This is a genomic window from Streptomyces venezuelae, assembly GCF_008642315.1.
Classification (GTDB): Bacteria; Actinomycetota; Actinomycetes; order Streptomycetales; family Streptomycetaceae; genus Streptomyces; species Streptomyces venezuelae_D.
This window is the reverse complement of record NZ_CP029192.1, coordinates 6,989,582-7,046,299: the sequence shown is the minus strand read 5'-3', so window position 1 is coordinate 7,046,299 and position 56,718 is coordinate 6,989,582. Positions and strand designations below refer to the sequence as shown.

The following is a 56,718-nucleotide window of genomic DNA, read 5'->3' as shown; positions in this document are numbered from 1 at the left end:
GACAAGGCGATCCGCTGCCGCTGTTGTTCAGCGCGTTCCGCCGAGAGTTGAGTCCTGTGCTGCACGAGGTAGGACAACGAGCCGCCGAGGACTACGCCGCCCAGCGATATGAGGGACACCCAGAGCTGACCTGACATGGCGGCCATCGTGCCACGCCGTCGATCTTTGAGACGATCGCGCTGTGGCTGGTGTGATCAAGCGTCCGAGCCGTCCTGGATAACCCCGTTCACCGGGCTCAGCCCCACGGCAGTTCGGCAAGCTGGTGACGGTACTCGCCGCGCAGTGGCGGACGCAGTCCGCAGGGGCAGGCCGTGGAGCCTTCCGCTGGAGGACCGGGCCCTGCTGGTCGCGGCCTACTGGCGCACGAACCTGACCATGCGCCAGCTCGCCCCGCTGTTTGGGATCTCGAAGTCGGCGGCAGACCGCATGATCGTGGACGGCACCCTGGCCCCCACCCACGACCACACGATCGCCGAGCGGTCGAAGAACTACTGGTACTCCACCAACCACCAGGTCGTCATCGACGCCGACACCCGTCTGGTCGTCGTGGTCGGCCAACCTCTGCCCGGCAACCGCAACGACTGCAAGGCATGGGAGGAGTCCGGCGCGAAAGCCGCAATCGGCAAGACACTCACGATCGCCGACGGCGGCTACCCGGGCACCGGACTCGTCATCCCGCACCGCCAGCAGCACGGCCAGACCGAACTCCCGGCCTGGAAGGAGTACTCGGCTATTGCTGTACCGGGCGCCCTGTTGGTCTTCTGGGTTGCAACCAGAGGCCGGGGCGGCTCGTACGTGGGGCCGGATGGACGAACGCGCGGTCCCCCTGAACGAGTTGGCACAAGGCATCCGCCCCCCTCACACCGGGTGTCGGCTGGTTCGAGAGCCTCGCCGACACTGAGCAGTTCGAAGTCCTGCGCGACCTGGCAGGGTTCTGTGCCCAGGCGCGCGCAACCAGCGAGGACGGGCCGGAGAGCATCCACGGAGCTGGCATCCGGCTCACCCATACCTCAGCCGTGCTCGTCACACCGGGAGCGGACACCGAACCGGCCACCGTGTGATCATCGGGGGCTGTGTGGGCTCCCGATGATCGTGTGGTGGCCGCGGGCCAGAGCATGGACGCCGCCCGTCGGCGGGCGATGTTCGACCAGGCCATGCCCCAGATCGCGGACCGGTTCGGGCGGGCTCAGCCGCGCGCCACGGCCCGCGCGGTCGTGCTCGGATCACTGTCCGGCGTCGAGCGGAAGAACTTCGACCGCGTCGACCAGACACGGGCTGACTCGGACGCGATCCTCATTGGCGCCGGCACCATGCGTGCCGACAACCCCGACTCCTGGTGAACAGTGACGAGTGTCGCGCGCAGCGGGTCGCGGCGGGCAAGCGGGAGTTTTCTCTGAAGGTCACTGTCAGCGTCGGCGGTGACATCGAACCCAACCTGAAGTTCTGGCACCACGCGACAGAGTCGCCTACGCCGCCGACGGTGGTGCGGAGAAGCTCGGAAATCGCCCTTCGGACCTGACCGAAGTGGTCTCGACGGGCCCGGAATTCGACTTCGGGCTCCTGGACGACCGAGGGGAACAGGCATCGAGTGGCTGATGGTTGAGGGTGGCGGCCAGGAACGTCGGCAAACGCTTTAATCGAATGTCAACCTGCTCCGGCAGGCCGAGTGCGCTGCCCGTGCGCAATATCAGCCCCAGCATTTGAACACCGGCCCACTCCAGCACGCCGGGCACGGCGTCGCACGCCAGCAGCCAACGGCACCGATGCGCTCCGAGGGAGCCGAGCAGGGGGCCACACGAGGCGATCCGCACCGGCCCCTCATGGACTCCCCCGGACCGACCCGTAGCTCACGTACTGGTCAAACAGGGGCGTCGCAGGGGCCCAGTCTGAGCCCCCGGTTAGCCCTCCCTTAAAGCGACCATAAGGATCACCGTCCCCCGCCCTCAGCAGGCGATTCCGCGGATTTCAGGGGCTAGTTTTCTGGTCGCCGGGGCGGTGACGAACCGTCGGTGCCGCTGGTGATCGGGGGGCCGTGCCGCCCGTTCGCCACTGCCCCGTGTCCCCTGAACCGCCGTTTGAGGAGAACCGCCATGTCTGCACGCCGCAAGGTCGCGAGCATCGCCGCCGTCGGTGTCGCGCCGCTCGCCCTGACCGCCCTTTCGGTCACGCCCGCCGCCGCGCACGGCTCGATGACGGACCCGGTCAGCCGGGTCTCCGCCTGCTTCCAGGAGGGGCCGGAGTCGCCCAAGTCGGCCGCCTGCAAGGCAGCGGTCGCGGCCAGTGGCGCGCAGGCCTTCTACGACTGGAACGGCGTGAACATCGCCAACGCCGCCGGGAAGTCGAAGGAGATCATCCCGGACGGGAAACTGTGCAGCGCCGGGAACGACAAGTACAAGGGCCTGGACCTGCCGCGCGCCGACTGGCCGTCCAGCAAGCTGGCCGCGGGCAACCACACGTTCCGCTACAAGGGCACCGCTCCGCACAAGGGCTCCTTCGAGCTGTTCGTCACGAAGGAGTCGTACGACCCGTCGAAGCCCCTGAAGTGGTCGGACCTGGAGGAGAAGCCCTTCGTCAAGGTCACCGACCCGAAGATGGAGAACGGGGATTACGTGTTCGACGGGAAGATTCCCGCCCGTGAGGGCCGGCACCTGATCTACTCGATCTGGCAGCGCTCCGATTCCCCCGAGGCCTTCTACACCTGCTCCGACGTCGTCTTCGGGAAGGACAGCGGTGGTTCGGGCGGCTCCGCCCCCGCTCCGGCCGCCTCCGCGCCCACCGACCAGGACATCGCGGCCGGCGCCGACAAGTCCTCCGTCGAGCACCACGGCCACGGGGACGCCGACGCCAAGACGGGCGCGGAGGCCACCGGGGCCGCGCCGGCGGCCCCGGCCGCGGACGACGCCGCCGACGCCAATCAGCCGGAGGTCAACGGCGGCGCCGAGAAGCCGGTCACCACGGCGAACGACAACCTCGCCGAGACCGGCGGCGACAGCACCACTCCGTACATCGCGATGGGTGGTGCCGCGATTCTCGCCATCGGTGCCGCGGCGATGTTCGCGACGACCCGCCGCCGGGCCGCCGGACGCCACGGCCGCTGAGGCCCGGACGGGTCGGTCGGAGCGGAGTCAGCGGAAACGACGCCGGGTACGTGTCACGACAGGCACGTGCTCGGCGTCGCGTGCGCCGGGTCCAGGGCGTTCGCCACCTCGTGGTGGGCGACGCGGTCCAGGATGCCGATCGCGACGTGCTCGGACAGGGCCAGGGGGCACAGGTCCTGGAGGGTGACGTTGTGGACGTTCGGGCCGTTCAGGAACTGGGTGCGGTACGGGGTGACGACCTCGTCGTACTTGGTGGCGATGACGGTGTAGCGCACGCCGGGCACCGTGTCGCCGCCCTCGTTGAGCTTGGTCAGGAAGGGCGATCCCGCGACCTGGTCGGCGAGGCTCGGGGTCCTGGTGGTCAGCAGGTCCTCGATGCCGGGGAAGTACGGCAGCAGCTTGGTCAGGCCGAGCAGCGTGGTGCCGTGGTTGTCGGGGGCGAGGCCGATCAGGGCGTTCACCTTGGCGGCGCCGCCGAGGAACTTGAGGTAGTGGCGCGGCATCATGCCGCCCTGCGAGTGTCCGACGAGGTCCGCCTTCTTCGCGCCCGTCGAGGCGAGCACCTTGTCGACGAAGACGTCGAGTTGCTCGGCCGACTTGTCGATGGGGCCGAGGCCGTTGAAGAAGGGGACGCCCGGCAGCTGGCCGTAGTCCAGGGAGTAGACGCAGTAGCCGCGCTTGACCAGGTAGGGCGCGAGGACGAGCCAGTTGTCGACGGAGTTCCCGAACGTGCCGTGCACGAGGACGACCGGGCGGGGGTGCGCGGCGGACGGCTTGCAGTCGTAGTCGTTCCAGCCCCGTGACGTCGACGCCGTCGAGGTCTGTGGCGTGTCGGCCGCGGCCGCGGCAACGGGGGTGAGGGTGACCGCGCCCGTGACGAGCAGGGCGGCGGCGAGCGCGCGCAGCGCTCGTCTCCAGGGCAGCATCGTGTGATCTCCTTGCGGCTCGGCTCAAGGGAGTTGCGGCGACGGAATGCGATGCCCCGTGATCCGGATCACCAGGATGTTGCGTGCACGACAAGCTACGCGCGAGTAGTGCAGGAGTGAAGTTACGCGTCGGCAAAAGTTCCAGCGATCACTGGCAGGGTTCACGGACGCACCAACGAGCGCGCGGCCCGGACGTCACGCCGCCAGCGTCCCCGGCACGATCGCGCCAGGACCGAACTTCGCCCGCGCCCGGTCGGCGACCTCCTCGATGCGGCGGGTCTTCTCGTCCGTCGGGTCGAACGACAGCTGGTGGGTGGCGTGTTCGGCGGGAGCGAGGCCCTCGGCGCGCAGGGAGAGGGCCCGCACCCGGGCCCGCTGGAGGCCCAGCGCCTCGTACATGCGGTACGCGGTCCTGGCCAGCTCGGTGGAGTGAGCGGTCCGTTCAGGGAGTGCCTTGGAACGGGTGATCGTCGAGTAGCCCGTGCGGTCGGCGTACCGCACCGTGAGCGCCAGCGTGCGGCATACCTGGTCCTCGCCGCGCATCCGCGCCCCAAGCTCCTCCGCGCCGGAGAGCAGCGCGCGGCGGTGCCGGAAGGGGTCCAGCTCGTCACGGGGGAAGGGCCGTTCGACGGAGAGCGAGCGCGCGGCGGCGTTCGGCACGACCCGGGTGCGGTCGACGCCCCGCGCCTTCTCGCTCAGTTCGCGGCCCGCGCGGGCGCCGACGAGCCGCTGCAGGGTGGACAGGGGCGCGGCGCCGACCTTCCCGAGGGAGTCGAGGCCGTACTCACAGAGGGTGCGGGCGGTGGCGCGGCCGATGCCGGGCAGCTCGCCGACCGGCCGGTCTGCGAGGAACTCCCTTACGCCGTCCGCCCCTTCGGGCACCGAGCGGGTCACGCCCGGGGCGGCGCCGCGCGCGGCCATCCGCGCCAGCATCGGCCCGGGCCCGGCGCCGATCGCGCACTCCACCCCGTACAGCGCGAGCGCCCGCACCCGGATCAGCGCGGCGAGGTCGACGGCGTCCCGCCCGAAGTACCGCCGCGCGCCCCGTACGTCGACGAACGCGGCGTCGGGCGGGAGCGCCTCGACCTGCGGGGTGAACTCCCCCAACAGGGAGAGGAGCTGGGGCAGCAGTGCCTCGTGCATCGGCGGCAGCAGGAAGCGTACGTAGAGGGTGCTCGCAGCACCGTGGGAGGTGTTCATCCCGCGCTCCCCGGGCTCCGGTGCCACAGCTTCCGTGTCGTCGCCGTCCCCTCGCCCGCCGGACGCAGGTCCGCCCAGGGGTTCATCTCGAAACCGTTGGCCAGCCGGATACGGCGGCCACCGGTCGGGTCCTTGCTCTCCTCTTCCCCCTCAGGGACGGGTTCCGGTTCCGCCAAGCGCAGCGCCACCGCGTCAAGGCCGCCCTCCGCGCGTACCTCCACCAGCTCCGCCAGGTTCCACGCCGCCGCGCCCACCACGCTGAGGCTGCGCGGCCCGCGGCGCTGCACCACGCCGCGTACGAGCAGCAGCCAGGAGTGGAAGACGGTGTGCGCGCACCGCTCGTGGGCGTCGTCGAAGAAGGCCAGGTCGATCAGGCCCGTGCCGTCGTCCAGCGTGGTGAAGATGACGCGCTTGCCGGAGCGGATCGGCGGGGTCTGCGTGGCGGCCTTGGCGCCCGCGACCAGGACGGTCGCGCCGTGTTCGGCCTCGCGCAGGCGCCGGGCGCTGAGCGCGCCGAGCTCCTCCAGGAAGGCGCGGTGGTCGCCCATGAGGTGGCGTGAGGAGTCCATGCCGAGGACGCCGAGTTCGGCGCTGAGCCGCTCCGCGTCGTCCAGGTCGGGCAGGCCCGCGGGCGCCGTCTTCCGGCCGCCCGCCAGGGGCAGTTGGGCGCCGGCCGCGCCCCGCGCGCCGCGCCGCAGCTCGGCCAGGTGCAGTTGCAGGTCGCGGCGGTTGGCGCCGAACGCGTCGAGCGCGCCGACCTGCGCGAGCCGCTGGGCGACCGGCTTGGAGGGCCTGGCGCGCTCCCAGAAGTCGACGAGCGAGGTGTAGGGCCGCCCGTCGGCGATCCGGGCGGCCTCGGCCTCGCTGATGCCGTGCACGTCGGAGAGCGCGAGCCGCAGCCCCCACATCTCACGCGGCTCGGACACCAGTTCGATACGGTGAGCGACCGCCGACCGGTTCACGTCCAGGGGAAGGATCGGCACGCCCCGCCGCCGCGCGTCCGCGAGCAGCAGCCGCTTCGGGTACATCCCGGGGTCGTGCGTGAGCAACCCGGCGTAGAACGCGGCCGGGTGATGGGCCTTCAGCCACGCCGACTGGTAGGTCGGCACGGCGAAGGCCACCGCGTGCGCCTTGCAGAAGCCGTACGAGCCGAAGGCCTCGACGATCCCCCAGGTGCGGCCGATGGTCTCCGCGTCGTACCCCCTGGCCGCCGCGTGCTGCGCGAACCAGAAGCGGATCCGGCCCTGCGACTCGGGGTCGGAGAGCCCGCGCCGCACCCGGTCCGCCTCGTCGCGCCCGCAGCCGGTCATGATGTCCACGATCTGGATGATCTGCTCGTGGAAGACGACGACGCCGTACGTCTCCTTCAGCGGCTCCGCGAGGTCGGGGTGCGGGTAGCGGACGGGCGCGCGGCCGTGCCGGGACTCGATGAAGGGCCGCACCATGTCGGCGGCGACCGGTCCGGGGCGGAACAGCGAGATGTCGACCACCAGGTCGTGGAAGGTCGCCGGCTGGAGCCGCCCGACCAGGTCGCGCTGGCCCGGCGACTCGATCTGGAAGCAGCCCAGCGTCTCGGTGGACTGGATGAGCCGGTACGTCGCCGGGTCGCCCGGCGGCACCTGGCGCGGGTCGTCGAGGTCCACGGCGTCACCCGTGGCCCGCTCGACCTCCGCCACCGCGTGCGCCATCGCCGACTGCATCCGCACGCCGAGCACGTCCAGCTTGAGCAGGCCGAGGTCCTCGACGTCGTCCTTGTCGAACTGCGACATGGGCAGGCCCTCTCCACTGGTCGGCATCACGGGGGTGCGGGCGAGCAGCGAGGCGTCGGAGAGCAGCACTCCGCACGGGTGCATGGCGACACCGCGCGGCAGCGCGTCCAGCGCCTCGACGAGGCCCCACAGCCGGTCGCGGTCGCCCAGCTCCTCGGCGATCTCCCGGAGTTCGGGCAGCTCCTTCATCGCGGAGCGGGCGTCGCGGGCGCGGATGTGCGGGAAGGCCTTGGCGATCCGGTCGATGTCGGCCGGGTCCATGGACAGGGCGGCGCCCACGTCGCGTACGGCATGGCGCACCCGGTACGTCTCGGGCATGGCGACCGTCGCGACGCGCTCGGGGCCGAAGCGGCCGATGATCGCGCGGTAGACCTCCAGGCGGCGGGCCGACTCGACGTCGATGTCGATGTCCGGCAGGACGTGCCGCCGCTTGGAGAGGAACCGTTCCATGAGCAGCCCGTGCTCGACGGGGTCGGCGTGCGCGATGCCGATGAGGTGGTTGACCAGGGAACCGGCGCCGGAGCCGCGCGCCGCGACCCGGATGCCCAGGTCGCGCACGTCGTCGACGACCTGCGCCACGGTCAGGAAGTACGAGGCGTATCCGTGGTGGTCGATGATGTCCAGCTCGTGGTGCATCCGCTCCCAGTAGTCGCGCCGGGAGTCGTAGCCGCGCAGGACCATGCCCGCCGCGGCCCGCGAGGCGAGGACGCGCTGCGCGGTGCGGCGCCCCGCGCCGACGAGGTGCGGTTCGGGGAAGCGTACGGAGCCGATGCCGATGTCGTCCTCGGGGTCGACGAGGCATTCGGCGGCGGCCGTCCTCGTCTGTTCGACGAGGCGGTGGGCGGTGTCGCGGCGGAAGCCCGCGGCCTCGACGACGCGTTCGGCGACGTGCAGCATGGCGTCGGCGCCCTTCAGCCACCGCTCGCCGCTGTCGAGTTCCTTGGTCGGGTCGACGGGGACGAGGCGGCGTGCGGCGTCGAGGACGTCGGCGACCGGGCCCTGACCGGGGTCCGCGTAGCGCACGGCGTTGCTGAGGACGGGGCGCACGCCCTGCTCGGCGGCGAAGCCGACGGTGCGCGCGGCCAGGCGCAGGGAGCCGGGGCCCGTGCCCTCGCGGCCGTGCCAGACGGACTCCAGGCGCAGTCCGTCGCCGTACCGCTCGCGCCAGGGGGCGAGGAGGCGGGCGGCCCGGTCGGGGCGGCCCGCGGCGAGCGCGCGCCCGACGTCGGACGCGGGGCCGAGCAGTACGGTCAGGCCCTCGCCGTGGTTCTCCTGCCAGGGCAGGACGGGCTGCCCCTGGGTCTGCCCCTGCCCCTGCGCCGTGCCGTCGCGGTGCGCGGCGGTGACCAGGCGGCAGAGCGCGGCCCAGCCGGTGGCGCCGTCCCTGGCGAGGAAGGTGACGCGGGGTGTCGACTCGTCGATGAAGGCGCCGCCGCGCACGGGGGCCCGCCGGTGCTCCCCCCTCGTGGGGGCGGGTGCGCCCACCGCGAGCTCGGCACCGAACAGTGGCCGCACACCCGCCTTGGCCGCGGCCTTGGCGAACCGGACGGTGCCCGCGAGGGTGTCCCGGTCGGTGAGCGCGAGGGCGTCCATGCCGCGTTCGGCGGCGCGCTCGGCGAGCCGCTCCGGGTGCGATGCGCCGTAGCGCAGGGAGAATCCGGAGACGGTGTGCAGATGCGTGAAGCCGGGCACACGCACCTCCTGAAACTCCGAACCGAACCGATCTGACATCCCCCGTCTCCACCATAGACCAGTTTCGAACTCACGTACGACACATACGTTCGATTAGTGTACGAGGGCTGCCCCGGCCCGCCCGTATCGTCCGTTCGGCCCATCCCACCTGCGCAAACGCCCCGCACCCCGGAGCGTGGAGGCATGAGGTTCGCCGACGAATTGAAGAGCGCCGTCACCCCGCGAGCAGCCCTGCTCGTCATCGGCGTACTCGCCCTGCAGCTGCTGTTCATCGCCTCCTACGTAGGGGCCCTGCACAATCCGAAGCCCAGAGACGTGCCCTTCGGAGTCGTTGCCCCCGGCGCCGCGGCCGAGCAGACCGCCGACAAGCTGAAGAAGCTCCCCGGCGACCCGCTCGACCCGCGCGTCCTCAAGGACGAGGCAGCGGCCCGCCACCAGATCATGAACCGCGACATCGACGGCGCCCTGCTCGTCGACCCGCGCGGCACCACCGACACCCTCCTGGTCGCCTCCGGCGGCGGCACCGCCCTCTCCAGAACCCTCACCACGCTCACCACCGACGTCGACGCGGCCGAGAAGCGCACGGTGAAGACCGTCGACGTGGCTCCCGCCTCCGACCAGGACTTCAACGGACTCTCGTCCTTCTACCTGGTCGTCGGCTGGTGCGTCGGCGGCTACCTGTGCGCCTCGATCCTCGCGATCAGCGCGGGCTCCCGGGCCTCCAACGTGCCGCGCGCGGTCATCAGGCTAGGCACCATGGCGCTCTACTCGATCGTCGGCGGGCTCGGCGGCGCGATCATCATCGGGCCGATCCTCGGCGCCCTGCCCGGCAGCGTCCTCGGCCTCTGGGGCCTCGGCGCCCTGGTGATCTTCGGCGTCGGCGCGGTCACCCTCGCCCTGCAGGCACTCACCGGCATCGTGGGCATCGGCCTGGCCGTCCTCCTCGTCGTCATCGGCGGCAACCCCAGCGCGGGCGGCGCCTTCCCGCTGCCGATGCTGCCGCCCTTCTGGGAGGCGATCGGGCCCTGGCTGCAGCCGGGCGCGGGCACCTGGGTCGCCCGCTCCATCGCGTACTTCGACGGGAACTCGATCACCCGCCCGCTCCTCGTCCTCTCCGCCTGGGCGGTCCTCGGCGTCGTCGTCACCCTCGCCCTGTCCGCCCGGCGCAAGGCGCACAACGGCAACAACATCGACCTCAGCGGGACGAACTACGGCAGCGTCGGCGGCAGCAGCCGCTTCGGGTGACGAAGGGCGTTGTCAGACCCGGGTGCGAAGCTGAAACGCATGATCCGCACACTCGCCGTCGAGAACTACCGCTCCCTGCGCAAGCTGATCGTCCCGCTGGACCGGCTGAACGTGATCACGGGGGCGAACGGCACGGGCAAGTCCAGCCTGTACCGCTCGCTGCGCCTGCTCGCCGACTCCGCCACGGGCGGCGCGGTCGCCGCCCTGGCCCGCGAGGGCGGCCTGCCGTCCGCGCTCTGGGCGGGCGAGCGGAAGGCCGAGCCCACAGGACTGAAGCTCGGCTTCGCCGGCGACGAGTTCGGGTACGCGGTGGACTTCGGCCTCCCCCAGTCCAGCGGCGCCGGCCCGCGGGGCGCGCCGTCGCTCTTCCAGCTCGACCCCGAGATCAAGCGCGAGTCCACCTGGGCGGGCCCCGTCCTGCGGCCCGCGGCGCTGCTCTGCGACCGCGCGGGCCCCGCGGTGCGCACCCGCACGGCCGACGGCGGCTGGCACCGCAGCCAGGGCATCCGGCCGTACGACAGCATGCTGAGCGAGTTCGCCGACCCGCAGCTGGCACCCGACCTGCTGCGGCTGCGCGAGCTGATCCGCTCCTGGCGGTTCTACGACCACGTGCGCACCGACGCCGACGCGCCCGCCCGCGCCGCCCGCATCGGCACCCGCACGCCGGTCCTCTCCCACGACGGCGCGGATCTGGCCGCCGCCCTCCAGACCATCCGCGAGATCGGCGACGACGAGGCGCTCGACGAGGCGGTGGACGACGCCTTCCCCGGCAGCCGGGTCAGCGTCGTCGACAACGGCGGCCGGTTCGAGCTCCAGCTTCACCAGCACGGGCTGCTGCGCCCGCTGGGCCCCGCCGAGCTGTCCGACGGCACGCTGCGCTACCTCCTGTGGGCCGCCGCGCTCCTCACTCCCCGCCCGCCGTCCCTCCTCGTCCTGAACGAGCCGGAGACGAGCCTGCACCCGGATCTCCTGCGCCCGCTGGCCGACCTGATCGTCGCCGCGACGAAGGACACGCAGGTCGTCCTGGTGACCCACGCCCGCCCTCTCGCCGAAGCGGTGGCCAAGGGCGCGGCCCGCCACCGGGTCGATGTCAACTCCGTGGAGCTGCTCAAGGAGTCGGGCCGAACGACGGTGGCGGGCCGGGAAGGCTTTCTGGACGAGCCCTTGTGGTACTGGCCGAAGCGATGAGGCGCCCCTGGGACGCCCCGTAGGGGCGCTCCAGGGGCGCGGGGAACTGCGCGACAAGCCACGACGGCCCCGCAGTCGGCAACCGGGATCAGGCCCCTCCCCCGTCCCCGTAATACGCCTGCCGCATCAACGTCTCCATCTCGGAGAGCATCGGCATCCGCGGATTGGCGGGCGCGCACTGGTCCGCGTACGCGTTCATCGCCTGCTGCGGCAGAGCCTCCAGAAAGGCCGCCTCGTCCACACCCTCCTCCTGGAAGGACGCGGGGATACCGCACTTCGCACGCAGGTCCTCGACCGCACGGGCATAGGACTCGACGCCCTCCTCCGGGGAGCCCGCCGGCAGGCCCAGCATCCGGGCGATCTCCTGGAACCGCTCGGGCGCCCGGTAGACCTCCGCCTTCGGCCACGGCGTCGCCTTGCCTGACACCGTGCCGTTGTGCCGGATGACGTGCGGCAGGAGCAGCGCGTTGGTGCGGCCGTGGGCGACGTGGAACGTGTTGCCGAGGGTGTGCGCCATGGCATGGACCAGGCCGAGGAAGGCGTTGGCGAAGGCCATGCCCGCGACAGTCGAGGCGTTGTGCATCTTCTCGCGCGCCTCGGGGTCCTTCGCCCCGTCCACGACGCACCGCTCCAGGTTCTCGAAGATGAGCTTGATGGCCTGGAGGCAGAGCCCGTCGGTGTAGTCGTTCGCGTACGCCGACACGTACGCCTCCGTCGCGTGGGTCAGCGCGTCGAAACCGGAGTCGGCGGTGACGGTCGCCGGGAGCCGCATCGGCAGGACGGGGTCGACGATCGCGACGTTCGGGGTGAGCGCGTAGTCGGCGAGGGGGTACTTCTGCGCGGCCGCCGGGTCGGAGATGACCGCGAACGGGGTGACCTCCGAGCCGGTGCCCGACGTGGTCGGGACGGCCACCAGCTGCGCCTTCTCACCGAGCCCCGGGAACTTGAACGCCCGCTTGCGGATGTCGAAGAACTTCTCCTTGGTGTCCGCGAACTCGACCTCGGGGTGCTCGTACATGAGCCACATGATCTTCGCCGCGTCCATCGGCGAGCCGCCGCCGAGGGCGATGATCGTGTCCGGCTCGAAGTCCCGCATCAGGGCGGCGCCCGCCCGCACCGTGGAGAGCTCCGGGTTGGGCTCCACGGTGTCGATGACCTGGACGGTGACGGCCGACGGGCGGGCCGCGAGGATGTCGGTCACGCGGGCGACGAAGCCGAGCGTCGACATGGTCTTGTCGGTGACGATCGAGACCCGCTTGATGCCGTCCATCTCACCGAGGTAGCGCAGCGCGTTGCGCTCGAAGTAGATCTTCGGCGGGACCTTGAACCACTGCATGTTGTTGTTGCGCCGTCCGATCCGCTTGATGTTGACCAGGTTGACCGCGGAGACGTTGTTGGACACCGAGTTGTGTCCGTAGCTGCCGCAGCCGAGGGTGAGCGAGGGGAGGAAGGAGTTGTAGACGTCGCCGATGCCGCCGAAGGTGGAGGGCGCGTTGACGATGACGCGGACCGCCTTGACGCGCTTGCCGAACTCCTCGGCGAGCTCCTCGTCCTCGGTGTGGATGGCGGCGCTGTGCCCGAGTCCGTGGAACTCGACCATCCGGGCGGCCAGTTCGAGGCCGTGCTCGGTGGTGTCGGCCTTCAGGGCGGCGAGTATCGGGGAGAGCTTCTCGCGGGTGAGCGGTTCGCCCTCGCCGACCTCGGCGCACTCGGCGACGATGACCGACGTGCCGTCGGGTACCTCGAACCCGGCCTGTTCGGCGATCCACTGCGGGGACCTGCCGACGACGTCCGCGTTCAGCTTGGCGCCCGAGCAGTTGTTGGCGAAGGCGGTCGTGCCGAAGACGAACTCCTCCAGCTTGGTCTTCTCGGCCGCCGTGACGACGTACGCGCCGAGCCGCCGGAACTCCTCGATCCCCTCGTCGTAGATCTCCTCGTCGAGGATGACGGCCTGCTCGGAGGCGCAGATCATGCCGTGGTCGAAGGCCTTGGAGAGCACGATGTCGTGCACGGCCCTGCGCAGTTTGCCGCTGCGTGCGACGTACGCGGGTACGTTGCCCGCGCCGACGCCGAGCGCGGGCTTGCCGCAGGAGTAGGCGGCCTTCACCATCGCGTTGCCGCCGGTGGCGAGGATCGTGGAGATGCCGTCGTGGTTCATGAGGAGACCGGTGGCCTCCATCGAGGGCTCCTCGATCCACTGCACGCAGTCCTCGGGCGCGCCCGCCTCGACCGCCGCGTCCCGCACGATCCGCGCGGCCTCGGCGGAGCAGCGCTGGGCGCTCGGATGGAAGGCGAAGACGATCGGGTTGCGGGTCTTGAGGGCGATGAGCGCCTTGAAGATCGTGGTGGAGGTCGGGTTGGTCACCGGGGTCATCGCGCAGACGACGCCCACCGGTTCGGCGATCTCGGTGACACCGTTCAGTTCGTCGCGGGAGACGACGCCCGCGGTCTTCAGTCCGCGCAGCGAGTTGACGACGTGCTCGCAGGCGAAGAGGTTCTTGACGGCCTTGTCCTCGAAGAGGCCGCGGCCGGTCTCCTCGACCGCCTGCCGCGCGAGCTCCCCGTGCCGGCTCAGCGCGGCGAGGGAGGCCTTCTTGACGATGTGGTCGACCTGCCCCTGGTCGTACGTCGCGAACCGGCCGAGGGCCGTGAGCGCCCTCTCGACCAGTCCGTCCACCATCTCGTTGGCCTGCATGGTGGCACTCCTTCGTCGGATTCGTCGGAACCTTTTTCGCTACACCTCAATTCCACACCTGCACGCCTCCCGCGAGGCACCGAAAAGGGCCTCAGCCGTCGGGCACAAGGTCCTTTCGGGGAATCATAGAGACGAGCTAAACAGTGCTCGACCTGCACAGATCTCGGGTGACTTTGGACCCATGCGCGCTTGTGAAAACTTTCACAAGAAATGCGAAAAACCCCGCCCCCGCATTTGCGGGGGCGGGGCGTGAAGCGTCCTTCGGGGTCAGCCGATTTCCGCCCCGTACGCCGAGAGGGCCTCCGGAACCGGCTGGAAGAAGGTCTCGCCGCCGGACGAGCAGTCGCCGCTGCCGCCCGAGGTGAGACCGAGCGCGGTGTCGCCGGCGAAGAGCGCGCCGCCGCTGTCGCCGGGCTCGGCGCAGACCGTGGTCTGGATCAGACCGTCGACCTGGCCCTCCTGGTAGTTGACCGTGGCGTCGAGCGCGGTGACGTCACCGTCGTGCACCTGGGTGGTGCTGCCGCTGCGCGTCACCTTCTGCCCGACCGTGGCGTCCCCGGCCTTGCTGATCGCCTGGGTGCCGCCGTAGAGGTTCACCTCGCTGGGGTGCGGGGTGTCGGCCGTGTACTTCACGATGGCGTAGTCGTTGCCCGGGAAGCTGGACTCCTCCGTGGCGCCGATCTCCGAGCCGCCCTGCGAGTCGGACCAGCTCTTCACCGCGTTGCCGCAGTGCCCCGCCGTCAGGAAGTACGGCTCGCCGCCCTTGACGACGTTGAAGCCGAGCGAGCAGCGCGAGCCGCTCCCCCAGATCGCGTCGCCACCGGCGATGAAGGCCTTGTACTCGCCCTTGCTCTGCTTGAGCTCGGCCTTGCCGCCGAGGCTCTTCACGATCGAGGCGACCTTGTCGAGCTTCGCGCCCTTGACCGTGCGGTCGGCCGTGACGACGACCTTGTTGGTGGCCGGGTCCATCGCCCACGAGGTGCCGGGCACGGCCGCCTTGTCGTCGAGCGTCGCGCGGGCGCTCTTCAGCTCGGCGAGGGAGTTCTCGACGATTCTGGCCTTGCCGCCCGCCGACTCGACGGCGTCCGCCGCGCTCTCGTTCAGCACGTTCACGACGAGGGCCTTGGCCTTCGCGTCGTAGTACGTGCCCGCCGCGTCCGCGCCGAGCTCCTTGCCCAGCGACGAGGCGAGCTTTCCGGCCTTGGCGACGGAGAGGGTGTCCGGGGTGGGGGTGGGGGAGTTCTCGCTCGCGTTCGCGGTCTGGAAGGTGATTCCCGCGGCGACCAGCGCGGCGATGCCCGCGCCTGCCACGGCGGCACGGCGCTTGGGTATGCGTCGGTGCTTCAAAGCTCACGACCTCCTGTGGGGGGACCGACCCGTCCGGCGTGGGGGCCTCGCGGGTCGCGGGTTTTGCGCAGCACGGAACCACCACGCTGAATTAGCCGCGTCCATGCCAAGTTGACCTCGCTAACTATCCCGACGCCATCCGGTCGCACACAAGGTCCACTTCAGGACGCGCATGCGGGAACGACCGTGCGCCCCTTGCGCGTTGAGTGAGCCGGGTCACAGCACGTCGGTTCGGTTTGCAAACACCGCGCGCGAGGAACGGTCGTCAGCCGGTAAGGACTAGTCCTGTCCGGATCTCGACCCCGCGGAAGGGTCCAGCTCTCCGACTTCCGCGCCCTCCGCCCCGGAAATCGACGGCTTCCCGGGCTCCGCGTGGTTCCCCTGCGGCTGCTGCGGCACAGCCTGCTGCGGCACCGCCTGCTGGGCCCGCTCCAGGAAGCGGAGCAGCTCCACGGGGAAGGGCAGGACGAGGGTGGAGTTCTTCTCGGCGGCGACGGCCACCACGGTCTGCAGGAGCCGGAGTTGCAGCGCGGCGGGCTCCTCGGACATCTCGTGGGCGGCCTCGGCGAGCTTCTTGGAGGCCTGGAGTTCCGCGTCGGCGTTGATGACGCGGGCGCGCCGCTCGCGGTCGGCCTCGGCCTGGCGGGCCATGGACCGCTTCATCGTCTCGGGCAGCGACACGTCCTTGATCTCGACGCGGTCGATCTGCACGCCCCACCCGATGGCCGGGGAGTCGATCATCAGCTCCAGGCCCTGGTTGAGCTTCTCGCGGTTGGACAGCAGGTCGTCCAGGTTGCTCTTGCCGATGATGGAGCGCAGCGACGTCTGGGCCATCTGCGAGACCGCGAAGCGGTAGTCCTCCACCTCGACGACCGCCTCGGCGGCGTCCATGACCTTGAAGTAGATGACGGCGTCGACGCGGACCGTGACGTTGTCGCGCGTGATGCCGTCCTGGGCGGGCACCGGCATCGTCACGATCTGCATGTTGACCCGGTGGAGCCGGTCCACCATGGGCACGATCATGGTGAACCCCGGGCCGCGCACGGTGCTCTGGAGCTTTCCGAGGCGCAGCACCACACCTCGCTCGTACTGTTTGATGACGCGCGCCGCCGCCATCGCGTAGACCGCTCCGAGCGACCCGAGGGTCACCCCCACCGCCACCAGCTCCTCGACCATGCCGGCCCCCCAGGGTCCGAATTGGGCGTGTTGCGCGCTCCTTCGAAGGTAGCTCGACCCTGGGGCAAGAGCGAGCCCCCGCCCGGTGTCCGGGCGGGGGCCTGTGCCGGTGAGTCCGCGTCAGCGGGTGCTGTGTCAGTAGACGCTGACGTTGTACGCGCGCAGCGCCTCGGTGACCGGCTGGAAGAACGTGGTGCCGCCGGACGAGCAGTTGCCGCTGCCGCCGGAGGTCAGGCCGAGGGCCGTCGAGCCCGAGTACAGCGGGCCGCCGCTGTCGCCGGGCTCGGCGCAGACCGTGGTCTTGATCATGCCGTAGACGACGTCGCCGCCGCCGTAGTTCACGGTCTGGTTCAGCGCGGTGACGCGGCCGCTGTGCGTGCCGGTCGTGGAGCCGCGCCGGGTGACGTTCTGTCCGACGGTCGGGTCGGCGGCCCGGGTGATGTCCTGGCTGCCCACGGTGCCGGACTTGGTGACGGAGTTATTCGTGTACTTGACGATGCCGTAGTCGTTGGTCGGGAAGCTGGAGCCCGACGTGGTGCCGAGCACGGTGGTCTTCGCCGAGTTGGACCACCAGGTGGTCGCGCCGTCGGTGCAGTGCCCCGCGGTCAGGAAGTAGTACGTGCTGCCGCTGCGCACGTTGAAGCCGAGCGAGCAGCGCCAGCTGCTGGCGTAGATCGCGTCGCCGCCGGAGATGTACTTCTGGAACGTGCCCGGGGTGCGCTCGATCTTCAGCGCGTCGGCGTTGGCGCCCGCCGCGTCCTCGATCTTCGCGATCTCGGCCTTGGAGACCGTGCTGTCGGCGGTGACGACGACCTGCTTGGTCTTCGGGTCGACGCCCCAGGCGGTGCCGGCGACGTCGGCGCCGAGGACGGCGTCGCTGGCCTGTTCCAGCTGCGCGGCGCTGAAGGTCGCGGCGCCGTCCTGCGCGGTGGCCGCGGGCACGGCGAGCGCTCCTGCGGCGACGAGCCCGGTGGCCACGGCGAGCAGACGGGTGTGTCTCGATATGCCGCTGTGGGGGATGGTGCGCTTGATCCTCACGTTTTTCCCTCCCGAGGGAAGTCAGTGGGTCCTTGTGGGTTGAGGACCCGTGAGGCGCAGCCAAAGAGACAGCCCGGATTCCGGTTACGCCGTGCTCCTGACAAGCGCTGCTCGGGAGTATTGGGGGGTGGACACGAGCCGCACAAGGGCGCCTTTCGGCCGAGACGGGCTCTATGTGTCGCGAAGACTCCGCTCCCCCGCCGCGATGTCGACGGACAGCGTGTTGCCGGGCGGCGGGAAGGGGCAGATGAAGTGGTCGGCGAAGGCGCACGGGGGCAGCAGCGCACGGTTGAAGTCGACGGTGGTGCGGCCGTCGGCGTCCGGCGCGGCGGGCCGCAGGAAGCGGAAGCGGTAGCTGGAGACACCGCCGGTGGCATCCGCGAAGACCGCCCACAGCGACCCGTCGGCCTCCACGCTCACCTTGAGGGCGTGCTCGACTCCCCCGATCCTGAAGGAGAGTTCACCGCCGAGTCCGAGCCCGCGCTCCTTGCCGTCCGCGTTGCCGACCGTGACGGTGCGGTCCTCGTCGTACGGGACGAAGCGCCCCGGCACCGCCCAGCGCTCGTCGTACTCGGTGGCGTCGATGCCGCGGAAGGCGCGGCGCGCGGCGGAGTCCGGGTCGAAGTCGCGCACCGCCCACAGGCCTTCGCGCCGGACGACGACGAGGCGGCGCCCGCCGAGCGCGACGCGGGCGCCGGCGACCGGACCGCCGTCGGCGCCGAGGCGGGCCTCGCCGGTGAGGGGCGCACCGCCCACGGTGAGGCCGTCGTCCGGACCCGCGGTCAGGACGACCGCGTCGGGCGTGTCCGCCCAGTGTCCGGGGATGCCCGGCAGGTGTCCCTGCGGGTGGTCGGCGAGCCAGTGCGTGCCGGTGAGGGAGAGCGGCCCGTAGGGGGCCGACACCGTCTCCGTCCGCTGCTCGTGCCAGTGCTTCCAGTCCTGTGCCGCGTCCGCGGAGTGCCCGGTGCTCATGGTGATCAACCCTTCCATACCGGCTCGCGCAGCCCGAGGTGGGAGCGGAGCGTCGTGCCTTCGTACGCCGTGCGGTACGCGCCGCGCTCCTGGAGCAGCGGCACCACCCGGTCCACGAAGTCGTCGAGGCCGCCGGGGGTGAGGTGCGGCACGAGGATGAAGCCGTCGGCGGCGTCGGTGCGCACGAACTCCGTCAGGTCGGCGGCGACCCGATCCGGGGTGCCGATGAAGGACTGGCGTGCCGTGGTCTCGATGACCGTCTGGCGGATGGAGAGCCCCTTGGCCTCGGAGAGCGCCCGCCACTTCGCGGCGACGGCGAACGGGTCGGTGATCTTCACCCGGCCCTGGACGAGCTCGGAGTCGGGGTCGGGGTCGATGTCGGGCAGCGGCCCGTCCGGGTCGTACGCGGAGAGGTCGACGCCCCAGACCTGCTCCAGGGCGAGGATCGCGTTCTGCGGGGAGACCTGGTCGCGGCGGATCTCGGTGGCCTTCTCCTGCGCCTCGGCCGCGGTGTCGCCGAGGACGAAGGTGACGCCGGGCATGATCTTCAGGTCGTCGGCGGAGCGCCCGTACTTGGCGAGGCGCCCCTTCACGTCGGCGTAGAACTCCCGTCCCGCCTCCAGTGTGCCGTGCCGCGTGAAGATGACGTCGGCGGCGGACGCGGCGAACTCCCGCCCCTCCGGCGAGTCGCCCGCCTGGATCACCACGGGGTGGCCCTGCGGGGAGCGGGGCGCGGTGAACTCGCCCTCGACGGAGAAGTGGCGCCCGCGGTGCGCGAACGGCCGCGGCCTGCCGTCCGGCGTCCAGGAGTCCCACAGTTCGCGCGCGGTCGCCAGGAACTCGGCGGCGCGGGTGTACCGGTCGGCCCGGTCGAGGTAGCCGCCGCGCCGGAAGTTCTCGCCGGTGAAGGCGTCCGATGTGGTGACCACGTTCCAGGCGGCACGTCCGGCGCTCAGGTGGTCGAGGGCGGCGAACCTGCGGGCCAGCTCGAAGGGTTCGTTGAAGGTGGCGTTGACGGTGCCGGCCAGACCGAGCCGCTCGGTCACGGCGGCGAGCGCGGTCAGGACGGTCAGCGACTCGGGCCGTCCCACGACGTCCAGGTCGTGGATGCGCCCCTTGTGCTCGCGCAGCCGCAGCCCCTCGGCGAGGAAGAAGAAGTCGAAGAGGCCGCGCTCCGCGGTGCGGGCGAGCGACGCGAAGGACGAGAAGTCGATGTGCGAGCCGGATGCGGGGTCGGACCAGACGGTGGTGTTGTTGACGCCCGGGAAGTGGGCGGCCAGGTGCACCTGCTTGGGCCGCTGTGCCGTCTCGTGTCGCCGTGTCATGCGGACTCCCCCGTGAGCGCTGCGTATCGGTTGGCGGGCCGGGCGAGACCCAGGTGTTCGCGGAGCGTGCTGCCCGGATAGAAGGTGCGGAACAGGCCGCGGTGCTGGAGCAGCGCGACGGTGCCGTTGACGAGCCGCTCCAGGTCACGGCGTGGCTCGGCGGGCGTGAGGTGGAAGCCGTCGACGGCGCCCGCGCGGTGCCAGTCGGCGATCAGCTCGGCGAGGTCGACGGGCCCGCCCCGGTAGGCGGGCCCGCCGGCGGTGGGCAGCGGTCCGCCGCCGTGGCCCGGCTCGGCGGCGTGCTCGCCGTCACCGAGATCGATGTCGAGAGCGGCGAACACCAGAAGCGTCCGCGGGTCGCGGCCGAACCGGGCGGCGAGGCCCCGCAGTTCGGCGCGGGCGGCCGCGGCCCGCTCGGCGGAGGCGGCGCGCACCAGGGCGACGTCCGCGTGCCGGGCCGCGGTCTCCCGGGCCTGCGGCGCGGTCGCGTCGACGACCCGCACCGGGTGGCCCTGCGGCGGCCGCGGCACGATGGAGGGCCCGCGCACCGAGAACGTACGGCCCGCGAAGTCGGCGTAGTGCAGCTTGTCCCGGTCGACGAAGCGGCCGGAAGCCACGTCCCGTATCTCCGCGTCGTCCTCCCAGCTGTCCCACAGCCGGGCGGCGGCGTCGGCGACGTCACCGGCCTCCCGCCACAGCTCCTCGCGCGGCGCGGCGCGGCGCCGCCCGAAGAGCCGCGCCTCGGCCTCGGTCGCCGAGACGTCGAGCGCCCAGCCGGCCCGTCCGTGGCTGACCCAGTCGAGGGTCGCCACGGCGGCCTGCACGTGGAACGGCTCGGTGTGCGTGGTCGTGACGGTCGGCACGAGGCCGATGCGTGCGGTGTCGGGCGCGATCCTGGCGGCCACGGCGAGCGCGTCGGGTCCGGGGCGCGCGAAGGAGTCGCCGAGCGTCACGAAGTCGAGCGACCCGTGCTCGGCGAGGAGCGCCGATTCGAGGTAGGGGGCGGCTTGGTGGGTGTCGGCCCGGTCGATGGCGACGGCGAGGTGGAGCGAAGGCATGCGTACTCCCGGAGGGCTGGAGGACCTTGGACTAGAGGACCTTGGAGAGGAAGGCGCGCGTGCGGTCGTGGCGCGGCCTGTCGAGTACGTCGGCGGGGGCACCCTGTTCGACGACGCGGCCGTCGTCCATGAAGACGACGGTGTCGGCCACCTCACGGGCGAAGCCGATCTCGTGCGTGACGACGATCATGGTGGTGCCCTGCCGGGCGAGGTCCTTGATGACGTCGAGGACCTCGCCGACCAGTTCGGGGTCGAGAGCCGAGGTCGGCTCGTCGAAGAGGAGCAGTCGCGGTTCGAGGGCGAGCGCGCGGGCGATGGCGACGCGCTGCTGCTGGCCGCCGGAGAGCCGGCGGGGATGGGTGTCGGCCTTGTCGGCGAGGCCGACGCGCGCCAGGAGCTCCCGCGCGGTCCTCTCGGCCGCGGGGCGCGGCCGTTTGAGCGCGGAGACGGGCGCCTCGACGATGTTCTCCAGCACGGTCAGGTGCGGGAAGAGGTTGAAGTTCTGGAAGACGAAGCCGATCCGGGTGCGCTGCTTGAGCACCTCGCGTTCCGGCAGCTCGTACAGCTTGTCGCCGGAGCGCCGGTAGCCGATGAGCGATCCGTCGACGGTGATCCGTCCCGCGTCGACCTTCTCCAGGTGGTTGATGGTGCGCAGGAGGGTGGACTTGCCGGAGCCCGACGGTCCGATGACGACGGTGACCTCTCCCCTGCCGACGTGCAGGTCGACGCCCTTCAGGACCCGCAGGGAGCCGAAGGACTTGTGCACGGAACGGACGTCGACCATCGGGGTGTCACTGGGCTGGGGCATGGCTTCCTCGGGTCTTGGTCGTGGTCGTGGACGTGCTCGTGCTCGTGCTCGTGCGGAGGAAGTCGAGTACGGCGCGTGCCGTGGCGTCGTTCTGCCGGAAGGTGGGGCTGTTGGTACGCGGCCGGGTGAACGCTCCGGCGCCGCGCGCGTCGGTGTGCGGGCCGAGTGCGAAGCGGCGCGGGTGCGGCACGCCCGCCCGGTCGAGGATCCGTCCGTCGACCGGGTCGACGGCGAGGAGTCCGGCCGCGGTCGACGCGGCGCCCTCGGCGTGCAGGGCGCGCAGGAGCGGGTCGCGGGTGCGGGCGAGGGTGGGCTGCGGGAGCCGCGCCTCGACGAGCGCGCGGGCCTCGGTGACCTGTCCCGGCAGGGTGGGGCTCTGGGCGCGGAACACCCCGTCCTCGGCGGTGACCTGGACGTCCGCGCCGAGGAACCGGACGACTCCGGCGCGGGAGAGGGCGAGCAGCTGGTGCAGCCGTGGCCCCGGAGGCCCCGACGCGAGGTAGCTGAAGAAGCCGTGCCACCAGGTGCCGACGTCGCCGAGCCGCACCAGCTGCCCGTACACGGAGAGCAGTCCGAGGAAGACGGCGAGGTCGGGGCTGTGCCGGGGGTCGTGCCTGCGCGCGAGGTCGTCGGTGATGTGGGCGCGAAGACCGTCCTGCAGCGCCGCGTACGAGGTGTGGCGCACCCCGGCCAGCGGGTGGTCGAGTGCGGTGAGGTCGAGCCGGTCGGCGGGGTCGGGCACGGCGGAGGCGACGAGGGCGTCCAGTTCGGGGCTGCCGGGGTCGCAGGCCGCGTACTTCTCGTCGAAGTCCGTCCAGGCGACGCGGGTGCGTTCGGGGTGGGCGGCGAAGAGCCGGTGGTAGTGGGCGAAGCCGAGCTCCTTCTCGACGAGCGGCCAGACGTCGCGCCGGAAGTCGTGTCCGCCGGGTCTCGCGAGGAGATCGTCGATCTCGGCGGGCCCCAGGAACCGGGGAAGCGGCGGCCGTTCGCCCGCCCAGTCGTAGCCGATCTTCGAGCGGTACGGGACGCCGCGCCGCGACCCGACGTACAGGACCGGCTCGCGGCCCGAGGGGTGGTACGTGTCCCCTTCGTACCGTCCGCCGCGCCCCTCGGTGAGGAGCACCATCAGGTCGACGAAGGCGAGGCCGAAGCCGCGCACGATGACGGGCGCGCCGGGTTCGAGCGCCGACAGATCGGTGTCGGCGGTGAAGTCGGGCGGCAGGTGCACGAGGCCGGTGCGTTCGGCGTACGCGGCCAAGTCGGCCTGTTCGTCGTCGAGTTCGGCGTCCAGATGCCCCTGCGCGAGGATGACGGCGTCGGCGGCGAGCGGTGCGTCGACGCCTTCGAGGGTCACCTCCTGGCGGGTGTCGCGCGATCCGGTGACGCGCAGGGCCCTGCGCCGGTGGTGGTGGACGACGACGCCTTCGGGCAGGGCGGCGACGGCCTTCTCGTACACCCAGCGCAGGTAGGCGCTCTGCTCGCGGCGGCCGAGGAAGGCCCGCCCGTCGCGCCCGGCCCACTCGTGGAGCGCGGGGCCCGGCAGGACGGGCCCGTCGACCTCCACCGTCTCGTCGGTGAACATCGTGACGTCCTGGGCCTGCGAGTTCATCCACAGCAGCGGCGACTGATCGTGCCGCCAGATGCGGCCGCCGCCCGGCGGGTAGGGGTCGACGAGGTGGATGTCGAGGCCCGACCCGCCGTACAGCTCCCCCGCGTTGGCGCCGATCCGCTCCAGGATGCCGGTGGCGCGCGGCCCCGCGCCCACGATGACCAGCGACCGCCTCACCGGGCACGCTCCGAGCCCTTGGCATAGTGCCGCTCGACGTAGTACTGGCCGACGCTGAGCACCGAGGTGACCACGACGTACCAGATGGTGGCGACCATGAGCAGCGGGATGACCTGGTAGGTGCGGTGGTAGACGAGCTGCACGGAGTAGAGCAGGTCCTGCACGGCGATGACGGAGACGATCGAGGTGCCCTTGAGGGTGCCGATCAGCATGTTCCCGGCCGGCGGCACGATGGACCGCATGGCCTGCGGCAGGACGATCCGCCGCCACCTGCGCCACCGCCCGAGACCCAGCGACTGGGCGGCCTCGGTCTGCCCGCGGTCGACGGAGAGGATCCCGCCCCGCACCACTTCGGCGGCGTACGCGGCCTCGTGCAGGGTGAGCCCGATGACGGCGATGGTGACGGGACCGAGCAGGTTCACCGTCTTCACGCCGAACAGCTGCGGGTACAGCGCCCCGATGTTGAACCAGAAGAGCAGCTGCACCAGGATCGGCATCGACCTGAAGAACCAGACGTATCCCCAACTCACGGCCCGCAGAACGGGGTTGGCGGAGAGCCTGCCCAGGGCGAGGAGCGTGCCGAGGGCGAAGCCGAGCGCCATGACGAGGGCGGTCAGCCAGAGCGTGAGCCCGAGCCCGCGCAGCACGGATGCCGAGGTGAAGTAGTCACCGACGACGTCCCATTGGAACGCGTCGTTGCGTACGACGGAGGTGGCCGCCAGCGCGAGCAGGACGAGGATGACGACGGCCGCCGTCCACTGTCCCGCGCGGGGGCGGGGCACGATGCGCGGCTCGTCGGGGAGTTCGGCGGGTTCGCGGGGCTCGGGGACCGGTGCCGGTTTGGCGAGGATGTCGGAAGACATGCGGAAGGCTCCGTGGATACAGAAGATCGAACACGGGTGATGCCTTCACACGGACCGAGCCCCTCAGCACGATCCGCCTCGACATTACGGTGCCGCGCACACGCGTTGTCAAGGCTGTCCAGGATGTGAGCCTTACGTCTCACGGCAGTTGACGCGGAAACGGATGCCTGTTCCACTTGGCCCATGCATCCACAGCAGTGGCTGGTCACGCGCTCCCACATCGACTTCGGTCGAGTGTGGTCGGCGTCTTGTTGATGCCCTTCTGAGCCGACCCCCTGCGCGCCGGACCCGCCACGGGTCCGCCTCTCTCCTTCTCCACGGACCGGTCGGTCTTCCGCGTACGTCCGACGCCCGCGCCGCCGCGCGCCGTCGCCCCCGCCTTCACACGCGTACGTCACCGCTCTGCCGTCACAGGCGTCACGAGCGGTGACACCCCCTCCCCTCGTACGTCTGCCTCGCCTGCCCTTCGAACGTTCGCTTCGCCCTGCCCTTCGATCGTTCGCTTCGCCCTGCCCTGCCCTGCCCCGTCGAGCTGGAGACCGTCACGCCATGAGCACGCCCCTGCAGTCCCGCCGCATCCCGGCGGCCTTCGCCCTGATCACCGCGGCCACCCTCGTTCTGACCGGGTGCGGGTCGGGCGGTGACGCCGCGGGGTCCGCGGGCGGTGCGGCCCCCGCCGGCGGGAGCGCGAAGATCCCGACCACGGACGTGGTGGCCTCGGTCGGGAAGGACGGGAAGGCGGCGCGCCTGCTCCCGGACGACATACGCGACCGCGGCTCGCTCTCGGTCGCCTCCTCCGTCGGCGGCACGCCGCCCGGCGCGCTCTACCTGGAGGACGGCAGGACCGTCGTCGGCCAGGACATCGACTTCGCCGATGCCGTCGCCAAGGTCCTCGGCCTGAGGCTGGAGCGGGAGGCCGCGAGCTTCGAGGCGATCCTGCCGGCCCTGGGCAGCGGCAAGTACGACCTGGGCACCGGCAACTTCGGCGTGACCGACGAGCGCAGGAAGACCATCGACTTCGTCACGTACATCAACGACGGGCAGGGCTTCGCCGTCCGGAAGGACAGCAAGCTGAGGAAGGTCACCGACTTCGAGCAGCTGTGCGGCCTGAACGTGGCGACCGGCGCGGGCACCACCTTCGAGGTCACGCTGGAGGACAACAAGCACGTCTGCGAGGAGGCGGGCGAGAAGCCGTACAGCGTGAAGACGTACGCCGAGCAGGGCGCGATCTGGGCCGCGCTCCAGCAGGGCAGGGCCGACGTGGTGATGTCCACCCTCAACGGTCTGCGGTACGCCGTGAAACAGCAGGAGGGCCTGAAGTTCCTCGGCGAGTACCGGCGGCTCGACGTCGGCTTCGCCTTCAAGAAGGGGTCGGAGCTGGCCCCGGCCTTCCGGGCCGCGGTCGACCAGCTGATCAAGGACGGCACGTACGACCGCATCCTGAAGAAGTGGGGCACGCAGGGCTCGGCGATCGAGAAGTCGCGGATCTCACCGCCGGAGATCAAGAGCTGACGCCCGGTCACGCGCCCCGGCTCCGGCTACAGCCCGCAGTCACAGCAGGAGCAGCACTCGCAGATGCCGCAGCAGCCGCAGTCGCAGTCGCCGCAGTTGTTGCAGCAGCCCTCGCGCTTCTTGCGGGACCATGGACCCTCGTACGAGTCGGCGCAGCACATCTTGCAGGTGCAGCAGAGCCCGATGGCGACGGCACACCCCGCCCAGAAGCCGCGCTTGCCGGGCTTCGGCGGCTGCGGTTCGAAGGCGGGCCCGCCCCCGACGCCGCCAGGGCCGTCGAAACCGCCGGGCCCGCCGGAAGCCCCGCCCCCGTACGGGTTGCCACCCCCGTACGGATTCCCGCCGCCGTAAGGCCCGCCCTGCGGCGGAGTACCGTACGCACCCCCCTGCGGCGGCCCGAAGCCCCCGCCCTGATGCGCCGTCACCTCGTGCGAGGCGCCCCCGTGCCCGCACGCCACCGTGCCGAAGGCCCGGTCGATCGACGTGCCGAGCTCGTGCGCGAGCAGCCGGTGCGCCAGCTTGCCGTCGGTGAACTCGGCGTCACGCAGTGCGAGCCTGATGCCGTGCAGCGCGTCGTCGGCGAGGCGGCGCGCCTCGGCCAGGGACGTGCCGGTCGCGGTGAGCGGGTTCCACGCGCCCGACGCGGCGTCAGCTTCCTTGTCCTCGACGGCGTCGAGCAGGTGGGCGAGCCTGCCGAAGAGGCGGCCCGCCTCGGCGAGCGGCGCCGCGTTGCCGGGCCGCCCGGCGAGCACGGCGGTGTGCGCGAAGGCCGCGGCGGTCGCGGACTCCGTCGGCTCGGTGACCGCGAGCAGGGAGGTGCCGGGGCCCGCCAAGGCCTCGACGCCGGCCTGCCGTTCGACGGCGTCGACCAGGACCGCCGTGTCGAACCCCACATCGGCGCCGGTCCGGGCGCCCGCCCGGTCCCAGTTCCGCGCCACGCGACACGCGGCGACAGCCACCGGCCTGCGCGCCAGGAGCCCGTCACCGTCGACGACATGGTCACGGACCTTCGCCGACGCGAGCACCAGCGAGACGGCGGCGGCGAGCCGCGCCCCCTCCCCCTGCGCGACGGAGGCAGTCCGCATCCCGCGCAGCGGGCAGGGCCCCGCGGTGCGCCGCCGGCCGGTCGACCGCTCCGCCTGAGCCTCCGTCAGAACCGAGATGATCAGGCCGTCGTAGTTGGTGACGACGCGGGCGAACTGCCCGTGGTCGCCGCGCAGCGCGAGGCAGAGCCCGCACAGGTGCGCCATCCACTGGGTCTTGAGCCCTTCGCCGAGGCGGTGGCTGCAGGGCCTGACGATTCCGAACAAGACGACTCCCCCGAGCCCGTGTGCGATCAACCCCGGCATCGTAGCCATCGTCTCGTTCACCCGTACGCACCGGCCGTCACCCATACGCCGTGAAGAATCATATTTCACTCAGTGTCAGCAGCCGTACACAGCACGACCCTTGGAGCGCACCGCACATCGGCGTGTTGACTCTGCACCAGTACCGTCACGAAAACCCCGCGCGGCGACTATCCACTTGGCGCATCATCCGCATCATGGACGACGATAGGGATGCGGAATTCAGGGAAACCGCTGCGAGAGGAGGCGTCCATGGGATCGGTGCGCAAGGCGAGTGCTTGGCTTGGCCTCGTCGACGACAACAACGACGAGCGTTACTACGACGACGGCTACGAAGACGACCGGAGCGAGGGACCCGACCAGCCGGAGGCCTGGGTCACCGACCCGCGTGTGCGGGTGGCGAGCGAGAAGGCCCAGGAGCAGGAACACCGGATCGGGACCGTGACCCCGGACAGCTTCCGGGACGCCCGCCGCATCGGTGAGCTCTTCCGGGACGGCGTCCCGGTCATCATGAACCTGACGTCCATGGAGCCCACCGACGCCAAGCGCGTGGTCGACTTCGCGGCGGGCCTCACCTTCGGCCTGCGCGGTTCGATCGAGCGCGTGGCCACGCGGGTCTTCCTGCTCACGCCTGCCGACACCCAGATCGTCAACGGCGAGGCCGGCAGCCGCGCGACGGACGGCTTCTTCAACCAGAGCTAGGCGAGGCCGCTCACCGGAACGCGTCGAGACCGGTGAGCGCCTTGCCCAGTACCAGCTGATGCATCTCGGACGTGCCCTCGTACGTGAGGACGGACTCGAGGTTCGTCGCGTGCCGCATGACGGGGTACTCCAGCGAGATCCCGTTGGCGCCCAGGATGGTCCTGGCCGTGCGGCAGATCTCGATCGCCTCACGGGCGTTGTTGAGCTTGCCGAAGCTGATCTGCTCGGGACGCAGCTTCCCCGCGTCCATGCGCCGGCCCAGGTGGTGGGCGAGCAGGATGCCCTTGTGCAGCTCGACCGCCATGTCGGCGATCTTGGCCTGGGTGAGCTGGAAACCGCCGATGGCCCGGCCGAACTGCTCGCGGCTGCTCGCGTAGTCGACGGCGGCCTCGAAGGAGGACCGGGCCGCGCCCATCGCGCCCCAGACGATGCCGTAGCGCGCGTGCGAGAGACAGCTCAGTGGGCCCTTGAGGCCGACGACCTCGGGCAGCACCGCGTCCCCGGGCAGCCGCACCTCGTCGAGGACCAGCTCGCTGGTGACGCTCGCGCGCAGCGACCACTTGTGCTTGATTTCCGGCGCCGAGAACCCCTGAGCATCGGTCGGTACGACGAACCCCCTGATCCCGTCCTCGGTCTGGGCCCAGACGACGGCGACCCCGGCCACCGACCCGTTCGTGATCCACATCTTCCGGCCGCTGAGCACCCAGTCGGTGCCGTCCTTCTTCGCGTGCGTACGCATGGACGCCGGGTCGGAGCCGTGGTCCGGCTCGGTCAGGCCGAAGCAGCCGATGATCTCGCCCGCGGCCATGCCCGGCAGCCATCGCTGCTTCTGCTCCTCGGAGCCGAAGCGGTGGATGGCGTACATGGCGAGGGAGCCCTGCACGGAGACGAGGGAGCGGATGCCGGAGTCGGCGGCCTCCAGCTCCAGGCAGGCGAGCCCGTACTGCACGGCGCTGGCCCCTGCGCAGCCGTATCCCTCCAGGGACATCCCGAGGGCCCCGAGCGAACCCAGCTCCCGGGCCAGCTGGCGAATACCGGGCAGCTCACCCTTCTCGTACCAGTCGGCGATGTGCGGCAGGACGCGGTCGGTGGCCCAGGTCCGGACGGTGTCCCGGATCGCGAGGTCCTCGGGGTCGAGGAGGTCGTCGATGCCGAGGGGGTCGGCGGGGTCGAAGGGCGGCAGAGGGATGCGGGCGCTTGCGGACATGCGGGCCTCCGGCAACACAAAACTAGCACTGATAGTTAGCACACTCGCGCCGACGTTACGACGCAGTCTCCCCCACGTCCAGACCACCCGAGAACACACCCCGACGGGACGCACCACGCAGCGGAGGCGCTTTCAGGGGCGCGGGGAACTGCGCGACAAGCCCCCACACACCCGCACCCGAACGGGGCGCGTCAAGCAAGGGACGCGCCGCGCTGGGGGACGCGCTTTAGAAGCCATTTCAGTTGGCGTGATTTTGCGGCAGTCTGGGGTGATGACTGCTGCGCTCGTCGAGCGGATGGCGCCGGAAGACTTATGGGAGTTGTTCCAGCGAGTGGTGCCGCCGGCGCCGGTTCGCCCGCAGGGTGGAGGCCATCGCCGGCGCGGGGGCCGCGAGGTGCTCGCCGCGATCATCTTCGTGGCCACCTCAGGCTGCACATGGAACCAACTGCCGCCGGGCTTCGGGTTGTCGGGGGTGACCGCCTTTCGCCGGTTCACCGAGTGGACCGAAGCCCGGGTGTGGGCCAAACTCCATCGCCTGGTCCTGGACGAACTCGGCGCCCAGGGCGGGCTGGACTGGACGCAGTGTGCGATCGACTCCGTCAGTGTCCGCGCCCTCAAAGGGGGCAGCTGACGGGACCGAATCCGACCGACCGCGGCAAGAAGGGATCGAAAATCCACCTCATCGTCGACCGGCAGGGTCTGCCCCTGTCGATCGGCATCTCCGCCGCCAACCTCCACGACAGCCAGGCCCTCATCCCTCTGGTTCGTGGCATCCCGCCGATCCGCTCCCGTCGCGGCCCGCGACGCCGACGGCCGGGGAAACTGCACGGAGACAAGGGCTACGACTACCGCCACCTGCGGCGATGGCTGGCATCCCGCGGCATCCGGCACCGCCTCGCCCGCAAGGGCATCGAGTCGTCCCAGCACCTGGGACGACACCGCTGGGTCGTGGAGCGGACCGTGTCCTGGTTGTCCGGCTGTCGACGCCTGCACCGCCGCTACGAGCGCAAGCCGCAACACTTCCTGGCCTTCACCGCCATCGCCGCAACCCTCATATGTCACCGCAGACTGACCAAGTGAAATGGCATCTTAGGGGCGCGGGGAACTGCGCGACGAACCCCCACGCACCCGCACCCGAAATCTGCCCCCATCAAGGGGCGCGGGGAACTGCGCAAAGAACCCCCACGCACCCGCGGGGAACACCGCCCCCACCGAAGGTCAGACGTCGGCAGACGACCCCGCCCCGACCCGCTCGGGGTCCCGAGGCCCAGGAACCCGCTCAGCCCGCCCCGCAGGGGCAGAACCAGAGCCCCCACACTCCATCCCCCGCGGCAGCTTCAGCGCAGCCACCGCCCCCAGCAACAGCAACCCCGCACTGACCAGCAAGGTCACATGCAGCCCATGCACGAAGGAGTCCCGAGCCGCGCTGCGCAGCGCGGCCCCCGCCCCGCCCCCGACCCGCCCGGCGACCTCGTACGCCTCCCCGAGCGAGTGCCCCGCGGCCGCGCTGTCCGCGGCGGACACCCCCTGCACCGACGAGAGCCCCGGCGCGTACGCCGCGTTCATGACGCTGCCGAGCAGCGCGATGCCGATCCCCGCACCGAGCTGGTAGGACGTCTCGCCGATCGCCGCCGCGCCGCCCGCCTGCGCCTGCGGCGCCTCGCTCAGCATCGACTCGTACGCACCGAAGAGCGTGGTCTCCAGGCCGAAGCCCAGCAGCACGAACCCGACGAGAAGCAACGCGTCGTTCGCGTGGCCGCCCATGCCCGTGAGCAGCAGCACGGCGAACGCGGTCAGACAGAAGCCGGCGCAGACCATCGCGCGCGGCCCGAGACCGCCGAGCATCTTCGAGCCCGCGAGTCCCGCGGCCATCGCGGCGATCGTCAGGGGGAGCAGCCGCAGCCCCGTCTCCAGCGGGGAGAGCCCCAGCACCAGCTGGAGATATTGCGCGGCGATCAGTTCGAGGCCCACGAGGGCGAGCATGGCGAGGACGATGCAGCCGACCGACGTGCTGAACGCGGGCCGCATGAACATCGACAGGTCGACCAGCGGGTGCTTGCGCCGCCGCTGCCGGCGGACGAAGCCGACGAGGAGGGCGCCGCCGAGGAAGAGGGAGAGCAGGGTGGTGAGGCCGAGCGGGTCCTCGCCGCCGCCGAGCCGCTTCACCCCGAGGACGAGGCCGAAGAGCCCGCTCGCGGCCATCAGCGCGCCGACCACGTCCCACGGCCCGTCCCTGTCACCGGTCGACTCGGGCAGCAGCCAGCGGCCGATGGGCAGGCTGACCAGCATCAGCGGGATGTTTATGAGGAAGACCGAGCCCCACCAGAAGTGCTCGAGGAGGAACCCGCCGAGCAGCGGCCCGACGGCCGCGCCCACCGCGGCGACCGCGCTCCACAGGCCGATGGCGACGGCCCGCTCGCGCCGGTCGGGGAAGACCTGGCGCAGGATCGACAGCGTCGCAGGCATGATCATCGCGCCGCCGACGCCGAGCAGCGCGCGGGCCGCGATGAGGACCTGCGCGTTGTCCGCGAGGGCCGCGACCGCGGAGGCGACGCCGAAGAGGGCGTAGCCGAGGAGGAGGACGCGTCTGCGGCCGACGCGGTCGCCGAGCGTGCCGAAGAGGATGAGGAGCGAGGCGCAGACGAGTGGATAGATGTCGACGATCCACAGCAGTTCGATGGCGCCGGGCTTCAGGTCCTCGGTGACCGCGGGCACCGCGACGTGCAGCACGGTGGCGTCGACGGCGACGAGCAGCAGGCTCACGCAGAGGACGACGAGCACGACCCAGCGGTTGGCCCCGGCACCGGCCCCGGATCCCCGACGGCCCTGCTGTGCTGCGGCCGTGGTCGTCCCGGACATGTGCGTACCTCCCAGTGGTCCCTCGCATCGGCGGCCTTGCGGGACGGTGAACTCCCGGCTGCGGCGGCGCGGACAAAGGCGAGTGAGCCGTCAGAGTACGCGAGTCCTCGCCCGGGACGCGTGGCGGACCTCTCACGGTTGTACGGATGTGATGTGGCATGCGCCACGCCCCCCGTCATCGGCCACGCCCCGTGGCCGCGTCCGGTTCCCGGTACGGCCGATAATCGAGCTCGTGACCGATCTTGATCAACGACCACCGCCGGCTCCGGCGGGCCCCGTGCTCCGCCGCGCGGCGCCCGCGCTCCTCGTGTACGCGGGGGTGCGTGCGCTGGGCGTCGCCGTGCTCGCGGTCTGGGGCGCGGTGGCGGGCAAGAGCCCGCACACGCTCCTGACCGCCCGCTGGGACTCGCTCTGGTACACCCGCGTCGCCGAGCACGGATACGGCTGGGAAGTGACGCTCCCGGACGGCAGCGTCCACTCGAACCTCGCGTTCTTCCCGCTGCTGCCCTGGCTGGAGCGGCTCGTCTCGGCGGTGAGCCCGTTGTCGTACGCCGACGCGGGGCTCGTGGTGAGCTGGGTCGCCTCGCTCTTCGCCGCCGCCGGGATCTTCGCGGTCGCCGACCATGTGTACGGGCGGCGCGCCGGCGTCTGCGCGGCCGCGCTGTGGGCGGTGCTGCCGGTCGGCATCGTGCAGTCGATGGCGTACAGCGAGTCCTTGTTCACGGCGCTCGCGGCCTGGTCGTTGTACGCGGTGCTCAGGGATCGCTGGGTGACGGCGGGCGTGCTCGCCTCGCTGGCGGGTCTGACGCGGCCGGTGGGCGCGGCGGTGGTCGCCGCGATCTGGGCGGCGGCCGCCGTCCGGATGTACCGGGAGCGGCGGGCGGACGGGCGCGCGCTGCTCGGCGTGGTCCTGGCCCCGCTGGGCGCCGCGGCCTACGTCCTGTGGGTCGGCCACCGCACCGGCGGCGGCCTCTTCGGCTATCTCGACGTCCAGGCGGGCTGGGGCAACGGCTTCGACTTCGGTTACGCCTTCGTGCGCTTCGTCGGGGAGAAGTTCACCTCGGTGCCGGGCGCCCTTGCGGGCCTCGGGCTGATCGTCGGCGTCGCCCTGGTCGTGTGGCTGTACGTCCTGTGCGTGCGCCGCGGGCAGCCGCTGCCGCTGCTCGTCTACTGCGGGATCGTCGTCGTGCTGGCCCTCTGCGCGGCCGGCTACTTCGGCTCGAAGCCGCGGCTCCTGATGCCCGCCTTCCCGTTGCTGCTGCCGGTCGCGGTGGCGCTCGCCCGGCTGCGGACGTCCAGGTCGGCGCTGGTGCTCGGGGGTGTGGCGGTGGCGAGCGCGGTCTATGGGGCGTTCTGGCTGCACGGCTCGGGCCCGCCGTGATCGCGTCATGATCATTTCCGTGGCCCACGGTGATCGAGGGGGAAATTCCGCGCCAGGACCCGGTGAACGAATTCATAAGGGGCATAAAACTGCGCCGGAAATGATCAGCCAATTGACTAAGGCGGTCGGTGCGGAATAAACAAAACACGGGAATAAACCTCGTGTTGAGATCAATCCCACATCACATCGTCATCACAAAGCCACTGATTCGGCCTAGTGCCGCACTCACTCGCTGTAACGTCGATTGGGTGCGTACCGAACGAAACCTCACCCGTCTTGACCGGGTCTTCGCCCGGCTGGACCGTGAGCCGGAACGACCGACCCACCTCGATGTGCCGAGGATGAGCCGGCACAGGGTCGTGCTCTTCAGCGCGACCCTGGCCTTCTACCTGGCCATCGTCGTCGCCGTGCTGACCACCTCGTGGCTGGTGCGCTTCGACTGGCAGGTCATGTTCTTCCGGCCCTACCAGCAGTGGCCGGAGATCCACGCCTTCCTCGACTACTGGGTCGTGCTCGGCCAGCGCGGCCCGACGGCCGTGATGGTCGCGGCCTGGCTCGGCTGGCGCTCCTGGCGGCAGCACACGCTGCGTCCGCTCCTCATGTTCGGCGCCGCCCTGCTCCTGCTCAACGTCACCGTGGGCGCCGCGAAGCTCGGCATGGGCCGCCTCGGCCCGCACTACGCCACCGCGATCGGCTCGAACGAGATGTGGCTCGGCGGCGATATATTCCCTTCGGGCCACACCGCCAACGCCGTCGTGACCTGGGGAATCCTGGCCTACCTCGCCTCAACCCCGCGCACCCGCCGCTATCTGTCGGCCCTCTCCGCGGTGGTCTCGCTGAGCGTCGGGCTCACCACCGTCTACCTCGGCACGCACTGGCTGAGCGACGTCTTCCTCGGCTGGGCCGCGGGCCTGCTCATCCTGCTCGCGCTGCCCTGGTGCGAGACGCTGATCACCCGCGTCGAGGCCATGATCTTCAGCGTCCGCGAGTCCTGGCGGGCCCGCCGCACCGGCATCATCACGGTGCCGGAGCCCGGCCCCGCGCCGGTCGGCGCGACCGCCATGATCCCGCAGCGCACGGCCCCGGACGGCGAGACGACCGTGCGCGAGCCGGTCGCGGCCGCCCGCGGCGCACGCCCCGCGGCCTACCTGGCACCCGGGCCGCACACGGCCCGCTCGGAGCGGACGCCGGTCACCCCGGCGGGCAGCCGCCGCCCGCCCCACTCCGACCGCGTGCCGCGCGGCACCACGTCGGCCCGCCCGGTGGCGGGCGGCTGACCCCACAACGGCGGGGGCCGGTACGCACAGCCCATCCCCCGCACCGCGAAGGCCCCGGTTCCGTGTCGGAACCGGGGCCTTTCGCCGTGCGCGTGCCCGTCGCTCCCGGGCGGGCGGCTCAGCCCTTCCAGCAGCGCGCCACGACGCCGTCCTTGACCTCGAAGTTGAGCCGCCCCGCGAGGTACTCCATCGTGATGATCGTGCCCGGCCGCAGCGACCTGACGGTGGACCAGCCGCGCTCGCGCGCCTGCCGCTCGGCGCCGTCGGCCGGCATGCCTACGTAACCGTCCGGGCTGTCCTGGGGCTCTGTGGGAGGGGTCGGGATAGGTGCCATGCCCGCCACGGTAGGCGAGCGCGGCCCCGCCGGGGAAGGCCGGCAGGCGTGCGGAAGGCGCCACGACGGGCGCGCGGAAGACCCTGCGGCGGGTCCACACCATGCGTCACGGATACCTCTCCGGTCACGCTTTCGTCACAGGATCACGACGCGCGTTTTGGTCGAACTCCGTCACACGTACGGGCGGTTCCGTACTTGTACCGACGTAATTCACGAGTGTCAGCACGTCACTCGGAAGGGTTCTCCCCTACGCCCGGAAAAGACCGGTCCGAATAAGATCGCGCCCCGTCGCCGCACCCTTTTCCGGGCACCCGCATTTCCGAATCCCGGCCCTCGCACGGAAGGTGACGAAGTGTGGAGGAATTCGCCATTCCGGCTTGCCCTCTGTCGGTCGCGCGGCGACGCGAGCATCATGGGTGGGCTTCGGACAGCTGCGGGCGGCCGGCTTCGTGCGGGCCCGGGACGCGAGGGCGAAGGGGCGGGCGATGGGGACCGAGACGGCGCAGGCGGCCGAACGACCGGTGCGGGACCGCCGTCCCGGCCGGATCGTCGTGGACTGGCTGACGACCACGGACCACAAGAAGATCGGGCACCTCTACCTGATCACGTCGTTCGTCTTCTTCCTGATCGCCGGCGCGCTCGCCCTGCTCATGCGGGCCGAACTGGCGAGGCCCGGGCTGCAGCTGATGAGCAACGAGGAGTTCAACCAGGCCTTCACCATGCACGGCACGATCATGCTGCTGCTCTTCGCGACGCCGACGTTCGCGGGCTTCGCCAACGAGATCATGCCGCTGCAGATCGGCTCGCCCGACGTCGCCTTCCCACGGCTGAACATGCTCTCGTACTGGCTGTTCCTCTTCGGCGGCCTGATGGTGCTCGGCTCGCTCCTCGTGCCGAGCGGGCCCGCCGCGTTCGGCTGGTTCGCGTACGCCCCGCTCAACAGCATGGAGCGGTCGCCGGGCGTCGGCGCCGACCTGTGGATCATGGGGCTCGCGCTCTCCGGCTTCGGCACGATCCTCGGCTCGGTGAACTTCCTGACCACCATCATCGGCATGCGGGCGCCCGGCATGACGATGTTCCGGATGCCCATCTTCACCTGGAACGTCCTGTTCACATCGATCCTGGTGCTGATCGCGTTCCCCGTGCTCGCCGCCGCGCTGCTCGTCCTGGAGGCGGACCGGCGCTTCCACTCGCTCGTCTTCGCCTCGGAGAACGGCGGTGCGCTGCTGTGGCAGCACCTCTTCTGGTTCTTCGGGCATCCCGAGGTCTACATCATCGCGCTGCCGTTCTTCGGCATCATCACGGAGATCATCCCTGTCTTCAGCCGTAAGCCGATCTTCGGCTATCTGCCGCTGGTCGGCGCGACGACGGCCATCACCGGTCTCTCCGTGGTCGTGTGGGCGCACCACATGTTCGCCACCGGCGCGGTCCTGCTGCCGTTCTTCTCCTTCATGTCCTTCCTCATCGCCGTCCCGACGGGCGTGAAGTTCTTCAACTGGACGGGCACGATGCTGAAGGGCTCGCTGTCCTTCGAGACACCCATGCTGTGGGCCGTCGGGTTCCTGGTGAGCTTCCTGTTCGGCGGCCTCACCGGCGTCCTGCTCGCCTCGCCGCCCATCGACTTCCACGTCACCGACACGTACTTCGTCGTCGCGCACTTCCACTACGTCGTGTTCGGCACCGTCGTCTTCGCGACCTTCGGCGGCTTCTACTTCTGGTGGCCGAAGCTGACGGGCAAGATGCTCGACGAACGGCTCGGGAAGATCCACTTCTGGACGCTCTTCATCGGCTTCCACACCACGTTCCTCGTCCAGCACTGGCTGGGCGCCGAGGGCATGCCGCGGCGGTACGCGGACTACCTGGCGGCGGACGGCTTCACGGTGCTCAACACCGTCTCGTCCATCGGCGCGTTCCTGCTCGGCATGTCGACGCTGCCGTTCCTCCACAACGTCTGGAAGACCGCCAAGTACGGCGAGAAGGTCGACGTCGACGACCCCTGGGGCTTCGGCCGCTCCCTGGAATGGGCGACCTCCTGCCCGCCGCCGCGGCACAACTTCGTCACGCTGCCCCGGGTCCGCTCCGAGTCCCCGGCGTTCGATCTGCACCATCCCGAGTACGCGGCGTACGAGGCGCAGGACGCGGGCCGGGATCCCGCCCGGCGCCCCGACGATCTGCAGACGGACCACCCCGGTCCGGGGCACCCCGGTCCAGAGCACGACTGAGCAGGTCCCTGGAGGCCTCGATCCGTTCCGACAGCTCCGCGGGCTCGACGACCTCGAACTCCATGCCCAGGAACAGCACGTGGAAGACCATGACGTCCAGGCTCGTCGCGCCCGTGCGCAGCAGACACGTCCGCTCGGTCTCGGCCTCCAGGGTGCCGTCGGCGGGCGAGAGCCGCTGTGCGGCCTCGTCCGCGGGAACGAGGAGGCGGACGACGGCGTGTGCGGCGTACGCGTGCGTGGAGAGGCCTTCCGCGACGTAGGCGGCGAGGTCCTCGGCCGGCGGGGTGCGCGGTGCGAAGCGGGGGCCGTGCGGCGGCCGCGGGGCGATGCGGTCCGCGCGGAACGTACGCCAGTCCTCGCGGTCGAGGTCCCACGCCACGAGGTACCAGCGGCGCTCGGTGCAGACCAGGCGGTGCGGCTCCACCGTCCTGCGGGTGGAACTGCCGCCGTGGTCGCGGTAGTCGAAGCGCAGCCGCTCGGAGTCCCTGCAGAGGTCGGCGAGTTCGGTGAGGACCGCCGGGTCGACGCCCTCCCGCCGCGGGGCGCGCAGCAGGGGCACGGTGAACGCGTTCAGGGCGCCGACGCGGCGCCGCAGCCGGTTCGGCAGCACCTGTTCGAGCTTGGAGAGCGCACGGACCGAGCTCTCGCCGATGCCCTCGACGCCCTGCCCCGCGGCGGTCCGCAGCCCGACGGCGACCGCGACCGCCTCGTCGTCGTCCAGGAGCAGCGGCGGCAGTTCGGCCCCTGCGCCGAGCTGGTAGCCGCCTCCGGTGCCCGGGCTCGCGTTCACGGGGTAGCCGAGCTCGCGCAGCCGGTCCACGTCGCGCCGGACCGTGCGCGGGGTGACGCCGAGCCGTTCGGCGAGGTCCGCGCCGGACCATTCGCGGTGGGCCTGCAGCAGCGAGAGCAGGCGGAGCAGTCGTGCCGAGGTCTCCAACATGGACGTGATTGTGCCGGTGGAACGGCCCTGCCCGCCCGCCCCTACTCGCCCGTCCCCTCCTTCGCGTTCGTCTCGCGCACCCGCACGGACAGGTCGTTGTCGAGCGTGTAGTACGGGCCCGCCTCCAGCGTGCCGTGCTCGGCCGTCGCGCACGGCACGACCGGGTACGTGAAGATCGCCTTCTTGTCCGGGACGTCGTCCAGGAGCCGGGCGAGGCGCACCCGCGGGCCGCTCTCGCCGGCCGGGCGCAGCCACAGGTCCCAGGGGCCGGCCCCGCGGTCGGCGAGCGGGCCGTACGACAGCGCGAAGGAGAACTCCGGCCCTTCGGTGGTGATCTCGGCCCGCTGGACGGCGTCCGGCTCGTCGCGCCGGACGGCCTCGACGTATCCGGCGTCGGTGAGCACGGTGCCGTACACCCGGCCCCGCACGGTCACGGCGGCGCCGGAGATCTCCATCTCGCCGGCCTCGGCGTGCGGGGCGCGCCACCAGCTGCGCACCGAGAGGTTGCCCTGCTTCGTCGCGTACGGGATACGCACCGCGACATGGCCCCGGCTGCCGCTCGGCGCGCGGTCGACCAGGGAGCGCAGGTCGTTCACGCCCGGCATGAGGCGGCGCGGCTCGCCGCCCGCGACCTGCGCGTACGCGTTCCAGCGGCCCTCGGCGAGCTCGACGCTGCTGGGCAGCGCGGCCCGCAGCCTGCCGTCGCCCGACGAAGTCAGCGGCAGCCGTACGTCCTCCTCGGCGGAGTCGGCGTCGCGGCGGCGCAGCACGAGGTGCGCGACGGCCTCCGTGCCCGGCTCGCCGGGGTCCGTGACGTCGAACGTGAGCCCACCGGCGGAGTCCGCGATGCAGTCGGCACGCGGCGCCCCCGACGCCTCCTGGTCGTCCCCGGCGTGCGCCGCCTGCGAGGTGGCCAAGGCCGTCATGCGGTCGATCCCTTCGTCTGTGCCCGGCCGAGGTCCCGCACGGCGTACGCGCCCCCGAGCAGCGCGCCGCGCGTGCGGTGCAGGGAGCCGCGCATCCGGCCCCCCACCGAGCTCCCCCGGGCGAGCATCCCGGTGAACATGGTGTCGTAGCGCTCGGCGATGCGTTCCGGGTCGAAGCGCTCGGAGTCCTGCAGCGCCGCACCCGCCATCTGCTGCCGGAGCGAGTCGTTGTTGATCAGTTCGAGCAGTCCGCCGGCGATGGCGTCGGCGTTGCCGACCTCGACGAGCCGGCCATCGACGCCGTTGGAGATGATCTCGCCGGGGCCGTGCGGGCAGTCCGTGGCGACCACGGGGAGCCCGCAGCGCATCGCCTCGACGATCGTCATGCCGAAGGACTCCAGGCTGGAGGTGACGGCGGCGATGGAGCCCTTGGCCCACTCGGGCTCGATCGGGTGGGCGGGGCCCATGAGGAAGACGTGGTTGTACAGGCCGAGCTCGTCGATCAGGGCGCGCAGCTTGTCCTTCTGCTTGCCGCCCCCGTAGATCCGCAGCCGCCAGTCGGGGCGCTCGCGCCGCACCTTGTCGAAGGCCCTGATCAGCAGGTCGTACCGCTTCACCGGGGCGAGGCGGCCGGCTGCGACGACCCACTTGTGGGAGCCGTCGGCGGGCTCGATGCCGGGCGCGGGGACGGGGTTCGGCACGGCCTGGACGTGGACGCCGGGCAGTCGCATCTTGCGGGTGTACGCGCGGGCGTCGGCCTCGGTCGTCGTGGTCAGGACGTCGAGGCGGGGGTAGACGCTGCGGAGCTGGCGGCGCAGTTCCTTGCTGTGGCTGTCGAGCGTGAGGTGCTCCTGGCCGACGCGCAGCGGCCCGCGCGCGGTCTGGCGGGCGAGGTGCACGTTGAGGCCGGGCCGGGTGCCGATGACGACGTCCGCCTCGACGCCCGAGAGGTGGGCGGCGATGCGCCGGTCGGTGAGGGCGCTGTACTGGTTGTAGCGGCCCTCGGCGCTGGGGAACGTCCGTGCGGGGCGCAGGTGCTCGGGGTCGTCTCCCTCGTAGCCGGCCGTGTTCTTGCGCAGGTCGACGAGGTGGCTCAGTCGGACGCGCTGGTCAGGCGCGAAGACAGGCTCGTCGCGGTGCCGGAAGACGGATACGACCTCGACGTCATGCTGTTGGGCCAGCGTGTTCGCCAGGTTGTACGTCGTCCGGATCGTCCCTCCGATTCCGTACGCGTTGTGTATGAGGAAAGAGATGTGCATGCGTCCCCGTATTCCGCGCTTCCATGCGGACAGTCCCCCTCGTCCGCCTACCGCAGGGTTAGACGGGGATTCCTGGCCAAGGGTTGGGTTTCCTCACCATCCTGTTCCCGAACAGATGCGTGATCGGTAGCCACGAATGGGAACTTTTTTGCGATCCCGTGCATCAAGGCTGGTAAGCGAGCTGGGGTACGTCGAAACACTGGTCGTTCATGTCGCCCTGCGTGACCCATCCGTCACCGTCCCGCCACCGCGCGACGGACAGACACGTCCTGCGGGTCCTCGGCGGCTGCGCCCGGTGCTCGAACGTCACGGGAATCAGCAGCCCCCGCGCCGAATACGGCTTGTTCCGGTTCATGAAACGGTCCACGCACGCGCGCGTGACGTCACCGTCCGGGCAGGACTTCGCGGCGTCGGTGAACCACATGGCGGCGGCCCAGCCCTCCAGCTGCCACTGTGACAGGCCCTTGCCGCGCACGGCGGCGCGGAACTCGCGTACGGCCGGGTGGTCGGTGTCCTCGTAGTTCCTGCTCGACCCGGTGGCCCACAGGGCGTTGCGGCAGCGGGGCGCGTCCTTGTAGTCGTCGCCGACGGACGAGGTCCAGTTCTGCACGTTGGTGACCTTGGCGGTGACCTTCGCGCCGACGTCGTCCATCGCCTCGCACAGCCGGGCGTTGCCGTGCGTGTCCATCGCGTCGAAGACCAGGTCGGCGCCCTGCTCCTTGAGGTCGGCCGCGGCGGCGCGGAAGTTGGGCAGCGCGAAGTCGACCTGTTCGGTGACCACCTTGTAACCCTCGACCTTCAGGCCCCGGGTGACGAGCCGGGCGTACGCGGCGGAGGCGGCCTGGTTGTAGGAGACGACGGCCGCGGTCCGCGCGCCCCGCTCCCGCTTGAAGTAGCGATAGACCTCGGTGCCCCCGTACAGCTCACCGCCCCAGCCCGGCTTGCCGTTGCGCGGGGCGAGGCTCCCGTAGATCCCGTACAGATGCGGATACGTCTCGTAGGCCGCCCCGATGGGCTGCCCTCCGATGTCGGGCACGCCGGCCCGCGAGACACGGGCCGCGCCCGCGTAGTCCAGGGCCGACGTGGCGACGAGCGCGACGACCTTCTCCTCCTCGACGAGCCGGTGCACGCAGTCGTTGTTGCCGACGCCGCTGCCGCCGTCGTCGCAGGTGCGCACCTCGACCTCGCGGCCCCCGATGCCGCCCCGCGCGTTCAGCCGGTCGAAGTAGGCCTTGGCCCCGTCGCGCGGCCCGGTGAACGCGGCGCCGCCCACCGGACTGGTCGCGCTCGTGATGATGCCGACCCTGACCGGCGCTCCCCCGACCGGGGCGGACGCCGTGCCGCGCCCCTCGAAGTCGCTCTCGGGCAGCCGGCTCCCGCAGGCGGCGCCCGCCAGCAGAACCGCGACGACGAGCAGCGCCTCAACAGCCGGGACCCGGCGACTCATTGCCGCTCAGCTTCACCAGGGCGCACAGGGTCTTGACGGAGACCTTCCACGTGTCGTCCTGGTTGACGGCCGTCCCCGAGGCGTCGGGCAGCGCGGTGGCGCCCTTCAGGGTCAGCGCGTACGTCACGTCCGCCTCCGTCGCCGAGCCGAACCCGACCTCGGTCACGTCCGCCGCGACCTGCTGGCCGCGCTCGTCGCCGCTGAAGCTCTCCAGGACGTCGCGCATCTCGGGACCGTTCTCCAGGACGGTCTCCTTCTCCTTCAGCGACGTCTTCGGGTCGAAGAACTTCTCCCAGTTCTCCGTGACCTCTTTTTCCGCGGCCGCCGGATCGGCGGGAGCGGACGCGGACCCGCCCGCACGCTCGCTGCTCTTCTCCACGGACGGCTCGGGCGGCGTCGCCCCGTCCCCGCCCCCGCTGTCGTCACCGCAGGCCGCGGCGGCCGGTCCGATCAGCAGGGCCGCGGCGGCCGCCAGCGCCGCGCTCCGGGCCCTGCCCCGCCCTTGGTGCGTCCCCCGCCTGGGGCTGATCCCGAGAACCATCTGGTCACCACCGGGTATCGGTCCGGACCGAGCGGGCCCGGAGCTTTCAGCGTCGGCTTCCAGAAGGCATAGTGCAAGCCATCGGCTGACATGGACAGCCCACCGACGTTACTGATGTGACCGACGACGTGTCCCAGGGGGCCTCGATGCGGGCGGATCGGACAGCTCGGACGGCCGGCGCGGAACGCCTGCGGGCCGTGCATCCCATGCTGTGGGCGGCCTTCGCGTCGCTCGCCGTCGGCGCGGTGCTGTGCGTGCTCGGCTGGTACGGCGTCTCCGGGGAGCGGTTCGCCGAGCGCCAACTGCCCTACCTGGCGTCCTGCACGGTGCCGGGCGCCGCGCTGATCGTCGCGGGCACGCTGCTGCTCACGCACGGCAGGAGCGTCCTGGCGGCGGCGCGAGTGGAGGAGCTGTACGGCCTCCTGGTCTCCACCCAACCACCGCCGCCCCCGGAGCGAGCCCACCCCACGGCCGACGGCACACCGCTCATGATCCCCGGCGGCACACTCTGGCACCGGGCGGACTGCCCACTGGTCGCGGGAAAACCAGAAGCTGTCCCCGCCGACGCCACGGTCCTCTCCGCGCAGGCCCTCGCGCCCTGCCCCATCTGCGAACCGACCCGCCCTCCGGACCCCACCACCCCCACGCCGGAGCACTGACCCGGTGGCGTCCCTGAGCTACGACCTCACGCTGGCCGGGCTCTCGGTCGGCAGCGCGGCCGCCCTCACCGGCATCGGCCTGATCGTCACCCACCGCGCGACCGGTGTCCTCAACTTCGCGCACGGCGCGGTGGCGATGCTCTGCGCCTACGTCCTGCGCCACCTGACCATCGAATGGCACTGGCCTCTCCCCCTGGCCGCAGCGACAACGCTCCTCCTCATGGCACCCGCCTTCGGCCTGCTCCTGGACCGAGCGGTCTTCCGCCCGCTCTCCGTGCTCGGCGGAGACCCGGCCCGCACCCTCGTCGCCTCCATCGGCGTCTTCGTCCTGCTCGTCGGCGGGGCGGCCCTCGTCTGGGGCCCCGGCGCCCGCGACGACGCGCCCGAACTGCTCCCCGCGGAGCCCTGGGCCCAACTGGGCGCGACGATCGCCCTCGCCGCCGCGGTGGGCGCGCTGACCCGCTGGACCCGCTTCGGCGACGAACTGCGCGCGGTCGTCGACAACCGCGACCTCGCCGTGCTCGCCGGCATCGACGCGGACCGGGTGGCCGCGGCGGGCTGGGCCTTCGGCTCCTTCACGGCGGGCCTCACGGGCGTCCTGCTCGCCCCCTACGTACGTCTCGACCCGTACGGCATGCCGCTCCTCGTCATGGAAGTGGTGGCGGTCGCCGTGGTCGCCGGCATGCGCAGCCTGCCCGTCGCCGTGGCGGTCGCCCTCGGCCTGGGCGTGGCCCAGAGCCAGTTGACACGCCTGCACCCGGGCGGCCTCCCGGAGCAACTCCTCCAGACCGCGGGCGCGAACCTCTTCGTGATCGCCCTGCTGGTCGCGGCGCTGCTCCTGCCCGGCATCGGCTCCCGGGACGCCCTGCCCCGCACGGCGACGGCCCGCGTGCCCACGCCGCCGGGGGCCTGGACCGTGGCGGCGGTCCTCTTCCTCATCCCGCTCGGTTTCGCGGGCTCCGACCTGACGACAGCGGTCCAGGTCCCGGCGCTGGCGGTCATCCTGCTCTCGCTGGTGATCGTCACGGGCCGCGGCGGCCAGATCTCACTCGGGCAGGCGGCGTACGCGGGCCTGGGCGCCCTCTTCACCGCCCTCCTCACGGCGGGCCGCTTCCCCGGCCTCCCCGAACTCCCGCACCTGCCCGCCCTCGCCGTCGCCGTCCTCCTCGTCGCCCCCCTGGGCCTGCTCACCGGCTGGCCCGCGATCAGCCGCCGAGGCCTGGCCCTCGCCCTCGCCACCTTCGCGGTCGGCGTGGGCGTCAGCCGCTTCGTCTTCACCCAGCCGTACGCCACGTCGGGCCTGACCCTGGGCCGCCCCGCGGGCTTCACGAGCGACCGCGCGTACTACGTCCTGGAACTGGCCCTCCTGGCCACCTCCCTGCTCCTGGTCGTCGCCCTGCGCAGGGGCCGCACGGGCCGGGCGCTCGCGGCGATGCGGGACCACGAGGCGGGCGCCGCGGCAGCGGGGGTGCCGGTCCCGGCACTCAAACTCGCCGCGTTCGTGACGGGGGCGGCACTCGCGGCGCTCGGCGGCGGCATGCTCGCCATGGGCCAACGGGCGTTCGACGCGGGCGCGTACGACCCCGTGCGCGGCCTGCTGTGGTTCGCCGCGATCATCGTCCTCGGCTCGGACAGCATCCTGGGCGCCCTGACCGCGGCGGCCCTCCTGGTAGGCCTGGACGCGGGAACGCAGGGCGGACTGGCAGCAGCCCTGATAGGCCTCCTGGCACTCCTCATAGGCCGCTTCCCGGGCGGCCCCTACGAGGCCCTGCACAAAGCCACCCACCACATCACCCGAACCCCCCGCCTGACCCCCACAGGCGAACGCATACGCAACGCCCTGCGGCCACGCCCCACCGCCCCGAAGCCGCCGAGCCGACGGGAGGGGACGTGGGGGTTTCCGCGCGCGCAGCACAGTGACCCTGATGACGGAACCAACTCCAAACAACCTCACCGTAGGGATGGCGAGCACGCGGAAACCCCCGCGGCCCCGCGCCCGAGACGAGCCTCGCGCGAGGACGGCCCCCTCACGGCCCACCACCTCACCCTCACCTACGACGGCTTCACCGCCCTCAACGACGTGAGTCTCAGCGTCCCGCCCGGACAGATCACTGCCATCGTGGGCCCCAACGGCGCAGGCAAGAGCACGCTGTTCCACTGCCTCGCCGGCACCCTCCGCCCCGCCTCCGGCCGCATCACACTCGGCACCCGCGACATCACCGCACTGCCCGCACACGCCCGCACCCGCACGGGCATGGCCCGCACGTTCCAACAACTGGCGGTCTTCCCGTCCCTGACGATCGCGGAGAACGTCCAGATAGGCGCAGACCGGCGAGGCAGATCACACACCCCCGCCACCCAAGCCCTCCGCCTCCTGGACCTGACGCCCCTCCGCACCCACCCCGCATCGGACCTCTCCACCGGCACCCTCAGACGCACGGAACTGGCCAGAGCACTGGCCGGCGCACCCCACACCCTCCTCCTGGACGAGCCCGCCGCGGGCCTGGACGCGGCGGAGGTCGCCACGCTCGCCACCCTGCTCCGGGTCCTGTCCGCCGACGGCATGGCACTGCTCGTGGTCGAACACGACCTCGACCTCGTGGCGGGCCTGGCCGACACCGTGCACGTGATGGCGGCGGGCCGCATCGTCACGAGCGGCCCCGCGCACCAGGTACTGAAAGAGGCGCGCTGAATGCGCGGCACCGGCATCGAACTACGCGACGCCCGAGTCCACTACGGCCCGCTGGAGGCCCTGCACGGCATCACCCTGTCCGCCCCCACCACCGCCCTCACCGTCCTCCTGGGCCGCAACGGCGCGGGCCGGACCACCGCCCTGCGCGCCCTGGCCGGCACGGTCCCGCTCTCCGCGGGCACTGTCGTCCGCGACGGAAGGGACATCACACACCAACAAGCCCACGAACGGGCCGCCCAGGGCCTCTGCTTCATACCGGACAGGGCAGCCGTGTTCCCTTCCCTGACCGTCGCGGAAAACCTGGACCTCGCCGCCGGCGACAACGCCCGTGCACTGGACGCCTACCCAGAGCTGCGCCCGCTCCTGTCCCGCCGCGCGGGCACCCTCTCGGGAGGCGAACAGCGCATGCTGGCCGTGTCCCGCGCCCTGTTGACGAACGCGGGAGTCATCCTCGTGGACGAGCCGACCCAGGGCATGTCACCCGCCACAGCGACCCGCACATACGCCTTGTTGGAGAGCCTCGACGCCTGCGTGGTCCTGGCCGAGCAACGGTTGCCGCCCGGCCTGCGGGAGGGCGCGGGCCGGACGGCGATCGTGCACGTACTGCGCCGGGGCGAGGTCGTGTTCAGCGGGGAGCCGGGAGAGCTCAACCCCGCCCGGTCGCGGTACGCCCCGGAATGACGAGGAGCGTGCCGACGGCGAGCCGTTCGGGACGGCTCCCGACCTTGTCCCGGTTGGTCTTGTACAGGGCCTGCCAGCCTCCCTTCACGTCATAGCGGCGGGCGACCGAACTGAGCGTCTCGCCCGGCTCCACCGTGTGGACGCGCCGGTCGAACCGCTCGATGCGCACCGCCTTCGAGCAGGCGGGCCACGCCTTCCAGCCCTGGGTGCGCAACACCTTCTCGGCGACCTTGATCTGCTCCTCGCGGGTGGCGAGGTCCGCGCGCGGCGCGTACTTGAGCCCGCCGTGCTCCTCCCAGGTGGGCTGCCAGAACTGCAGTCCTCCGTAGAAGCCGTTGCCGGTATTGGTCTGCCATCGTCCGTTGCTCTCGCACTCGGCGAGGCAGTGCCACGGGCCCTTGTCCAAGGAACAGTCGTACGGCCTCGACGCGCCGCCGGGCTGCTGCGGCACGGCCGCCGACGCGACCGCCGACGCGGCGCCCGAGGGCAGCGCCACCGCCGCGAGGATCGCGCCGACGACCAGGGACACGGACCTGACACGCTGATTCGACTTCGGGTGCATCGCGTCACGCTAGGCAGCTCCGCGGCGGCCCCGTGGCCTGCCGCGCCGCCGCGGAGCTACCCCCCACCCGGTCGGACGATCGGATCAGAGGCTCAGTCGCTGCCCCGGCACGATCACGTCCGGGTCACCGCCGATGACCTGCCTGTTGGCGGCGTACACCCGCTGCCAGTCCGTCCCGTGCCGGGCCGCGATGAGGCTCAGGGTGTCGCCCTGCCGGACGGTGTAGTCGCCGGAAGCGCCACGTGAGGAGCCCCGGTCGGATCGGTCCGCGGCCCCGCCGGGCCGCTGCCCGACGGCCTTGGGCACAGGCTTCGCGGCCCGTGGCACAGGCTTCGCCGCCTTCGGCACCGGCGCCGCCGCGGACGGCGCACTGCCGTACGCCCCGGCCCGGGCCGCACAGGAGGGCCACGCGCCCCATCCCTGCGCCCGCTGCACCTTCGCGGCGACGGCGATCTGCTGCGCCTTCGAGGCCCTGTCGGCGGTCGGCGCATAGGCCCCGCCGCCGTACGCACGCCACGTACCGGCGGAGAACTGCAGCCCGCCGTAGTAGCCGTTGCCCGTGTTGATCTGCCAGTTTCCGCCGCTCTCGCACCGTGCGATGCGGTCCCACACTCCGCCGTCCGCGGCTCCGGCCTGGCCGGCCGCGGCAAGCAGGCCCAGCGGGGCCAGGAGCGCGGCCCCTCCGATCACTGCCGTGGTGCGCGTGCTCTTGGGACGTGCGGACATGAATTTCCCTCTCGCAGGACCCGGGCTCCCCCTGGCCGTGCGGCCCCTCACGCATCCGGCGCCGGGGTCCGGCCGGCCCCGCCCGCCGGTGTCGGTGCTGGAGCTGGCTGGTGCGACCGGCGGACGTACCCGAGCGGTGCTCGCTGCACACGGCGGTGGAATCTAGGAGTCCTTCCGCCCCGTATCAACCAAGTCCTTGTCATTCCAGGCCAGTTGGGCGTTACCCCCGGTATCGTCGAGTTCAGGCCACCCACTTCATAGCCCGATATCAGGATTTAGTGACCATCCCCACCAGCGATCTGTGACTCAGCTCACCGCCCCAACCTCCGTGCACCCAGCACCTGTTGGCGCGGAGTGACGCATTCCGCCGCCCGTCTCACCCTCCGCTGCGGATGGTTCGATTCCGTTCGCCTTCGTGCGTGACTTGCGCCACTGATCCGCCGTTGAGTCCTTATGAGCCGGACACGGTCCGGCCCGCCACACCCTCCCCATGCACCCCAGATGACGATCCCGAGGAGTCACCCGTGCCGCGCATGCTGGACGTCAGCGACGACGTACGCGCCGAGATCGGCGACGAAGAAGCCGACCGGCTGCTCGCCGGAGACAACACCCCGGGCAGCTACGACTGCACGTCCTGCCGCACCCCGGGCGACGCGGAACAGGAGCGCACCAGCACCGTCCTGTTCGTCGGCGACGAGACGGCCGTGCTCGCCTTCGCCCACGCCACCTGCCTGCCCTCCCAGATCGTCACGGTCTCCGAGGAGCAGCTCCAGGGCGCCGTCCGTTCGATCACCGGTGACGACGGCGCCACGGCGGACGACGCGGCGCCGAGCCAGGCCGTGCTCGGCGTGACCAGCGGCCTCGTGCTGATCGAGGGCGAGCTGCGCCCCGCCCTCGTCGTGGAGCCGACCGGAGCCATCGCCCGCCCCGGCAGCGAGCCCGGCGGCGGCGACGAGTTCCTGCCGCTCCTGATCGAGCAGGGCTTCATGCCGGTCGCCTCCCTGGACACCGTGCCGCCCGCGCTGCACGGCTGGTCGGTGCTGCTCGCCATGGGCCAGCTGCACGCCATCCTGCAGCCGGGCACCAGCGGCGGCTCCCCCGTCGCCTGGTGGCAGGCGCACCACCCGCTCCAGGTCACCGAGGACTGGCGGACCGCGGCCAACAAGACCCAGACCGTGCTGCTCTTCGCGGCCCCCGTCGGCTCCATCGGCCGGCAGCCGCGCGAGGACATGCTGCGGGACGCGCTGGACAAGGCGGCGACCCACGGCCGGCTCGTCGCCAGCGCGCTGCCGCTCGCCGGAACCTGAGCGGCGGGACGGCCGCGAGGGCCGCCCCGGACCCCGAACGCGCCGGTCACACTTATGCCGGACGGGGAAACCGGTGCGGCCCCCGCATCCGGGGAGCGCCCGTTTCGTTGGCACATACGTGCATCCATACGACCCCTCCCGCCACCGGCCGGCGTACCAGAGCCCCATCCCGTCCATGCGCACCGCCCAGGACTCGACGGGCAGCCACTCGGCCACACCCATCTACGACGCGCTGTACTCGGAGTACCTCAGGGCCTTCAGGGCCCTGCCGGGTGACCGGAGCGGCGAGGAGGATCTGGGGTTCACCGCCTTCACCCCGGGGCCGTACGGCATGCAGCACCGCGCGGACGCACGGCACGACCCCCGCTACAGCCCGTTCCACATGGCCCGCCACGGCCAGTACGAGCACCACGGCACGAGTCACCACCACTTCCCCGCGGCGCTGCCGCCCGGTCCGCGCCGCGAGCACTGAGCGCGCCCGCCCGGACAGCCGAATGCCCGGCCTCCCCACGACGGGGAGCCGGGCATTCGGTCTGTGTACGAAGCGCTACTTCTTGCGGCCGCGCTTCTCGCGCACGCGCACCGAGACGTGGATCGGCGTGCCCTCGAAGCCGAACTCCTCGCGCAGGCGGCGCTCCAGGAAGCGTCGGTAGCCCGCCTCGATGAAGCCGGAGGCGAAGAAGACGAACCGCGGCGGCTTGGTGCCGGCCTGCGTGCCGAAGAGGATGCGGGGCTGCTTGCCGCCGCGGACCGGGTGCGGGTGCGAGGCGACGATCTCGCCGAGGAACGCGTTCAGACGCCCGGTCGGGACGCGCGTCTCCCAGCCCTCGAGGGCCGTCTCGATCGCCGGGACCAGCTTCTCCATGTGGCGCCCCGTGGCCGCCGACACGTTGACGCGCGGCGCCCAGGCCACCTGGCCGAGCTCCGTCTCGATCTCGCGCTCCAGGTAGTAGCGGCGCTCCTCGTCGAGGGTGTCCCACTTGTTGTAGGCGACGACGATCGCGCGGCCCGCCTCGACGGCCATCGTCACGATGCGCTGGTCCTGGACCGAGATGGACTCGGAGGAGTCGATGAGGATCACCGCGACCTCCGCCTTCTCGACGGCGGCGGCGGTGCGCAGCGAGGCGTAGTAGTCCGCGCCCTGCTGGAGGTGGACGCGCTTGCGGATGCCCGCCGTGTCGACGAACTTCCAGGTCACGCCGCCCAGCTCGATGAGCTCGTCGACCGGGTCGCGGGTGGTGCCCGCCAGCTCGTTGACGACCACGCGGTCCTCGCCCGCCACCTTGTTGAGCAGCGAGGACTTGCCGACGTTCGGACGGCCGATGAGGGCGATGCGGCGGGGGCCGCCGATGGCCGCGCCGAAGGTCTGCGCGGGCGCATCGGGCAGCGCCTCCAGGACGGCGTCCAGCATGTCGCCGGTGCCGCGGCCGTGCAGCGCGGAGATCGGGTGCGGCTCGCCGAGGCCCAGGGACCACAGGGCGGTGGCGTCGGCCTCGCCGGACGGGCCGTCGACCTTGTTGGCGCAGAGCACGACGGGCTTGCCGGCCTTGCGGAGCAGGCGCACGACGGCCTCGTCCGTGTCGGTGGCGCCGACCGTGGCGTCGACGACGAAGACCACGGCGTCGGCGGCCTCGATCGCGTACTCCGCCTGGGCGGCGACGGAGGCGTCGATGCCGAGCACGTCCTGCTCCCAGCCGCCGGTGTCGACGAGCTTGAAGCGGCGGCCCGACCACTCGGCCTCATAGGTGACGCGGTCGCGGGTCACGCCGGGGCGGTCCTCCACGACGGCCTCGCGGCGGCCGATGATGCGGTTCACCAGAGTCGACTTGCCGACATTGGGGCGGCCGATGACGGCGAGGACGGGCAGCGGACCGTGGCCCGCCTCCTCGATGGCGCCCTCGACCTCGTCGATGTCGAAGCCCTCTTCGGCGGCGAGCTCCATGAACTGTGCGTACTCGGCGTCGCCGAGCGCCCCGTGGTCGTGCTCGGCGAAGCCGTCGCCCTCGGGCTGGATCTGGTCGTTCATGAAGTCCGTACCTCGTCGTTCATCGTGGTGATCGGTGCACCGGCCTCATGTCGGTCCTGCGCACTACTTGATAAGTCTCGCTCAGCGCCCGGTCAGGCGCCTGGCGTTTTCCAGGTGGCCGGTGAGCCGCTCCTGGATGCGCACGGTCGCCTCGTCGAGCGCCTTGCGCGTGCGGCGGCCGCTGCCGTCGCCCGCGTCGAAGGGGTCTCCGAAGACGACGTCGACGCGGCTGCGGAGCGGGGGCAGCTGCTTTATCAACCGGCCGGGGCGCTCGGTGCTTCCCAGCACCGCGACCGGCACGATCGGGGCGCCGGCCCGGACCGCGAAGTACGCGAGCCCGGCCCGCAGCGACGCGAAGTCGCCCTCGCCCCTGGTGCCCTCCGGGAAGATCCCGAGGACGCCGCCCTGCTCCAGGACGCCGAGCGCCCGGGTGATCGCCGTGCGGTCGGCGACCGAGCGGTCCACCTTCAGCTGGCCGATCCCGTGCAGGAAGGAGCCGAGGGGCCCGATGAACGCTTCCTTCTTGATCAGGAAGTGCGTGGGCCGGGGCGCGACGCCCATGACCATCGGGCCGTCGACGTTGTGCGAGTGGTTCACGGCCAGGATCACCGGGCCGCTCGCGGGCACCCGCCAGGCGCCCAGCACCCGCGGCTTCCACAGGCCGTACATGAGGCCGACGCCGATCCGGCGGCCGACCTCCGCGCCCCGCTCGGAAGCACCCTCTGTCACTTGCCGGCCCGCTTCTCCTCGACGAGGGTGACGACGCACTCGATGACCTGCTGGAGCGTGAGCTCCGTGGTGTCGACCTCGACGGCGTCGTCGGCCTTGGCCAGCGGGGACGTCTTGCGGCTCGAGTCGGCCGCGTCCCGCTTGATCAGGGCTTCCTGCGTCGCCTTGACGTCGGCGCCCTTCAGCTCGCCGGAGCGGCGGGCGGCGCGGGCCTCGGGCGACGCGGTGAGGAAGATCTTCAGGTCGGCGTCGGGGAGCACGGTCGTGCCGATGTCACGGCCCTCGACGACGATGCCCTTCTCCGCCGAGACCGCGATGGAGCGCTGCAGCTCGGTGATGCGGGTGCGGACCTCGGGGACGGCGCTGACCGCGCTGACCTTCGAGGTGACGTCGGTGGTGCGGATCGGCCCCGCGACGTCCGTGCCGTCGACCGTGATGGTCGGGGCGGCCGGGTCGGTGCCGGAGACGATCTCGGGCTTGCCCGTGACGGCGGCGATCGCGGTCGGGTCGGTGAGGTCGATGCCGTTGTGCACCATCCACCAGGTGATGGCCCGGTACTGGGCACCGGTGTCCAGGTAGCTGAGGCCGAGCTGGGCGGCGACAGCCTTCGAGGTGCTCGACTTGCCCGTGCCGGACGGTCCGTCGATGGCGACGATCACGGCTGCCGGGGCGGCGGTTTCGGCTGTTTCCACGGGGCTGTGGGCACCTTTCGCATGACGCGGGCCAGGGAGGCGGGGCGCGAACGCGCCCCGCACAAGGTTACTGGCTCGCACACCCTGCCCCGACAGCCCCTGCGCGGGCCCGCTACTGCCGGATCGACCAGCCCCGGTCCCGCAGCGCCGCCGTCAGCACCGGCACGGACCGCGGCTCGACCATCAGCTGCACCAGACCGGCCTGCTGCCCGGTCGCGTGCTCGATGCGGACGTCCTCGATGTTGACGCCCGCGCTGTCCGCGTCGGCGAAGATACGGGCCAGCTGGCCCGGCTGGTCGTTGATGAGCACCGCGACGACCTCGTACGAGGCGGGAGCCGCGCCGTGCTTGCCGGGCACCCTGACCTGCCCCGCGTTGCCGCGCCGCAGCACCTTCTCGACCCCGGCGGCGCCCTCGGTCCGCTTGTCGCCGTCGGCGGACTGCAGCGCCCGCAGCGCCGCCACCGTCTCGTCGAGGTCGGACGCGACCTCCGCGAGCAGGTCGGCGACCGGGCCGGGGTTGGCGGAGAGGATGTCGATCCACATCCGCGGGTCGGAGGCGGCGATCCGCGTGACATCGCGGATGCCCTGGCCGCAGAGCCGTACCGAGGACTCCTCGGCGTGCTCCAGGCGGGCCGCGACCATGCTCGAGACCAGGTGCGGCATGTGCGAGACGAGGGCGACCGCGCGGTCGTGGGCGTCGGCGTCCATGACGACGGGCACGGCCCGGCAGAGGGCGACGAGCTCCAGGGCGAGGTTGAGCACCTCGGTGTCGGTGTCCCGGGTCGGGGTGAGCACCCAGGGCCGGCCCTCGAAGAGGTCGGCGGTGGCGGCCAGCGGGCCGCTGCGCTCGCGTCCGGACATGGGGTGCGTACCGATGTACGGGGTGAGGTCGAGGCCGAGCGCCTCCAGGTCGCGGCGGGGGCCGCCCTTGACGCTCGCCACGTCGATGTAGGCGCGCGCGACCCCGCGGCCCATCACGTCGGCCAGCGAGGTGGCGACGTGCGCGGGCGGCACGGCGACGACGCAGAGGTCGACGACGCCGGCGGGCGCCTCGTCCGTGCCCGCGCCGAGCGCGGCGGCGGTGCGGGCCTGCTCCGGGTCGTGGTCGGCGAGGTGGACGGCGACGCCGCGGGAGGCGAGGGCCAGGGCGGCGGAGGTGCCGATCAGGCCGGTGCCGATGACGAGGGCGGTTCTCACTGGGCGATGTCCTTGCGGAGTGCGGCCGCGGCGCCGAGGTACACGTGCGTGATCTCGGAGCGGGCCCGGTCGGTGTCGATGTGCGCGAGGACGCGGACGACGCGGGGCAGGGCGCCCTCGACGTCCAGCTCCTGGGCGCAGATCAGCGGTACGTCGACGATGCCGAGTCCGCGGGCGGCGGCCGCGGGGAAGTCGCAGTGCAGGTCCGGCGTCGCCGTGAACCAGATGCTGATCAGGTCCTCCTGCGTCAGCCCGTTCCGCTCCAGGACGGCCGTGAGGAGCGCGCCGACCTGCTCGCTCATGTGCCCGGCCTCGTCCCGCTCCAGCTGGACGGCGCCCCGCACCGCTCGTACCGCCACGTCACTGCCCCTCTTGCCCCATGTACGCCTTGGATGAGCGTCAAGCCTATCCAGCGCCCGGCACGGGAGTGCGCGGCGCCCGTCTGCCGAGACGGGCGCCGCGCACCGGACCGAGGCGGGTCAGAGCTGCTGCTGCTTGATCAGGTCCTCGAGCGACCCGGAGGGCACCTGACCCTCGGGGGTCAGCTTGTCGACGGCCTGCGGCAGCACCTGAGCGATCTCGTTCGCGGCCTGCTCAGGGGAGACTCCGGCCTCCTCGGCGACTTGCCGGAGGGTGTCGTCGGGCAGCGCCTGCTGCACCTGCGCTCCGGTCACGTCCTTGTTCTCGCCCGTGCCGACCCAGGACTGGGCCTGGTCCTGGAGTCCGGCCTTGTTCAGGCCCTCCAGCAGGCCGGACAGCGGGTTGCCGCCGCCTCCGCTCTTGCTCATGAGGGCCCCGAGCAGCGCGCCCAGGAGGTTGCCCCCGCCGCCGGAGGAGCCGCCGCCCTGCTGCCCGCCGCCCAGGAGGCCGCCGAGAAGGCTGCCCAGATCGTTACCCGCCATGGTCCTGCCTTTCGCGTGGAGGGCCGGGCCCGGACCGCTCCGCGACCGGACCTCGGACCCTGCCAATGTCGCCCGAATCGGCCCCTGTCGCCACTTGGGCCGATTGGGGGTCGTTCAACTCTGGACGAGAGGGCGGCGGGTCCGCTTGCATGGAGGATCGGCAGGTGCCGCGCCTCGGGGGAGGCCCGTATGAAGCGCTCAGGTCCGCTGCTCACCCTTCTGACGGGACTGCTGCTCGCCCTGTTCATGCTGTCGCTCAACGCGACGACGGAGACGGGCGCTTCGTCGTACGGGGAGGACGCGCCCGCACCCGATGCGTCCGCGTCGTCCCCGACGGGGAGCCCGTCGGCCGGACCCTCCGCCGAGCCGACGAGGACACCGGCCGCGAAGGCACCCGCGAAGGTGCCGGCCAAGGCCGAGTACGCGGGCCGTACCGACGACGACACCTCCGCGGTCTCGATCTCGGTGCGGGACGGCAAGGCGATCGCGTACTACTGCGACGGTCGCGACACGGAGTCCTGGCTCAAGGGGAACGTCGAGGAAGACGGCTCGATGCGCCTCACCGGCAAGCACGGCGCGAAGCTCGATGGGCAGCTCACCGGCAAGAAGGTCCGCGGCACCGTCGATGTCGACAAGGAGACCCGGAAGTTCACCGCCGACAAGGCCGTCAGGCCGTCCGGGCTCTACCGCGCGACGACCGAGGTGCGCGGCGCGAAGGTCGACGGCGGCTGGATCGTCCTGCCCGACGGCCGGCAGGTCGGCATCCTCAAGCGCGACGACGAGCCGGAGCAGGCCCCGCGGCTCGACCCCGGGACCGGCACGGTCCGGGTCGACGGCGAGACCCTCACCGCCCGCCCCGTCACCCCCTAGCGCCCCGCACAGCCGTTCCGCCGCACCGCCCGTGAAGGGAGACCCGCATGAGCGTCGACCCGAGCGCCCCCACCCAGGGCGGTTTCCCCGTGCCCCCGGGCGCGGGCGCCCACCTCGGGCCGAGCGCCGCCCGCTATCTGGCGCCCGCGCTGGTCGCCGCCGCCGTGGCGATCGGCCTCGGCGCGTACGGCAGGGTCCACGACCCGGCGGGCACCGCCTTCAACCTCGCCGGGTTCAGCAGCACGAGCGCGGTGAAGTCCTGGCTCGGCACGGCGGCGTTCGCGTTCGTGCTGGTCCAGGTCGTGTCGGCGCTGATGCTGTACGGGCGGCTGCCGGGGCCCTCCTGGTCGGCGGCGCTGCACCGCTGGTCGGGCCGGATCGCGTTCCTGGTCTCCGTGCCCGTGGCGGTCCACTGCCTCTATGCGCTCGGCTACCAGACGTACTCCACGCGCGTGCTGTGGCACTCGCTGCTCGGCTGCTTCTTCTACGGGGCGTTCAGCGCGAAGATGCTGCTCCTGCGCACGGAGCGGCTGCCTGGCCGGCTGCTGCCGGTGGTCGCGGGCCTGGTCTTCGCGGCGCTGACGGGGATCTGGCTGTCGTCGGCGCTGTGGTTCTTCCGGACGTTCGGGGTGACGACATGAGCGGCGGCGGTGGCACGTCACGGCGGGTGGTCCTGGCGGCGGGCGCGGTGGCGCTCGCGGCGGGATGCACGGAGTACGGCGACGAGGGGGCGGAGCCAAAGCCGCCGGACTCCCCCGCACCCGACGGCACCACGCCCGCCTCGAAGGCTCCGGCGGGCGACGAGCCGCCCGTGGGCCCCGAACTGGCGAAGACCGCCGATGTGCCGGTGGGCGGCGGCAAGGTGGTGAAGGACAGGAAGGTCGTCGTGACGCAGCCGGAGAGCGGCACCTTCAAGGCGTTCTCGGCGGTCTGCACCCACTCGGGCTGTCTGGTCGCGGAGGTGGCGGACGGCACGATCAACTGCCCGTGCCACGGCAGCAAGTACCGGGTGGCCGACGCGTCGGTGGCGGACGGGCCCGCCCCGCGTCCGCTGGCCGAGGAGAAGATCACGGTCACCGGAAATTCGATCACCCTGGGCTGATCACGGCCCGTACGCTCCCTGCCATGCACCCTCAGGACCTGGTACGCGACCACACCGTCTACTCCTGCGTGATGGGTTCGCGCGCCTTCGGCCTGGCCACGGAGGGCAGCGACACCGACCGCAGGGGCATCTTCCTGGCCCCCACGCCGCTGTTCTGGCGCTTCGACAAGCCCCCGACGCACGTGGACGGACCCGCCGACGAACAGTTCAGCTGGGAGCTTGAGCGGTTCTGCGAGCTCGCGCTGCGCGCCAATCCGAACGTCCTGGAGTGCCTGCACTCGCCGCTCGTGGAGCACGTCACGGAGACCGGGCGCGAACTGCTCGCGCTGCGCGGCGCGTTCCTCTCACGCCAGGCCCACGACACCTTCGCCCGCTACGCGCTGGGCCAGCGCAAGAAGCTCGACGCCGACGTCCGCACGTACGGCGCCCCGCG

50 protein-coding genes and 2 pseudogenes (2 of these 52 only partly in view) are annotated in these 56,718 nt (G+C 71.7%); 21 read left to right on the top strand and 31 right to left on the bottom strand.

Annotation, left to right across the window (positions count from 1 at the left end):
- Nucleotides 1-146, bottom strand: the start of a protein-coding gene (locus DEJ48_RS31100; RefSeq protein WP_150219498.1) for a hypothetical protein. Its footprint begins 331 nt before the window's first position; the window shows 146 of its 477 coding nt (coding positions 1-146); the start codon lies at nt 144-146; its stop codon lies off the left edge, out of view.
- Nucleotides 147-181: 35 nt separating this feature from the next.
- Here DEJ48_RS31100 and DEJ48_RS31095 point away from each other — a divergent pair.
- The 4 genes and pseudogenes from DEJ48_RS31095 to DEJ48_RS31085 all read left to right on the top strand — a co-directional run.
- Nucleotides 182-723, top strand: a pseudogene (locus DEJ48_RS31095) (transposase family protein); the annotation flags it as partial.
- Nucleotides 724-914: 191 nt separating this feature from the next.
- Complete coding sequence (locus tag DEJ48_RS41130; protein WP_223832530.1) at nt 915-1,061, top strand: DUF5958 family protein; 147 nt, start codon at nt 915-917, stop codon at nt 1,059-1,061.
- A gap of 36 nt (nt 1,062-1,097) precedes the next feature.
- Nucleotides 1,098-1,340 carry a dihydrofolate reductase family protein gene (locus DEJ48_RS41125; protein ID WP_150219497.1) on the top strand — a complete coding sequence of 81 codons (243 nt, stop codon included), beginning with the start codon at nt 1,098-1,100 and terminating at the stop codon, nt 1,338-1,340.
- A gap of 750 nt (nt 1,341-2,090) precedes the next feature.
- Entirely contained in the window at nt 2,091-3,098 is a 1,008-nt protein-coding gene (locus DEJ48_RS31085) for a lytic polysaccharide monooxygenase (protein WP_150219496.1), read from the top strand.
- 53 nt (nt 3,099-3,151) lie between these two features.
- On the opposite strand, the gene DEJ48_RS31080 is transcribed toward DEJ48_RS31085, so the two are convergent.
- The 3 genes from DEJ48_RS31080 to DEJ48_RS31070 form a co-directional block, all read right to left on the bottom strand.
- Nucleotides 3,152-4,024 carry an esterase/lipase family protein gene (locus DEJ48_RS31080; protein WP_150219495.1) on the bottom strand — a complete coding sequence of 291 codons (873 nt, stop codon included), beginning with the start codon at nt 4,022-4,024 and terminating at the stop codon, nt 3,152-3,154.
- Nucleotides 4,025-4,219: 195 nt separating this feature from the next.
- Nucleotides 4,220-5,224 carry a DNA polymerase thumb domain-containing protein gene (locus DEJ48_RS31075; RefSeq protein WP_150219494.1) on the bottom strand — a complete coding sequence of 335 codons (1,005 nt, stop codon included), beginning with the start codon at nt 5,222-5,224 and terminating at the stop codon, nt 4,220-4,222.
- A complete protein-coding gene (locus tag DEJ48_RS31070; RefSeq protein WP_150219493.1) occupies nt 5,221-8,685 on the bottom strand; it encodes a DNA polymerase III subunit alpha in 3,465 nt (1,154 codons plus the stop codon). The genes DEJ48_RS31075 and DEJ48_RS31070 overlap by 4 nt, the downstream gene beginning before the upstream one ends.
- A gap of 183 nt (nt 8,686-8,868) precedes the next feature.
- On the opposite strand from DEJ48_RS31070, the gene DEJ48_RS31065 reads away from it, so the two are divergent.
- Nucleotides 8,869-9,930 (top strand): DUF3533 domain-containing protein, encoded by a 1,062-nt coding sequence (locus DEJ48_RS31065; RefSeq protein WP_150219492.1) that lies wholly within the window; start codon nt 8,869-8,871, stop codon nt 9,928-9,930.
- A gap of 39 nt (nt 9,931-9,969) precedes the next feature.
- Complete coding sequence (locus tag DEJ48_RS31060) at nt 9,970-11,118, top strand: AAA family ATPase (protein ID WP_150219491.1); 1,149 nt, start codon at nt 9,970-9,972, stop codon at nt 11,116-11,118.
- An 88-nt stretch (nt 11,119-11,206) separates the two neighbouring features.
- On the opposite strand, the gene adhE is transcribed toward DEJ48_RS31060, so the two are convergent.
- From adhE to DEJ48_RS31010, 10 genes are all read right to left on the bottom strand, one after another.
- Entirely contained in the window at nt 11,207-13,813 is a 2,607-nt protein-coding gene (gene adhE, locus DEJ48_RS31055) for a bifunctional acetaldehyde-CoA/alcohol dehydrogenase (RefSeq protein ID WP_150219490.1), read from the bottom strand.
- A 267-nt stretch (nt 13,814-14,080) separates the two neighbouring features.
- On the bottom strand, nt 14,081-15,160 hold the full coding sequence (locus DEJ48_RS31050) for a S1 family peptidase (RefSeq protein WP_150219489.1): 1,080 nt from the start codon (nt 15,158-15,160) through the stop codon (nt 14,081-14,083).
- Nucleotides 15,161-15,439: 279 nt separating this feature from the next.
- Complete coding sequence (locus DEJ48_RS31045) at nt 15,440-16,336, bottom strand: slipin family protein (RefSeq protein ID WP_150219488.1); 897 nt, start codon at nt 16,334-16,336, stop codon at nt 15,440-15,442.
- A gap of 135 nt (nt 16,337-16,471) precedes the next feature.
- On the bottom strand, nt 16,472-17,374 hold the full coding sequence (locus tag DEJ48_RS31040) for a S1 family peptidase (RefSeq protein ID WP_150219487.1): 903 nt from the start codon (nt 17,372-17,374) through the stop codon (nt 16,472-16,474).
- Between the two features lie 171 nt (nt 17,375-17,545).
- A complete protein-coding gene (locus DEJ48_RS31035) occupies nt 17,546-18,346 on the bottom strand; it encodes a DUF1684 domain-containing protein (RefSeq protein ID WP_150219486.1) in 801 nt (266 codons plus the stop codon).
- Between the two features lie 5 nt (nt 18,347-18,351).
- Nucleotides 18,352-19,671 carry an NtaA/DmoA family FMN-dependent monooxygenase gene (locus DEJ48_RS31030; protein ID WP_150219485.1) on the bottom strand — a complete coding sequence of 440 codons (1,320 nt, stop codon included), beginning with the start codon at nt 19,669-19,671 and terminating at the stop codon, nt 18,352-18,354.
- Nucleotides 19,668-20,729 carry an LLM class flavin-dependent oxidoreductase gene (locus tag DEJ48_RS31025; RefSeq protein ID WP_150219484.1) on the bottom strand — a complete coding sequence of 354 codons (1,062 nt, stop codon included), beginning with the start codon at nt 20,727-20,729 and terminating at the stop codon, nt 19,668-19,670. Before DEJ48_RS31025 ends, DEJ48_RS31030 begins: the two co-directional genes overlap by 4 nt.
- A gap of 31 nt (nt 20,730-20,760) precedes the next feature.
- Nucleotides 20,761-21,537, bottom strand: a complete 777-nt coding sequence (locus tag DEJ48_RS31020; RefSeq protein WP_317850939.1) for an amino acid ABC transporter ATP-binding protein — start codon at nt 21,535-21,537, stop codon at nt 20,761-20,763.
- Entirely contained in the window at nt 21,521-23,323 is a 1,803-nt protein-coding gene (locus tag DEJ48_RS31015) for an FAD/NAD(P)-binding protein (protein ID WP_150219483.1), read from the bottom strand. Before DEJ48_RS31015 ends, DEJ48_RS31020 begins: the two co-directional genes overlap by 17 nt.
- A complete protein-coding gene (locus tag DEJ48_RS31010; protein ID WP_150219482.1) occupies nt 23,320-24,186 on the bottom strand; it encodes an amino acid ABC transporter permease in 867 nt (288 codons plus the stop codon). The genes DEJ48_RS31015 and DEJ48_RS31010 overlap by 4 nt, the downstream gene beginning before the upstream one ends.
- A gap of 549 nt (nt 24,187-24,735) precedes the next feature.
- Here DEJ48_RS31010 and DEJ48_RS31005 point away from each other — a divergent pair.
- Nucleotides 24,736-25,698: an ABC transporter substrate-binding protein gene (locus DEJ48_RS31005; RefSeq protein WP_150219481.1), complete on the top strand. Its 963-nt coding sequence runs from the start codon at nt 24,736-24,738 to the stop codon at nt 25,696-25,698.
- 26 nt (nt 25,699-25,724) lie between these two features.
- On the opposite strand, the gene DEJ48_RS31000 is transcribed toward DEJ48_RS31005, so the two are convergent.
- Nucleotides 25,725-27,008, bottom strand: a complete 1,284-nt coding sequence (locus tag DEJ48_RS31000) for a DUF5685 family protein (RefSeq protein WP_190537692.1) — start codon at nt 27,006-27,008, stop codon at nt 25,725-25,727.
- A gap of 288 nt (nt 27,009-27,296) precedes the next feature.
- On the opposite strand from DEJ48_RS31000, the gene DEJ48_RS30995 reads away from it, so the two are divergent.
- Nucleotides 27,297-27,746 carry a cell division protein SepF gene (locus DEJ48_RS30995; RefSeq protein WP_150219479.1) on the top strand — a complete coding sequence of 150 codons (450 nt, stop codon included), beginning with the start codon at nt 27,297-27,299 and terminating at the stop codon, nt 27,744-27,746.
- A gap of 10 nt (nt 27,747-27,756) precedes the next feature.
- On the opposite strand, the gene DEJ48_RS30990 is transcribed toward DEJ48_RS30995, so the two are convergent.
- Complete coding sequence (locus tag DEJ48_RS30990; RefSeq protein WP_150219478.1) at nt 27,757-28,953, bottom strand: acyl-CoA dehydrogenase family protein; 1,197 nt, start codon at nt 28,951-28,953, stop codon at nt 27,757-27,759.
- A 271-nt stretch (nt 28,954-29,224) separates the two neighbouring features.
- Here DEJ48_RS30990 and DEJ48_RS30985 point away from each other — a divergent pair.
- Nucleotides 29,225-30,033 (top strand): IS5 family transposase gene (locus DEJ48_RS30985; RefSeq protein WP_223832262.1). Its coding sequence is split into 2 segments (ribosomal slippage): nt 29,225-29,572 and nt 29,575-30,033, totalling 807 coding nucleotides; the frame shifts between segments, so codons are not numbered across the junction.
- A 138-nt stretch (nt 30,034-30,171) separates the two neighbouring features.
- Here the strand turns inward: DEJ48_RS30985 and DEJ48_RS30980 are convergent.
- Nucleotides 30,172-31,812 carry an MFS transporter gene (locus DEJ48_RS30980; protein WP_150219476.1) on the bottom strand — a complete coding sequence of 547 codons (1,641 nt, stop codon included), beginning with the start codon at nt 31,810-31,812 and terminating at the stop codon, nt 30,172-30,174.
- Nucleotides 31,813-32,044: 232 nt separating this feature from the next.
- Between DEJ48_RS30980 and DEJ48_RS30975 the strand changes: the two genes are divergently transcribed.
- Together DEJ48_RS30975 and DEJ48_RS30970 are read left to right on the top strand one after the other, a co-directional pair.
- Nucleotides 32,045-33,193 (top strand): mannosyltransferase family protein, encoded by a 1,149-nt coding sequence (locus tag DEJ48_RS30975; RefSeq protein WP_150219475.1) that lies wholly within the window; start codon nt 32,045-32,047, stop codon nt 33,191-33,193.
- Between the two features lie 248 nt (nt 33,194-33,441).
- Nucleotides 33,442-34,470 carry a phosphatase PAP2 family protein gene (locus DEJ48_RS30970; protein WP_150219474.1) on the top strand — a complete coding sequence of 343 codons (1,029 nt, stop codon included), beginning with the start codon at nt 33,442-33,444 and terminating at the stop codon, nt 34,468-34,470.
- Between the two features lie 118 nt (nt 34,471-34,588).
- On the opposite strand, the gene DEJ48_RS30965 is transcribed toward DEJ48_RS30970, so the two are convergent.
- The gene (locus DEJ48_RS30965) at nt 34,589-34,804 is read right to left on the bottom strand and encodes an I78 family peptidase inhibitor (RefSeq protein ID WP_150219473.1); all 216 of its coding nucleotides are present in this window, start codon (nt 34,802-34,804) and stop codon (nt 34,589-34,591) included.
- Nucleotides 34,805-35,289: 485 nt separating this feature from the next.
- On the opposite strand from DEJ48_RS30965, the pseudogene ctaD reads away from it, so the two are divergent.
- A pseudogene (gene ctaD, locus DEJ48_RS30960) lies at nt 35,290-36,960 on the top strand (cytochrome c oxidase subunit I); the annotation flags it as partial.
- On the opposite strand, the gene DEJ48_RS30955 reads toward ctaD, so the two are convergent.
- The 5 genes from DEJ48_RS30955 to DEJ48_RS30935 all read right to left on the bottom strand — a co-directional run bounded on the left by DEJ48_RS30955 (nt 36,863) and on the right by DEJ48_RS30935 (nt 42,139).
- On the bottom strand, nt 36,863-37,966 hold the full coding sequence (locus DEJ48_RS30955) for a helix-turn-helix transcriptional regulator (RefSeq protein WP_150219472.1): 1,104 nt from the start codon (nt 37,964-37,966) through the stop codon (nt 36,863-36,865). The pseudogene ctaD and the gene DEJ48_RS30955 sit on opposite strands and share 98 nt — an antisense overlap.
- Nucleotides 37,967-38,007: 41 nt before the next feature.
- Nucleotides 38,008-38,892, bottom strand: coding sequence for a hypothetical protein (locus DEJ48_RS30950; protein ID WP_150219471.1), 885 nt, complete (start codon nt 38,890-38,892; stop codon nt 38,008-38,010).
- Nucleotides 38,889-40,151, bottom strand: a complete 1,263-nt coding sequence (locus tag DEJ48_RS30945) for a glycosyltransferase family 4 protein (protein WP_150219470.1) — start codon at nt 40,149-40,151, stop codon at nt 38,889-38,891. Before DEJ48_RS30945 ends, DEJ48_RS30950 begins: the two co-directional genes overlap by 4 nt.
- Nucleotides 40,152-40,314: 163 nt before the next feature.
- Nucleotides 40,315-41,598 carry an ABC transporter substrate-binding protein gene (locus DEJ48_RS30940; RefSeq protein WP_150219469.1) on the bottom strand — a complete coding sequence of 428 codons (1,284 nt, stop codon included), beginning with the start codon at nt 41,596-41,598 and terminating at the stop codon, nt 40,315-40,317.
- The gene (locus tag DEJ48_RS30935; RefSeq protein ID WP_190537689.1) at nt 41,573-42,139 is read right to left on the bottom strand and encodes a hypothetical protein; all 567 of its coding nucleotides are present in this window, start codon (nt 42,137-42,139) and stop codon (nt 41,573-41,575) included. Before DEJ48_RS30935 ends, DEJ48_RS30940 begins: the two co-directional genes overlap by 26 nt.
- 146 nt (nt 42,140-42,285) lie before the next feature.
- On the opposite strand from DEJ48_RS30935, the gene DEJ48_RS30930 reads away from it, so the two are divergent.
- From DEJ48_RS30930 to DEJ48_RS30920, 3 genes are read left to right on the top strand one after another with little or no spacing between them, the layout of a single operon-like run.
- Nucleotides 42,286-42,798, top strand: coding sequence for a hypothetical protein (locus tag DEJ48_RS30930; protein ID WP_150221503.1), 513 nt, complete (start codon nt 42,286-42,288; stop codon nt 42,796-42,798).
- A 4-nt stretch (nt 42,799-42,802) separates the two neighbouring features.
- Complete coding sequence (locus DEJ48_RS30925; protein WP_150219468.1) at nt 42,803-45,490, top strand: ABC transporter permease subunit; 2,688 nt, start codon at nt 42,803-42,805, stop codon at nt 45,488-45,490.
- Nucleotides 45,491-46,171, top strand: a complete 681-nt coding sequence (locus tag DEJ48_RS30920) for an ATP-binding cassette domain-containing protein (protein ID WP_150219467.1) — start codon at nt 45,491-45,493, stop codon at nt 46,169-46,171.
- On the opposite strand, the gene DEJ48_RS30915 is transcribed toward DEJ48_RS30920, so the two are convergent.
- Together DEJ48_RS30915 and DEJ48_RS30910 are read right to left on the bottom strand one after the other, a co-directional pair.
- Complete coding sequence (locus DEJ48_RS30915) at nt 46,137-46,733, bottom strand: transglycosylase family protein (protein WP_150219466.1); 597 nt, start codon at nt 46,731-46,733, stop codon at nt 46,137-46,139. The two genes, DEJ48_RS30920 and DEJ48_RS30915, sit on opposite strands and share 35 nt — an antisense overlap.
- Before the next feature lie 84 nt (nt 46,734-46,817).
- On the bottom strand, nt 46,818-47,459 hold the full coding sequence (locus DEJ48_RS30910; protein ID WP_150219465.1) for a transglycosylase family protein: 642 nt from the start codon (nt 47,457-47,459) through the stop codon (nt 46,818-46,820).
- A gap of 524 nt (nt 47,460-47,983) precedes the next feature.
- Between DEJ48_RS30910 and DEJ48_RS30905 the strand changes: the two genes are divergently transcribed.
- Together DEJ48_RS30905 and DEJ48_RS30900 are read left to right on the top strand one after the other, a co-directional pair.
- Nucleotides 47,984-48,766 (top strand): hypothetical protein, encoded by a 783-nt coding sequence (locus DEJ48_RS30905; RefSeq protein ID WP_150219464.1) that lies wholly within the window; start codon nt 47,984-47,986, stop codon nt 48,764-48,766.
- Between the two features lie 175 nt (nt 48,767-48,941).
- Nucleotides 48,942-49,238, top strand: a complete 297-nt coding sequence (locus DEJ48_RS30900; RefSeq protein ID WP_411757500.1) for a hypothetical protein — start codon at nt 48,942-48,944, stop codon at nt 49,236-49,238.
- A 75-nt stretch (nt 49,239-49,313) separates the two neighbouring features.
- On the opposite strand, the gene der is transcribed toward DEJ48_RS30900, so the two are convergent.
- From der to DEJ48_RS30870, 6 genes are all read right to left on the bottom strand, one after another.
- On the bottom strand, nt 49,314-50,792 hold the full coding sequence (gene der, locus DEJ48_RS30895; RefSeq protein ID WP_150219462.1) for a ribosome biogenesis GTPase Der: 1,479 nt from the start codon (nt 50,790-50,792) through the stop codon (nt 49,314-49,316).
- An 81-nt stretch (nt 50,793-50,873) separates the two neighbouring features.
- On the bottom strand, nt 50,874-51,461 hold the full coding sequence (locus DEJ48_RS30890; RefSeq protein ID WP_409237279.1) for a lysophospholipid acyltransferase family protein: 588 nt from the start codon (nt 51,459-51,461) through the stop codon (nt 50,874-50,876).
- A gap of 56 nt (nt 51,462-51,517) precedes the next feature.
- On the bottom strand, nt 51,518-52,213 hold the full coding sequence (gene cmk, locus DEJ48_RS30885; protein ID WP_223832260.1) for a (d)CMP kinase: 696 nt from the start codon (nt 52,211-52,213) through the stop codon (nt 51,518-51,520).
- A gap of 112 nt (nt 52,214-52,325) precedes the next feature.
- On the bottom strand, nt 52,326-53,411 hold the full coding sequence (locus DEJ48_RS30880; RefSeq protein ID WP_150219461.1) for a prephenate dehydrogenase: 1,086 nt from the start codon (nt 53,409-53,411) through the stop codon (nt 52,326-52,328).
- Nucleotides 53,408-53,770, bottom strand: coding sequence for a chorismate mutase (aroH, locus tag DEJ48_RS30875; protein ID WP_150219460.1), 363 nt, complete (start codon nt 53,768-53,770; stop codon nt 53,408-53,410). Before aroH ends, DEJ48_RS30880 begins: the two co-directional genes overlap by 4 nt.
- A gap of 120 nt (nt 53,771-53,890) precedes the next feature.
- Complete coding sequence (locus DEJ48_RS30870) at nt 53,891-54,379, bottom strand: YidB family protein (RefSeq protein WP_411757499.1); 489 nt, start codon at nt 54,377-54,379, stop codon at nt 53,891-53,893.
- Between the two features lie 123 nt (nt 54,380-54,502).
- Between DEJ48_RS30870 and DEJ48_RS30865 the strand changes: the two genes are divergently transcribed.
- The 4 genes in view from DEJ48_RS30865 to DEJ48_RS30850 are tightly spaced (at most 47 nt apart) and all read left to right on the top strand, a layout consistent with a single transcriptional unit that may run on beyond the window.
- Nucleotides 54,503-55,183, top strand: a complete 681-nt coding sequence (locus tag DEJ48_RS30865) for a hypothetical protein (RefSeq protein WP_150219458.1) — start codon at nt 54,503-54,505, stop codon at nt 55,181-55,183.
- A gap of 47 nt (nt 55,184-55,230) precedes the next feature.
- Nucleotides 55,231-55,824 (top strand): DUF6529 family protein, encoded by a 594-nt coding sequence (locus DEJ48_RS30860; protein ID WP_150219457.1) that lies wholly within the window; start codon nt 55,231-55,233, stop codon nt 55,822-55,824.
- Complete coding sequence (locus DEJ48_RS30855; protein ID WP_150219456.1) at nt 55,821-56,285, top strand: Rieske (2Fe-2S) protein; 465 nt, start codon at nt 55,821-55,823, stop codon at nt 56,283-56,285. Before DEJ48_RS30860 ends, DEJ48_RS30855 begins: the two co-directional genes overlap by 4 nt.
- Before the next feature lie 23 nt (nt 56,286-56,308).
- A protein-coding gene (locus DEJ48_RS30850) for a DNA polymerase beta superfamily protein (RefSeq protein WP_150219455.1) crosses the window boundary here: on the top strand, nt 56,309-56,718 show its 5' portion. Its footprint extends 352 nt past the window's final position; the window shows 410 of its 762 coding nt (coding positions 1-410); the start codon lies at nt 56,309-56,311; its stop codon lies off the right edge, out of view.

Coding starts and splice junctions, on each gene's coding strand:
- DEJ48_RS30920 (WP_150219467.1), top strand. CDS start 45,491: ATGCGCGGCACCGGCATCGAACTACGCGACGCCCGAGTCCACTACGGC.
- DEJ48_RS30915 (WP_150219466.1), bottom strand. CDS start 46,733: ATGCACCCGAAGTCGAATCAGCGTGTCAGGTCCGTGTCCCTGGTCGTC.
- DEJ48_RS31065 (WP_150219492.1), top strand. CDS start 8,869: ATGAGGTTCGCCGACGAATTGAAGAGCGCCGTCACCCCGCGAGCAGCC.
- DEJ48_RS30945 (WP_150219470.1), bottom strand. CDS start 40,151: ATGCACATCTCTTTCCTCATACACAACGCGTACGGAATCGGAGGGACG.
- DEJ48_RS31035 (WP_150219486.1), bottom strand. CDS start 18,346: ATGAGCACCGGGCACTCCGCGGACGCGGCACAGGACTGGAAGCACTGG.
- der (WP_150219462.1), bottom strand. CDS start 50,792: ATGAACGACCAGATCCAGCCCGAGGGCGACGGCTTCGCCGAGCACGAC.
- DEJ48_RS30980 (WP_150219476.1), bottom strand. CDS start 31,812: ATGTCCGGGACGACCACGGCCGCAGCACAGCAGGGCCGTCGGGGATCC.
- DEJ48_RS31085 (WP_150219496.1), top strand. CDS start 2,091: ATGTCTGCACGCCGCAAGGTCGCGAGCATCGCCGCCGTCGGTGTCGCG.
- DEJ48_RS30965 (WP_150219473.1), bottom strand. CDS start 34,804: ATGGCACCTATCCCGACCCCTCCCACAGAGCCCCAGGACAGCCCGGAC.
- DEJ48_RS30930 (WP_150221503.1), top strand. CDS start 42,286: ATGCGGGCGGATCGGACAGCTCGGACGGCCGGCGCGGAACGCCTGCGG.
- DEJ48_RS30890 (WP_409237279.1), bottom strand. CDS start 51,461: ATGTACGGCCTGTGGAAGCCGCGGGTGCTGGGCGCCTGGCGGGTGCCC.
- DEJ48_RS31025 (WP_150219484.1), bottom strand. CDS start 20,729: ATGCCTTCGCTCCACCTCGCCGTCGCCATCGACCGGGCCGACACCCAC.
- DEJ48_RS30990 (WP_150219478.1), bottom strand. CDS start 28,953: ATGTCCGCAAGCGCCCGCATCCCTCTGCCGCCCTTCGACCCCGCCGAC.
- DEJ48_RS31005 (WP_150219481.1), top strand. CDS start 24,736: ATGAGCACGCCCCTGCAGTCCCGCCGCATCCCGGCGGCCTTCGCCCTG.
- DEJ48_RS30935 (WP_190537689.1), bottom strand. CDS start 42,139: ATGGTTCTCGGGATCAGCCCCAGGCGGGGGACGCACCAAGGGCGGGGC.
- DEJ48_RS30865 (WP_150219458.1), top strand. CDS start 54,503: ATGAAGCGCTCAGGTCCGCTGCTCACCCTTCTGACGGGACTGCTGCTC.
- DEJ48_RS31030 (WP_150219485.1), bottom strand. CDS start 19,671: ATGACACGGCGACACGAGACGGCACAGCGGCCCAAGCAGGTGCACCTG.
- DEJ48_RS31060 (WP_150219491.1), top strand. CDS start 9,970: ATGATCCGCACACTCGCCGTCGAGAACTACCGCTCCCTGCGCAAGCTG.
- DEJ48_RS30900 (WP_411757500.1), top strand. CDS start 48,942: ATGCGCACCGCCCAGGACTCGACGGGCAGCCACTCGGCCACACCCATC.
- DEJ48_RS30910 (WP_150219465.1), bottom strand. CDS start 47,459: ATGTCCGCACGTCCCAAGAGCACGCGCACCACGGCAGTGATCGGAGGG.
- adhE (WP_150219490.1), bottom strand. CDS start 13,813: ATGCAGGCCAACGAGATGGTGGACGGACTGGTCGAGAGGGCGCTCACG.
- DEJ48_RS30855 (WP_150219456.1), top strand. CDS start 55,821: ATGAGCGGCGGCGGTGGCACGTCACGGCGGGTGGTCCTGGCGGCGGGC.
- DEJ48_RS30940 (WP_150219469.1), bottom strand. CDS start 41,598: ATGAGTCGCCGGGTCCCGGCTGTTGAGGCGCTGCTCGTCGTCGCGGTT.
- DEJ48_RS31075 (WP_150219494.1), bottom strand. CDS start 5,224: ATGAACACCTCCCACGGTGCTGCGAGCACCCTCTACGTACGCTTCCTG.
- DEJ48_RS31020 (WP_317850939.1), bottom strand. CDS start 21,537: ATGCCCCAGCCCAGTGACACCCCGATGGTCGACGTCCGTTCCGTGCAC.
- DEJ48_RS30995 (WP_150219479.1), top strand. CDS start 27,297: ATGGGATCGGTGCGCAAGGCGAGTGCTTGGCTTGGCCTCGTCGACGAC.
- DEJ48_RS31080 (WP_150219495.1), bottom strand. CDS start 4,024: ATGCTGCCCTGGAGACGAGCGCTGCGCGCGCTCGCCGCCGCCCTGCTC.
- DEJ48_RS30860 (WP_150219457.1), top strand. CDS start 55,231: ATGAGCGTCGACCCGAGCGCCCCCACCCAGGGCGGTTTCCCCGTGCCC.
- DEJ48_RS31045 (WP_150219488.1), bottom strand. CDS start 16,336: ATGGTCGAGGAGCTGGTGGCGGTGGGGGTGACCCTCGGGTCGCTCGGA.
- DEJ48_RS30950 (WP_150219471.1), bottom strand. CDS start 38,892: ATGACGGCCTTGGCCACCTCGCAGGCGGCGCACGCCGGGGACGACCAG.
- DEJ48_RS31010 (WP_150219482.1), bottom strand. CDS start 24,186: ATGTCTTCCGACATCCTCGCCAAACCGGCACCGGTCCCCGAGCCCCGC.
- DEJ48_RS30955 (WP_150219472.1), bottom strand. CDS start 37,966: ATGTTGGAGACCTCGGCACGACTGCTCCGCCTGCTCTCGCTGCTGCAG.